51 protein-coding genes and 1 riboswitch (2 of these 52 only partly in view) are annotated in these 57671 nt (G+C 72.5%); of the genes, 25 read left to right on the top strand and 26 right to left on the bottom strand.

The features are described from left to right. The 8 genes from B0675_RS35680 to B0675_RS35645 all read left to right on the top strand — a co-directional run. Positions 1–377: the final stretch of a carbohydrate ABC transporter permease gene (locus tag B0675_RS35680; protein ID WP_081223728.1), read on the top strand. It extends 532 nt beyond the left edge of the window; 377 of the gene's 909 nt are visible here — the last part of the coding sequence; its start codon lies off the left edge, out of view; the stop codon is at positions 375–377. Then, positions 374–1609, top strand: coding sequence for a Gfo/Idh/MocA family oxidoreductase (locus tag B0675_RS35675; RefSeq protein ID WP_081223727.1), 1236 nt, complete (start codon positions 374–376; stop codon positions 1607–1609). The genes B0675_RS35680 and B0675_RS35675 overlap by 4 nt, the downstream gene beginning before the upstream one ends. Continuing rightward, positions 1606–2448 (top strand): PmoA family protein, encoded by an 843-nt coding sequence (locus B0675_RS35670; protein ID WP_081223726.1) that lies wholly within the window; start codon positions 1606–1608, stop codon positions 2446–2448. Before B0675_RS35675 ends, B0675_RS35670 begins: the two co-directional genes overlap by 4 nt. After that, entirely contained in the window at positions 2448–4070 is a 1623-nt protein-coding gene (locus B0675_RS35665) for a glycoside hydrolase 43 family protein (protein WP_081223725.1), read from the top strand. The genes B0675_RS35670 and B0675_RS35665 overlap by 1 nt, the downstream gene beginning before the upstream one ends. 178 nt (positions 4071–4248) lie before the next feature. Continuing rightward, positions 4249–5631 carry a sugar ABC transporter substrate-binding protein gene (locus B0675_RS35660; RefSeq protein WP_081223724.1) on the top strand — a complete coding sequence of 461 codons (1383 nt, stop codon included), beginning with the start codon at positions 4249–4251 and terminating at the stop codon, positions 5629–5631. 158 nt (positions 5632–5789) lie between these two features. Further along, positions 5790–7088, top strand: coding sequence for a pectate lyase (locus B0675_RS35655; protein WP_107482914.1), 1299 nt, complete (start codon positions 5790–5792; stop codon positions 7086–7088). A 159-nt stretch (positions 7089–7247) separates the two neighbouring features. Further along, complete coding sequence (locus B0675_RS35650) at positions 7248–8042, top strand: HAD family acid phosphatase (RefSeq protein ID WP_081223722.1); 795 nt, start codon at positions 7248–7250, stop codon at positions 8040–8042. Positions 8043–8268: 226 nt separating this feature from the next. Further along, positions 8269–9720 (top strand): NCS2 family permease, encoded by a 1452-nt coding sequence (locus tag B0675_RS35645; protein WP_081223721.1) that lies wholly within the window; start codon positions 8269–8271, stop codon positions 9718–9720. Positions 9721–9876: 156 nt separating this feature from the next. Here B0675_RS35645 and B0675_RS35640 read toward each other — a convergent pair whose 3' ends face one another. Together B0675_RS35640 and B0675_RS35635 are read right to left on the bottom strand one after the other, a co-directional pair. Then, the gene (locus B0675_RS35640; protein ID WP_081224074.1) at positions 9877–11328 is read right to left on the bottom strand and encodes a penicillin-binding transpeptidase domain-containing protein; all 1452 of its coding nucleotides are present in this window, start codon (positions 11326–11328) and stop codon (positions 9877–9879) included. A 97-nt stretch (positions 11329–11425) separates the two neighbouring features. After that, entirely contained in the window at positions 11426–12199 is a 774-nt protein-coding gene (locus B0675_RS35635) for an IclR family transcriptional regulator (protein ID WP_081223720.1), read from the bottom strand. A gap of 132 nt (positions 12200–12331) precedes the next feature. Between B0675_RS35635 and B0675_RS35630 the strand changes: the two genes are divergently transcribed. From B0675_RS35630 to B0675_RS35610, 5 genes are all read left to right on the top strand, one after another. Beyond that, positions 12332–13861, top strand: coding sequence for an aldehyde dehydrogenase (NADP(+)) (locus B0675_RS35630; RefSeq protein WP_081223719.1), 1530 nt, complete (start codon positions 12332–12334; stop codon positions 13859–13861). 94 nt (positions 13862–13955) lie between these two features. After that, a complete protein-coding gene (locus B0675_RS35625) occupies positions 13956–14564 on the top strand; it encodes a DUF1349 domain-containing protein (protein WP_081223718.1) in 609 nt (202 codons plus the stop codon). A gap of 70 nt (positions 14565–14634) precedes the next feature. Then, a complete protein-coding gene (locus tag B0675_RS35620) occupies positions 14635–15138 on the top strand; it encodes a GNAT family N-acetyltransferase (protein WP_241540082.1) in 504 nt (167 codons plus the stop codon). Positions 15139–15215: 77 nt separating this feature from the next. Next, positions 15216–15944 (top strand): DsbA family oxidoreductase, encoded by a 729-nt coding sequence (locus B0675_RS35615; RefSeq protein WP_081223717.1) that lies wholly within the window; start codon positions 15216–15218, stop codon positions 15942–15944. A gap of 96 nt (positions 15945–16040) precedes the next feature. Continuing rightward, positions 16041–17090, top strand: coding sequence for an aminotransferase class V-fold PLP-dependent enzyme (locus B0675_RS35610; protein WP_081224072.1), 1050 nt, complete (start codon positions 16041–16043; stop codon positions 17088–17090). Between the two features lie 91 nt (positions 17091–17181). Here the strand turns inward: B0675_RS35610 and thpD are convergent, their stop codons facing one another. From thpD to B0675_RS35585, 5 genes are all read right to left on the bottom strand, one after another. After that, complete coding sequence (thpD, locus tag B0675_RS35605) at positions 17182–18069, bottom strand: ectoine hydroxylase (protein ID WP_081223716.1); 888 nt, start codon at positions 18067–18069, stop codon at positions 17182–17184. A gap of 7 nt (positions 18070–18076) precedes the next feature. Continuing rightward, a complete protein-coding gene (locus B0675_RS35600) occupies positions 18077–18481 on the bottom strand; it encodes an ectoine synthase (protein WP_081223715.1) in 405 nt (134 codons plus the stop codon). A gap of 50 nt (positions 18482–18531) precedes the next feature. Continuing rightward, positions 18532–19803 (bottom strand): diaminobutyrate--2-oxoglutarate transaminase, encoded by a 1272-nt coding sequence (gene ectB / locus B0675_RS35595; RefSeq protein ID WP_081223714.1) that lies wholly within the window; start codon positions 19801–19803, stop codon positions 18532–18534. Between the two features lie 59 nt (positions 19804–19862). Then, positions 19863–20402, bottom strand: a complete 540-nt coding sequence (ectA, locus tag B0675_RS35590) for a diaminobutyrate acetyltransferase (RefSeq protein WP_081223713.1) — start codon at positions 20400–20402, stop codon at positions 19863–19865. Between the two features lie 471 nt (positions 20403–20873). Then, complete coding sequence (locus B0675_RS35585; protein WP_081223712.1) at positions 20874–21974, bottom strand: aminotransferase class V-fold PLP-dependent enzyme; 1101 nt, start codon at positions 21972–21974, stop codon at positions 20874–20876. A 174-nt stretch (positions 21975–22148) separates the two neighbouring features. Here B0675_RS35585 and B0675_RS35580 point away from each other — a divergent pair, with 174 nt between their 5' ends. From B0675_RS35580 to B0675_RS35560, 5 genes are all read left to right on the top strand, one after another. Beyond that, complete coding sequence (locus B0675_RS35580; RefSeq protein WP_081223711.1) at positions 22149–22994, top strand: basic amino acid ABC transporter substrate-binding protein; 846 nt, start codon at positions 22149–22151, stop codon at positions 22992–22994. Next, positions 22991–23821 carry an amino acid ABC transporter permease gene (locus tag B0675_RS35575; RefSeq protein ID WP_081224071.1) on the top strand — a complete coding sequence of 277 codons (831 nt, stop codon included), beginning with the start codon at positions 22991–22993 and terminating at the stop codon, positions 23819–23821. The genes B0675_RS35580 and B0675_RS35575 overlap by 4 nt, the downstream gene beginning before the upstream one ends. Continuing rightward, positions 23818–24606 carry an amino acid ABC transporter ATP-binding protein gene (locus tag B0675_RS35570; RefSeq protein WP_081223710.1) on the top strand — a complete coding sequence of 263 codons (789 nt, stop codon included), beginning with the start codon at positions 23818–23820 and terminating at the stop codon, positions 24604–24606. The genes B0675_RS35575 and B0675_RS35570 overlap by 4 nt, the downstream gene beginning before the upstream one ends. Before the next feature lie 78 nt (positions 24607–24684). Beyond that, a complete protein-coding gene (locus tag B0675_RS35565; RefSeq protein ID WP_081223709.1) occupies positions 24685–25776 on the top strand; it encodes an amidohydrolase family protein in 1092 nt (363 codons plus the stop codon). A gap of 288 nt (positions 25777–26064) precedes the next feature. Beyond that, a complete protein-coding gene (locus B0675_RS35560) occupies positions 26065–27000 on the top strand; it encodes an SCO1860 family LAETG-anchored protein (RefSeq protein WP_081223708.1) in 936 nt (311 codons plus the stop codon). 176 nt (positions 27001–27176) lie between these two features. Here the strand turns inward: B0675_RS35560 and cobC are convergent, their stop codons facing one another. From cobC to cobM, 6 genes are all read right to left on the bottom strand, one after another. After that, positions 27177–28256, bottom strand: a complete 1080-nt coding sequence (gene cobC, locus B0675_RS35555) for an Rv2231c family pyridoxal phosphate-dependent protein CobC (RefSeq protein WP_081223707.1) — start codon at positions 28254–28256, stop codon at positions 27177–27179. Then, positions 28246–29178, bottom strand: coding sequence for a sirohydrochlorin chelatase (locus tag B0675_RS35550; RefSeq protein WP_081223706.1), 933 nt, complete (start codon positions 29176–29178; stop codon positions 28246–28248). The genes cobC and B0675_RS35550 overlap by 11 nt, the downstream gene beginning before the upstream one ends. Continuing rightward, entirely contained in the window at positions 29175–29828 is a 654-nt protein-coding gene (locus B0675_RS35545) for a precorrin-8X methylmutase (RefSeq protein ID WP_179165501.1), read from the bottom strand. The genes B0675_RS35550 and B0675_RS35545 overlap by 4 nt, the downstream gene beginning before the upstream one ends. After that, positions 29825–31531, bottom strand: a complete 1707-nt coding sequence (gene cobJ / locus B0675_RS35540) for a precorrin-3B C(17)-methyltransferase (protein ID WP_081223705.1) — start codon at positions 31529–31531, stop codon at positions 29825–29827. The genes B0675_RS35545 and cobJ overlap by 4 nt, the downstream gene beginning before the upstream one ends. Next, positions 31528–32787, bottom strand: coding sequence for a precorrin-6y C5,15-methyltransferase (decarboxylating) subunit CbiE (gene cbiE / locus B0675_RS35535; protein ID WP_081224069.1), 1260 nt, complete (start codon positions 32785–32787; stop codon positions 31528–31530). Before cbiE ends, cobJ begins: the two co-directional genes overlap by 4 nt. A 62-nt stretch (positions 32788–32849) precedes the next feature. Then, positions 32850–33686, bottom strand: a complete 837-nt coding sequence (gene cobM / locus B0675_RS35530; protein WP_081223704.1) for a precorrin-4 C(11)-methyltransferase — start codon at positions 33684–33686, stop codon at positions 32850–32852. Between the two features lie 108 nt (positions 33687–33794). Between cobM and B0675_RS35525 the strand changes: the two genes are divergently transcribed. Beyond that, positions 33795–34523, top strand: coding sequence for a ZIP family metal transporter (locus tag B0675_RS35525; protein ID WP_081223703.1), 729 nt, complete (start codon positions 33795–33797; stop codon positions 34521–34523). A 50-nt stretch (positions 34524–34573) separates the two neighbouring features. Here B0675_RS35525 and cobI read toward each other — a convergent pair whose 3' ends face one another. From cobI to B0675_RS35475, 10 genes are all read right to left on the bottom strand, one after another. Further along, positions 34574–35305: a precorrin-2 C(20)-methyltransferase gene (cobI, locus tag B0675_RS35520; RefSeq protein WP_081223702.1), complete on the bottom strand. Its 732-nt coding sequence runs from the start codon at positions 35303–35305 to the stop codon at positions 34574–34576. Beyond that, positions 35302–36711, bottom strand: coding sequence for a cobyrinate a,c-diamide synthase (locus tag B0675_RS35515; protein ID WP_107482912.1), 1410 nt, complete (start codon positions 36709–36711; stop codon positions 35302–35304). Before B0675_RS35515 ends, cobI begins: the two co-directional genes overlap by 4 nt. Further along, the gene (gene cobO, locus B0675_RS35510; RefSeq protein WP_081223701.1) at positions 36711–37310 is read right to left on the bottom strand and encodes a cob(I)yrinic acid a,c-diamide adenosyltransferase; all 600 of its coding nucleotides are present in this window, start codon (positions 37308–37310) and stop codon (positions 36711–36713) included. Before cobO ends, B0675_RS35515 begins: the two co-directional genes overlap by 1 nt. Next, positions 37310–39337, bottom strand: coding sequence for a putative cobaltochelatase (locus B0675_RS35505; RefSeq protein WP_081223700.1), 2028 nt, complete (start codon positions 39335–39337; stop codon positions 37310–37312). The genes cobO and B0675_RS35505 overlap by 1 nt, the downstream gene beginning before the upstream one ends. Next, entirely contained in the window at positions 39334–42987 is a 3654-nt protein-coding gene (gene cobN / locus B0675_RS35500) for a cobaltochelatase subunit CobN (RefSeq protein WP_081223699.1), read from the bottom strand. The genes B0675_RS35505 and cobN overlap by 4 nt, the downstream gene beginning before the upstream one ends. Next, complete coding sequence (locus tag B0675_RS35495; protein WP_081223698.1) at positions 42984–44546, bottom strand: cobyric acid synthase; 1563 nt, start codon at positions 44544–44546, stop codon at positions 42984–42986. The genes cobN and B0675_RS35495 overlap by 4 nt, the downstream gene beginning before the upstream one ends. Next, positions 44543–45514 carry a cobalamin biosynthesis protein gene (locus B0675_RS35490; RefSeq protein WP_081223697.1) on the bottom strand — a complete coding sequence of 324 codons (972 nt, stop codon included), beginning with the start codon at positions 45512–45514 and terminating at the stop codon, positions 44543–44545. Before B0675_RS35490 ends, B0675_RS35495 begins: the two co-directional genes overlap by 4 nt. A 103-nt stretch (positions 45515–45617) precedes the next feature. After that, positions 45618–45762, bottom strand: a riboswitch (cobalamin riboswitch). 135 nt (positions 45763–45897) lie between these two features. Continuing rightward, on the bottom strand, positions 45898–46116 hold the full coding sequence (locus B0675_RS35485; RefSeq protein ID WP_081223696.1) for a hypothetical protein: 219 nt from the start codon (positions 46114–46116) through the stop codon (positions 45898–45900). Between the two features lie 20 nt (positions 46117–46136). Then, complete coding sequence (locus tag B0675_RS35480) at positions 46137–47375, bottom strand: inorganic phosphate transporter (protein ID WP_081223695.1); 1239 nt, start codon at positions 47373–47375, stop codon at positions 46137–46139. Between the two features lie 22 nt (positions 47376–47397). Beyond that, positions 47398–48000 carry a GH25 family lysozyme gene (locus B0675_RS35475; protein WP_241540081.1) on the bottom strand — a complete coding sequence of 201 codons (603 nt, stop codon included), beginning with the start codon at positions 47998–48000 and terminating at the stop codon, positions 47398–47400. A gap of 337 nt (positions 48001–48337) precedes the next feature. Here B0675_RS35475 and B0675_RS35470 point away from each other — a divergent pair, with 337 nt between their 5' ends. The 3 genes from B0675_RS35470 to B0675_RS35460 all read left to right on the top strand — a co-directional run bounded on the left by B0675_RS35470 (position 48338) and on the right by B0675_RS35460 (position 51858). Beyond that, positions 48338–48976: a class II aldolase/adducin family protein gene (locus B0675_RS35470; protein WP_081223694.1), complete on the top strand. Its 639-nt coding sequence runs from the start codon at positions 48338–48340 to the stop codon at positions 48974–48976. A gap of 115 nt (positions 48977–49091) precedes the next feature. Next, entirely contained in the window at positions 49092–50231 is a 1140-nt protein-coding gene (locus B0675_RS35465; RefSeq protein WP_081223693.1) for an alpha/beta fold hydrolase, read from the top strand. Positions 50232–50454: 223 nt separating this feature from the next. Continuing rightward, a complete protein-coding gene (locus B0675_RS35460; RefSeq protein ID WP_179165500.1) occupies positions 50455–51858 on the top strand; it encodes a hypothetical protein in 1404 nt (467 codons plus the stop codon). A 182-nt stretch (positions 51859–52040) separates the two neighbouring features. Here the strand turns inward: B0675_RS35460 and B0675_RS35455 are convergent, their stop codons facing one another. Both B0675_RS35455 and B0675_RS35450 read right to left on the bottom strand, forming a co-directional pair. Further along, positions 52041–52454 carry a VOC family protein gene (locus tag B0675_RS35455; protein ID WP_081224066.1) on the bottom strand — a complete coding sequence of 138 codons (414 nt, stop codon included), beginning with the start codon at positions 52452–52454 and terminating at the stop codon, positions 52041–52043. A 139-nt stretch (positions 52455–52593) separates the two neighbouring features. Then, positions 52594–53484, bottom strand: a complete 891-nt coding sequence (locus tag B0675_RS35450; RefSeq protein ID WP_081224065.1) for a neutral zinc metallopeptidase — start codon at positions 53482–53484, stop codon at positions 52594–52596. Positions 53485–53809: 325 nt separating this feature from the next. On the opposite strand from B0675_RS35450, the gene B0675_RS35445 reads away from it, so the two are divergent. The 3 genes from B0675_RS35445 (at position 53810) to B0675_RS35435 (ending at position 56939) form a co-directional block, all read left to right on the top strand. Then, positions 53810–55408: an ABC-F family ATP-binding cassette domain-containing protein gene (locus tag B0675_RS35445; RefSeq protein ID WP_081223691.1), complete on the top strand. Its 1599-nt coding sequence runs from the start codon at positions 53810–53812 to the stop codon at positions 55406–55408. 362 nt (positions 55409–55770) lie between these two features. Further along, on the top strand, positions 55771–55992 hold the full coding sequence (locus tag B0675_RS35440) for a helix-turn-helix domain-containing protein (protein WP_006123601.1): 222 nt from the start codon (positions 55771–55773) through the stop codon (positions 55990–55992). Between the two features lie 143 nt (positions 55993–56135). Continuing rightward, entirely contained in the window at positions 56136–56939 is an 804-nt protein-coding gene (locus B0675_RS35435; protein ID WP_081223690.1) for an enoyl-CoA hydratase/isomerase family protein, read from the top strand. Positions 56940–57072: 133 nt separating this feature from the next. On the opposite strand, the gene B0675_RS35430 is transcribed toward B0675_RS35435, so the two are convergent. Further along, on the bottom strand, positions 57073–57671 hold the 3' portion of the coding sequence (locus tag B0675_RS35430; protein WP_081223689.1) for a nucleopolyhedrovirus P10 family protein. It continues 151 nt past the right edge of the window; the window shows 599 of its 750 coding nt (coding positions 152–750); the start codon falls outside the window, past its right edge; it ends in the stop codon at positions 57073–57075.

The following is a 57671-nucleotide window of genomic DNA, read 5'->3' as shown; positions in this document are numbered from 1 at the left end:
TGTCGATGATCCTGATCAGCGGGTTCATCCGGAACGTGCCGTACTCCCTGGAGGAGGCCGCCTGGGTGGACGGCTGCAACCGCTTCGACGCCTTCAGGATCGTCGTCCTGCCGCTGCTGCGGCCCGGGTTGATCGCCGTCGGCTCGTTCGCCTTCGTACACGCCTGGAACCACTTCCTGTTCGCCCTGATGTTCCTGAGCGACCAGGGCAAGCAGACCATCCCGGTGGGGCTCAACACCCTGATGAGCTCCGACAGCGTCGACCTGGGAGCGCTCGCCGCGGGCGGCATCATCGCCGCCGTCCCCGTGGTCGTCGTCTTCGCGTTCATCCAGAAGTGGCTGATCACCGGGTTCAGCGCGGGGGCGGTGAAGGGATGACGCCCGCGGCGCGGCCCGGCCGGACCGGGCAGGCGAACGGAGAAGCCGAGCGGCGTCCGTCCCCGGGCGGCACCGCGCCCCGGCGGGCCACCGCACTCCCGCTGCCCGTCGTCCTCGCGGGAGCCCGGGGCCACGGCCGCCGGCACCTGGAGAACATCCGCAGGCTCCAGGGCGAGGGGCTCCTGCGTCTCGCCGGCGTGTGCGAGCTGACGCCGCTCGGCGCGGCCGAACTCGACGGGCAGCACGTCGAGCAGTCCGCCGACCTGGGGGCCCTGCTCGACAGCACCGGCGCCGTGATCGCGGTGATCTGCACCCCCATCCCCACCCACACCGACCTGGCGCTGACCGCGGCGCGCCGTGGCGTCCACCTGCTCCTGGAGAAGCCGCCCGCGCCGTCCTACGCCGCGTTCCGGCGGATGGCCGACGGCGTCGCCGCCGCGGGCGTCGCCTGCCAGATCGGCTTCCAGTCCCTCGGCTCGCACGCCGTGCCCGCCGTCCGGGAACTGATCGCCCGGGGCGCGCTCGGCCGGGTGACCGGCATCGGCGCGGCGGGAGCCTGGGCCCGGGACGAGGCGTACTACCGGCGCGCGCCGTGGGCCGGCAGGCGGCGGCTCGACGGCGCGGACGTGGTCGACGGCGTGCTGACGAACCCGCTGGCCCACGCCGTCGCCACCGCCCTCGCCCTGGACGGCTCGACCCGCGCCGAGGACGTCACCGGCATCGTGACGGAGCTGCTGCGCGCCAACGACATCGAGTCCGACGACACCTCGTGCGTGCGGGTCACGACCACGGAGCGCGCGATCACCGTCGCGGCGACGCTCTGCGCCGAGAACCCGGGGGAACCGTACGTCGTCGTGCACGGCACGGAAGGCCGGATCACCTTCTGGTACAAGCAGGACCGGCTCCTGGTGCAGCGGTCCGGGCACGGCCCGGAGGAGACCGTGTACGGCCGCACCGACCTGCTGGAGAACCTCGTCGCGCATCTGAGGGACGGCGTCGAACTCCTGGTCCCGCCCGCGGCGACCGGCGCGTTCATGAAGGTCGTGGAAGCGGTCCGGCGGGCACCCGAGCCCGTCGCGCTGCCCCCCTGCGCCTGGAGTGCGCCGCCCGGCGAGAACCGCCGTGCCGTACGCGGCATCGACGCGCTCGTCGCCGCGGCGGCCGACACCCTCGCCCTCTACTCCGAACTGGGCGCCCCCTGGGCGCTCCCGAAAGAGGTGAGCACCGGATGAACGACACCTCGCTGGTCCTGAGCGCCGCGGGCCGGCCGGTGGGCCGCCACGTCCACCGGCCCGAACTGCCCGACCGGCTCTCCCCACGCCCGTACCTTCACCCCGTCACGACCCTGGCCGGCACCCCCGTCACCGAGCTGAGCCCGGCCGACCACGCGCACCACCTCGGCGTCGGTGTCGCGGTCCCCGACGTCGAGGGGCACAACTTCTGGGGCGGGCGCACCTACGTCCGCGACGAGGGACCCACCGAACTCGACAACCACGGCGCCCAGCGGCACGCCACCTTCCGGGAGGCAGGCCCCGGCGGCTTCGTGGAGGACCTGCGGTGGACGGCCGCGGGCAGCGACCTGCTGACCGAACGCCGTACCGTCGCGGTCGTCGAACTCACCGACTCCGCCTGGGCGTTGGACTTCACGTTCGCGCTCACGAACGTCACGGCGCGAACGCTCTCCCTCGGCAGCCCGGCGACCAATGGACGGCCGGGCGCGGGCTACGGCGGCTTCTTCTGGCGAGCCCGCAAGGAACCGGACGCCCCGCGGGTGTTCACCGCCGACACCGAGGGCGAGGACGCCGTGCACGCGCGCCCCGCGGACTGGCTCGCACTCGCCGGCGCGAACTGGACGCTCGTGTTCGCGGGGGCCACCGAGGACACGCGCCGCGATCCGTGGTTCGTGCGCACGGCCCAGTACCCGGGCGTCGGTTCCTCCCTCGCCCACCGGGACCGGCTCACGGTCGCGGCCGGTGACACGCTCGTCCGCCGGATCGTCACCGTCGTGGCCGACGGCACCCTCGACCGGGCCGGAGCCGCGGCCCTGGCGCGTAAGGCGGTGAGCACCTGATGGTCCTGCCCTCCGCCGACCTGGGTGACGGCACCTACCGCAACCCCGTCCTCGACGCCGACTGGTCCGACCCCGACGTGCTCCGCGTCGGCGACGACTTCTACCTCACCGCGTCCAGCTTCGGCCGGGCGCCCGGCCTGCCCCTGCTGCACTCCCGCGACCTGGTCAACTGGACGCTCGTCGGCCATGCCCTCCAACGCCTCGAACCGGCAGCCGAGTTCGCCCGTCCCCGGCACGACCGCGGGGTCTGGGCACCTTCCCTGCGTCACCACGACGACCGTTTCTGGATCTTCTGGGGCGACCCGGACCACGGCATCTTCCAGATCAACGCCCCAGGTATCAGGGGCCCTTGGACCGCGCCGCACCTGGTGAAGGGCGGCAAGGGACTCATCGACGCCTGCCCCCTGTGGGACGAGGAGAGCGGCGAGGCGTATCTCGTGCACGCCTGGGCCAAGTCCCGCGCGGGTGTGAAGAACCGGCTCACCGGACACCGGATGCGCCCGGACGGCACCGGGCTGCTCGACGAGGGCAAGGTGATCGTCGACGCCGACCGCATCGCCGGCTGGTTCACCCTCGAAGGCCCCAAGGCCTACCGGCACGACGGCTGGTTCTGGATCTTCGCGCCGGCCGGGGGAGTCGAGACGGGCTGGCAGGGCGTCCTCCGCTCGCGCGGCTTCTTCGGTCCCTACGAGGAGAAGGTGGTGCTGGAACAGGGGGACACGCCGGTCAACGGCCCGCACCAGGGCGGCTGGGTGCGCACCCCGACGGGCGAGGACTGGTTCCTGCACTTCCAGCAGCGTGGCGCTCACGGGCGAGTGGTCCACCTCCAGCCGATGCGCTGGGCGGGGGACGACGCCGACGGGTGCTGGCCCGTCCTGGGTGACGCGGGCGTCCCCGTCGCCGTCCACCGGAAGCCGGATTTGCCCTCCCAGCCGCCGTCCGCGCCCGCCACCGACGACGACTTCCCCGGGGGCCGCTTCGGGCGCCAGTGGAGCTGGACCGCCAACCCCCAGGACGGCTGGGCGCCCCAGCACTCCGGCGACGGACTCCGGCTCAGCTGCGTCCGCGCACGCGACCCCCGTGACCCTGGTGGCCCTGGTGATCCGTGCGCCCTGTACGACCCCTACGATCTGCGCACGCTGCCGCACGTCCTCACCCAGCGGCTGCCCGGCGCGGCCGCCACCGTCGAGGTCGGTCTGCGCCTCGACAGCGCAGAGCCGGGCGCCCGCGCCGGGCTCGCGGTGCTCGGCGACGCCTACCGCTGGATCGGGCTCCGGCGGGAGTCCGACGGATCGGTGCGGCTCGTGCACCGGTTCGCCGAGCCGCTCACCCCGGGTGCGGTCGCAGCGCCCCTGGAGCGGCGCACGGCCGAGCGGGACGCCGCCTCCTCCTTCGAGGCGCCGGACGGCCGGGCACGGCTGTGGATCGAGATCGGCGCCGACGCCCGCTGCCGCTTCTCGTGCGACGTCGGCGGGGGCCGGCAGCCCACCGGGCAGGTCTTCGCCGCGACCCCCTGGCGCTGGGTCGGCGCCCTGCTCGGGCTCTTCGCCCTGGCGCCGGACGGCGGGGGACCCGCCGGCGCCGCCACGTTCACCCGGTTCCGGGTCACCACGACCCGCTGAGAGTCACTTCCTGTCGTTCGTCCGCCTGTTGGGAGCCGCAATGACGCACCTCCGTAGCAAGCGCTTGCCGGATGCGGAGGGAAGGGCGCGTCCCTTCCCCGAGCAGCCGAGTTCCGACCGTCCAGAACAACTCGTCCACCGCACAGCCCTGTTGGGACCGGAAGAAGAGAGCCGACCGATGAAGACCAGCTCCCTGAGGAACAGCACACCGAGGACCGGCCGGTCGTGGACCGGTGGCCGGGGCGGCCGGCGCACGGCCGTGGCGGTCGCCCTCGGCTCGGTGCTGGCACTGACCGCCACCGCCTGCGGGGACGACGGCAGCGGCAGCGCCGGGGACAAGGGCACCGAGGGGTCCGGCAAGGGCGAGATCACCTTCTGGGACACCAACGGCGGTGTCCGTACGGACATCTGGAAGCAGATCATCGCGGACTTCGAGAAGAAGTACCCCGCCATCAAGGTCGACTACGTCGGGATCCCCGCGGCGAGCGCCCAGTCCAAGTACGACACCGCGATCCAGGGCGGCGGGCTGCCGGACGTCGGCGGTGTGGGGACCGCGATGCTCGCCGAGGTCGCCGTCCAAGGCGCGCTGGAGCCGCTGGACGGCCGCCTCGGGAAGAGCCCGCTGAAGGGGAAGCTGAGCGAGAACCTCCTCGACGTGAGCCGGGCCGCGGGCGGTGGCGACACCCTGTACCAGGTGCCGACCTCCGCCAACAACGGCACGCTCTGGTACCGCACCGACCTGTTCAAGGCGGCCGGACTGGACGCGCCGACCACTTGGTCGAAGTTCTACGACGCCGCCGCGAAGCTGAGCGACAAGGGGAAGAACAGGTTCGGGTTCACCATCCGCGGTGGTGAGGGATCCATCGCGCCGGCCCTGGACGCCGCGTACGGACAGTCCGGGATCACGTCGTTCTGGAAAGGCGACCGGACCACGGTCAACGACCCCGAGAACGTGGCAGCCCTGGCGAAGTACGTCGCCCTGTACAAGAAGGTCACGCCCTCCGCCGACGTCAACAACGACTTCACCAAGATGGTCGCGCAGTGGGACAGCGGCACCATCGGCATGCTGAGCCACAACCTCGGCTCCTACCAGGACCACCTGAAGGCGCTGGGCGCGGGCGCGTTCCGCGGTGTTCCGAACCCCACCCAGGACGACGGCACGCGCGTCCAGGTGTCCAATCCGGTCGACGGCCTGACCCTCTTCAAGTCCGGCAAGAACAAGGCGGCCGCCTGGAAGTTCATCGAGTTCGCCGTCTCGGCGGCGGAGAACTCCAAGTTCAACGAGTCCGCGGGGCAGGTGCCGGCGAACACCGACGCCGCCAAGGACCAGTGGATCCAGCGGGCCGAGCCGACCCGGCTGGCCGCGGAGGCGCTGAACGGCGGCAGCACCAAGATCGTGCAGCTGCCCTACTACCTGCCCGACTGGAACACCATCTCGAAGGCCGACAACGAACCCAACTTCCAGAAGGTGCTGCTCGGCAAGATGAGCGCGAAGGACTTCCTGGACACGCTGGCGGACCAGCTGAACGCGGCCCAGGCCGACTGGAAGGCCCACCACTAGGACGTACGGGGAGGCCGGCCGGCGACCCGCCGGCCGCCTTCCGTCGCCCTGCGGCGGTAACTCGCCGCAGGGCGACGCCCGCGCCACCCGTCCGATCCACCGAGCCGAAGGAAAGAGAGAGCCGCACCATGAACGCACGTGCATGTCATGTACATGAAATGAGATGGCGTACGGCCGCCGTGCGGCGGACCGTCGCACTGATCGGCTGCACCGCTCTCGTCTGCGCCGTCACCGGCACCACCGCCCAGGCCCGGCCCCGCGATCCCGCCCGCCAGGCGCTCCCGGCCCGGGACGGCTGGGCGTCCCAAGGGACCGGAACCACCGGCGGCTCGGCCGCCACGCCGGCGCTGGTCCGCACCGTCACGACGTGGGCGCAGTTCCGGGCCGCGCTCACGGCGGGCGGCGGCGCGCCGAGGATCATCAAGGTGAGAGGCACGATCGACGCCGGCGCCGACGGCTGCGACGCCTTCGCCGCCCCCGGCTACGACTTCGCCCGGTACCTGGCCGACTACGACCCGGCCGTCTGGGGCTACGACCGGGTGGTCAGCGGGGAACAGGAGGACCTGAGGGCCGCCTCCGCCGCCCGTCAGGACACCGCCGTCAAGGCCTACGTCCCCGCGAACACCACCATCGTCGGGGTCGGGCGCGACGCGGGGTTCAAGGGGGTGAGCCTCCAGATCAAGGGAGTCGACAACGTCATCGTCCGCAACCTCTCCTTCGAGAGCCCCCTCGACTGCTTCCCGCAGTGGGACCCGACCGACGGCGACACCGGGAACTGGAACTCCGAATACGACAGCGCCGTCGTCCACGGCGCCACGCACGTCTGGCTCGACCACAACACGTTCACCGACGGCGCCCACCCGGACAGCTCGCTGCCGACGTACTTCGGGCGGATCTACGAACAGCACGACGGCGAACTGGACATCGTCCAGGGCGCCGACTACGTGACCGCGTCCTGGAACGTGTTCGCGGACCACGACAAGACCATCCTGGTCGGCAACAGCGACAGCGCGGCGACCGCGGCCGTGGACCGGGGCCATCTGAAGGTCACCTTCCACCACAACCTGTTCACCGGTCTCGTCGAGCGCGCTCCGCGGGTCCGCTTCGGCCAGGTGGACTCCTACAACAACCACTTCGTGGCCGACGCCGGCTACGCCTACAGCTACGGCATCGGGATGGAGTCCCAACTCGTCGCCGAGCACAACGCGTTCACCCTGCCGGACGGGATCGGGACCGGGGCCGTCCTGAAGAAGTGGAAGGACGCACCGGTCACCGCCGCGGACAACTTCGTCAATGGCGTCCGTACCGACCTGATCGCCGTGCACAACGCGCAGATCCCTGCCGAGACGCTCCAGTCCGGCGCCGGCTGGACACCGGTCCTGCGAACGACGGTGCATCGCCCGCAAGCCGTTCCCGCCCTCGTCGACCACGGCGCGGGCGCCGGAAGAATGCACTGATCGGACCCGAACTCGCCTGTTGTCAGGGTGAGTTCGCCGCAGTGGGTGCGGAAGCCGACGTGGCTCCCGCGCTCACCGCGACGCATGTCACCTGTGCAGTGTGTATCGATCAGGCAACGGGCCTCGCATCCAGAGGGGTGACGCGCGTAGAACCTTGTCATGCATAAGCCACTGCGTATCGCGGCCGTCGCCGCCACCTGTGCCGTCGCCGGTGCCGCCCTGTTCGGATCCGGTGCCGCCACCGCCCACCAGTCGACGGCCAACTCGACGCACGAGCCCTACAACATCGGGCTCCTGGTCAAGGACATCGACACCTACTACGGCGCCACGCTCGACGGCAACGGGGTGTACCAGGCCTCGCCCACCAGCCAGTACGCCAAGGACCTCGCGCGCGTCGACGCCGCCGCCCGGCGGGACATCGACAAGGCCGCACACAAGGCCCACCACCGGGGTCAGAAGCCCGCCGTCGTCTTCGACATCGACGACACCCTGCTGCTCTCCTTCGACTACGAGAGGAAGACCAACTACACCTACAACTCGACCACCTGGGCCGACTACGTGGCCCAGGCGAACCGCCCCGCCGTGTTCGGCAGTCCCGAACTCGTCGAGTACGCCGAGTCCAAGGGCGTCGAGGTGTTCTACAACTCGGGCCTGAAGGAGTCGCAGCGCGCCTCCGCCGTCGAGAACCTGAAGAAGGTCGGCGTCGACGTCAACCTCGACTCCGCCCACATGTTCCTCAAGGACGCGGCCAACCCGCCCGCCTACCTGAGCGGTTGCGCCACCGCCACCGCCTGGAACTGCACGACCGTGCAGTACAAGGCCGGCACCCGCAAGCACATCGAGGACCTCGGCTACGACATCGTCGGCAACTTCGGCGACCAGTACTCGGACCTCGACGGCGGTTACGCCGACAAGACGTACAAGCTCCCGAACCCGACGTACTTCGTGAGCTGATCCACCGCGCAAGGACGCCCCCGCCGGTCGTCACCGGCGGGGGCGTCGTGCTGCCGGCCGCGAGGGGGGCTCAGGCCGGCAGGTCCACACCGTGAAGGACGTCGAAAACGAACACGTGGTTGTTTCCAGGGTTCCGTAACACAGCGAAAACCTGAAAGTGGTTGAGGAAGGGAACAATCCAGCCAGCATCCGCACACCCGGCACGCAGGTATCGAGGAGTATCGTCATGTCCGAAGCACAGAAGGTCGACGACCGGCCAAGTGCCGCCCCACCGGCGGCAGGCGGGGTCGACGGGTTCTTCAAGATATCCGCGAGGGGCTCCACCTTCGGCCGGGAGATACGCGGCGGATTCGCCACGTTCTTCACGATGGCCTACATCCTCGTCCTGAACCCGATCATCCTCGGCAGTGCCAAGGACAAGTTCGGCCACCACCTCGACGCCGTCCAACTCACCACCGCCACGGCCCTGGTGGCCGCGGTCATGACGATCATCATGGGTGTCGGCGGCAACCTCCCGCTCGCCCTCGCCGCGGGCCTCGGCCTCAACGCGGTCGTCGCCTTCCAGATCGCCCCGCTGATGAGCTGGGCCGACGCGATGGGCCTGATCGTCCTGGAGGGCCTGCTCATCTGCGTCCTCGTGGTGACCGGCCTGCGCGAGGCCGTCATGCACGCGATCCCCCAGGCGATGAAACAGGCGATCAGCGTCGGCATCGGCCTGTTCATCGCCTTCATCGGCTTCGTGGACGCCGGCTTCGCCACCCGCATCCCGGACGCCGCCAACACCACCGTGCCGGTGCAGCTCGGCGGCACCGGAGCGCTGGCCGGGTGGCCGATTCTCGTCTTCTGCCTCGGGGTCCTGCTGACCATCGGACTGCTCGCCCGCAAGGTCAAGGGCGCGATCCTGATCAGCATCGTCACCATGACGGTGGTCGCCGTCGTCATCAACGCCGCGGCCGACGTCAAGAGCTGGGGCCTGACCACCCCGAAGGTGCCCGACGACATCGTGGCCGCACCGGACTTCGGACTGCTCGGCCACTTCAGCCTGTTCGGGGCGTTCGGCGAGACCAGCGCGATCACCGTCGTCCTGCTGGTCTTCACCCTCATCCTGTCCGACTTCTTCGACACGATGGGAACGGTCGTCGGCATCAGCGCCGAGGCCGGTCTGCTCGACGAGGAGGGCAAGGTGCCCAACCTCGGGCGGGTGCTGCTGATCGACGGCGCCGCCGCGGTCGCCGGCGGCGCAGCCTCCGCCTCCTCCTCGACGTCGTACATCGAGTCGGCGGCGGGCGTCGGCGAAGGCGCGCGCACCGGCTTCGCCAACCTGGTCACCGGCGGCATGTTCGCCCTCGCGCTGTTCCTGACGCCGATCCTCACGATCGTCCCGCTGCAGGCCGCCGCGCCCGCGCTCGTCGCCGTCGGCTTCCTGATGATGACCCAGGTCAAGCACATCGACTGGGACAAGTACGAGATCGCCATCCCCGCCTTCCTGACCATCGCCGTGATGCCGTTCACCTACTCGATCACCAACGGCATCGGCGCGGGCTTCCTGGCGTACGTGCTGATCAAGACGGTGCTCGGCAAGGCCAAGGAGGTCCACTGGCTGCTGTGGGCGGCCTCCGCGCTGTTCCTCGTCTACTTCGCGATCGACCCGGTGGAGCAGCTGCTCGGGGTGAAGTGACCGCACCGCCCGGCACCGCGCCGGCCGGGACGACCCGGCCGGCCGCACCCGGGCGGGAGACGGCCCGGACGGCAGGACGGCAGGAAGGCCCCGCACCTCCGAGGTGCGGGGCCTTCCTGCCGTCCGGGCCGTGTCGCCGCCGCCGTGACCGCCTGCTCAGTTCTTCAGGGCCGCCCGCATCATCGCCTTGGCGACCGGGGCCGCGAGGCCGTTGCCGCTGACCTCGGAGCGGGCCGCGTCCGACTGCTCGACGATCACCGCGACGGCGACCTCCTTGCCCGTCGAGTCGGACTTCCCGAACGAGGTGAACCAGGCGTACGGCGTCTTGCTGTTCTTCTCGCCGTGCTGCGCCGTACCGGTCTTGCCGCCGACGGTCACGCCGGGGATCCGGGCGTTCGTGCCCGTGCCCTGCTCGATGACCGTCCGCATCGCCGACTGGAGCTGCTGTGCGGTGTCCGAGCTGACGATCCGCTTGCTCTCGGTGTCGTCGTCGTAGTTCTTCAGGACGTCGCCGTCGGCGTCGCTGGTCTGCGCCACCATGTGCGGCGAGACGAGCTCGCCGTCGTTGGCGATCGCGGCGGACACCATCGCCATCTGGAGCGGGGTCGCGGTGACGTCGTACTGGCCGATGCCGGTCAGGGCCGTCGACGACTTGTCCATGTCGGAGGGGTACACGCTGGTGTACGCCCGTACCGGCACGTCCTGCTTCGTGTCGTTGAACCCGAACTTCTCCGCCATCGCCTTCACCTTGTCCTGCCCGAGGTCGACGGCCATCTTGCCGAAGACGTTGTTGCAGGAGTACTGGAGGGCGACCCGGATCGAGGCGTTCTCGCACGGGGCCGACGCGCTCTCGTTCCTCAGGGGGGTGTGCGTGTTCGGCAGGGTGTACGGATTCGGGCTGTCCGTCTTCGCGTCCACGTCGTCGTACAGGCCGCTCTCCAGCGCGGCGGACGCCACGACCAGCTTGAACGTCGAACCCGGCGGCAGCGGCTGCCGCAGCGCGCGGTTGACCAGCGGCTTGTCGGGGTCCTCGGTCAGCTTCTTCCAGAGGCTGCCGTTGCTCTCGCTGATCGACGTCGGGTCGTACGACGGGGTGGAGACGACGCCGAGGATCTTGCCCGTCTTCGGGTCGATCGCGACGGCCGCGCCCTTCTTGTCCCCGAGGGCCTCGAACCCGGCCTTCTGTACGGCCGGGTCGATCGTCGTGACCACGTCACCGGGGTCGGCGCGCTTGTTGGTCAGACTGTCCAGGGGGTTCTTCAGCTGGACGTCCGAGCCGTCCAGGAGGTCCTGGTAGATGCCCTCCAGCTGTGTCGCCCCGTACACCTGCGAGCTGTAGCCGGTGACCGCCGCGTACAGGCTGCCGTCCTTGTACGTCCGCTTGTACCTGAGGTCCCCGCCCTTCGTCTGCGCGGAGCCGGTGATCGCGTCACCGGCCACGATGATGTTCCCGAGCGGATTCGCGTACAGCGAGATCGCGTTCCGTCGGTTGTCCTTGTCTTCCGCCAGTGCCTTGCCGTCGTAGAACTGCACCCAGGTCGCCCTCACCAGCAGGGAGAGGACGAGCAGCAGTGTGAAGACGGCGGCACGCCTGATCGTCTTGTTCATGCCGTACGGAAGGACGAGCGAAAGGGCGTGGTTCGTTCCCGCCCGCACCCCTTTCTCATGTGCCCTTCATCGAACGGGCACACGCGCGGGGGAGCCGTCAGAGGCGGCGCGTGGCCAGAGTGAGCCGGTCACGGGCGTCGAACAGCGCGTCCTTGACCATCTGCTCGTGCGCCGGTGTGAGCCGTGCCACCGGCACGGAGCAGCTGATCGCGTCACGGGCCGGCGTGCGGTACGGGATCGCCACGCCGAAGCAGCGCAGCCCCAGCGTGTTCTCCTCGCGGTCCACGGCGAAGCCCTGCTCGCGCACCTGGCGCAGCTCCTCGATGAGCTTCTCCCGGTCCGTGATGGTGTGCTCGGTCAGGGCGGGCAGCGTCTCGGGCAGCATCTTGCGCACCTGCTCGTCGGTGTGGGTGGCCAGCAGCGCCTTGCCGAGCGAGGTGGAGTGGGCGGGGAGCCGGCGGCCGACCCGGGTGAAGGGGCGCAGGTAGTGCTGCGACTGGCGGGTGGCGAGGTAGACGACGTTCGTGCCGTCCAGGCGGGCCAGGTGGATGGTCTCCGTGGTGTCGTCGGAGAGGCGGTCGAGGGTGGGGCGGGCCGCGGCGACCACCTCGTCGCCGTCGATGTACGAGGTGCCGACCAGCAGGGCCCGTACGCCGATGCCGTACCGCGTGCCCGTCGCGTCGGTCTCGACCCAGCCGAGCTCCACGAGCGTGCGCAGCAACATGTAGAGGCTGGACTTGGGGTAGCCGACGGCCTCCTGGACCGCGGCGAGGGAGTGCATTCCGGGGCGGCCGGCGAAGTACTCGAGCAATTCCACGGTCCGTACCGCGGACTTGACCTGTGCCCCGCCGCCTGTCTCGCCTGCCGACATCGCCCTTGACCCCTTCGTTGGACGGGAAATAGTCTCCAACAGCATATTCACCATCAGAGACAGCGTTCAGCATATCGAACGCCCCTGGTGAGTGACACAAGAAGTGCGGCATCACATCTGGAGGGACCCGCGGTGGCAGCAGCACCAGTCTGGAGTGTCGACCCCCGTACCGGGAAGCAGCGGGAACAGGTTGCGGTGGAGGCCACAGCCGAGGAGGTCGACGAGGCCGTCCGTGCCGCACACGCCGCACGCCCCGCCCTCGCCGACCGCACCGTCCGCGCCGCGTTCCTGCGCACCGCCGCCGACCTGCTCGAAGGCTCCAAGGAACACCTCGTCGAGGTCGCCGACGCGGAGACGGCGCTCGGCCCCGTCCGGCTGAACGGCGAACTCGCCCGCACCTGCTTCCAGTTGCGCGCGTTCGCCGGGATCGTCGACGAGGGCGCCTTCCTCGACGTCGTCATCGACCACCCCGACGCCACGGCGACCCCGCCGATCCCTGACCTGCGCCGCTACAAGGTGCCCCTGGGCGTCGTGGCCGTGTACTCGGCCTCCAACTTCCCGTTCGCCTTCTCCGTCGCGGGCGGCGACACCGCGAGCGCGCTGGCCGCGGGCTGCCCCGTCGTCGTCAAGGCGCACCCCGACCACCCCGCCCTGTCGGAACTGGTCGCCTCCGTGCTGCGCCGGGCCGCGGCGCGGCACGACATCCCCGCCGGGGTCGTCGGTCTCGTCCACGGCTTCGAGGCAGGCGTCGAACTGGTCCGGCACCCGCTGGTCGCGGCCGCCGGCTTCACCGGCTCGGTCCGCGGCGGCCGCGCGCTCTTCGACGCGGCGGCACGGCGCCCGGTGCCGATCCCGTTCCACGGTGAGCTGGGCTCCCTCAACCCCGTCGTGGTCACCGAGGCCGCGGCCGCCGAACGCGCCGAGGAGATCGGCGCGGGCCTCGCCGGCTCGATGACCCTCGGCGTCGGCCAGTTCTGCGTGAAGCCGGGCCTGGTGCTCGCCCCGGCCGGTGCGGCGGGCGACCGGTTCCTGAAGTCCCTGACCGACGCCGTGAGCGACACCGACGCCGGGGTCCTGCTGGACCACCGGATGCGGGACAACTTCATCGCCGGGGTCGCCGAGCGCGCCGCGCTGCCGGACGTCGAGTCGCCCGTGACGCCGGGCGCCGGCGGCGAGCACACGGTGAGCCCCGGTTTCCTGACCGTGCCCGCCGAGCGGCTCACGGAGCGGGGCGAGCACGACCTGCTGCTGGAGGAGTGCTTCGGGCCGCTCACGGTCGTGGCGCGCTACACCGACGCGAGTGAGGCCGGCGCCGTGCTGTCCCGGCTGCCCGGCAACCTCACGGCCACGGTGCAGCTCTCCGCCGAGGAGGCCGCAGGCGAGGGCCGCGGCGCCGAGATCCTCGCCGAGCTGACGCCGCTCGCCGGCCGGGTGCTGGTCAACGGCTGGCCGACCGGCGTCGCCGTCGCCCCCGCCCAGCACCACGGAGGCCCGTACCCCGCGACGACCTCGACGTCCACCTCGGTCGGCGGCACCGCCATCGAGCGGTGGATGCGGCCGGTGGCCTACCAGGGCGTGCCCGAGGCGCTGCTGCCGCCGGAGCTGCGCGACGACAACCCGCTGGGCCTGCCCCGGCGCCACGACGGACGCCTGGAGCGCTGAGCACCACGCGGGGACGGGTCCACGCCCGTCCCCGCACCTCGGCCCACCCGCCACCCCGTCCCCGGCGCCGCGACCCACCTGAGAGACTCGGACCATGGACGTCTCACTCCCCGAACTGCCCTTCTCCCTGCGCACGTACGGCCCGGACGGCCACTGGTCGTACGAGGACGACGTGCTCACCGGCTGGGCCGGCCCGCGGCAGGACCGCTTCGTGCCGCCCACCGGCGAAGGGCTCGACCCGGCGTCGGACGCGCCCCGGCTGCTCGGCGCCCCGGAGGGCGACTTCCAGCTCATCGCCCGGGTGACGGTCGGCTTCGGGGCCTCCTTCGACGCGGGCGTGCTCTACGTCCACGTCGGTGAGCGCGCCTGGGCGAAGCTCTGCCTGGAGTACTCACCGGACGTGGCCACCGTCTGCACGGTCGTCACCCGCGGCCACTCCGACGACGCCAACTCCTTCACCGTGGACGGGAGTTCCGTCTGGCTCCGGGTGAGCCGCACCGGCCGCGCCTTCGCCTTCCACGCCTCGCGCGACGGCAAGCGCTGGACCTTCATCCGCCTCTTCACCCTGGCGGGCGAGGAGGAGAGCGGAGCGGCACTGGTGGGCTTCATGACGCAGTCCCCGATGGGAGAGGGCTGCGTGGTGACGTACGACGACATCGAGTTCCGCCCGAGCTGGCCCCGCGACCTGCGCGACGGCAGCTGAGGGACCCCGCGCCCCGCGCCCGGTCCGGCCGCCGCGGAACCGCGCCGTCCGCCAGGACGTCCTCGGGGGTGTGATCCAGGACCGTGTGAACCCCGCGCACCGGATGATCAGGACCGCGCTGCCCGCCGAGGCGGCGATCGTCGCCGGCCTGCACGCGCGGGCCCGGGCGACATACCACCCGGACGGCGTGCCGGAGGACGGCACGGACTGGGTCGCGGCCTGGCGGGGAGCCATCGAGCGGCCCGAGGGCCACGTGCTGTGCCTCGTGCTGGACGGCCGCGTCGTCGGCGTCGCCGCGTTCCGCACCGCCGAGGGCGCGCCCTCCGACAGCGTCAGGCTCTTCCAGTTCCACGTCGAGCCCGGGCGGTGGCGGACCGGCCTCGGCACCGCGCTGCACGCGGCCTGCGTGGAGGAGTGGCAGGCGGACGGGAAAGGCACCGCGACACTCGACGTGCCGGGCGACAACCTGCGAGCCCGGGCCTTCTGCGCCCGCCTCGGCTGGGTGCCGGACCCGGAGCACCTGCCCGCCGAGGACCACCACCACGTGTCTCTGCGGTACACGGTCGGGGAATGAAGCCGGCCGATTGAACGTTCACACACCGACGACCCGGAGGGTGTCCCGTATCCGCACGACCTGGAGAGAGCCGAAGAATGCGCGTCGAGATCTGGTCCGACATCGCCTGCCCGTGGTGCTACGTCGGGAAGGCCCGCTTCGAGAAGGCGCTCGACGCCTTTCCGCACCGTGACGAGGTCGAGGTCGTGCACCGCTCGTTCGAGCTGGACCCCGGCCGCGCCAAGGGTGACATCCAGCCCGTGCTCACCATGCTCACCAAGAAGTACGGCATGAGCGAGGCGCAGGCGCAGGCCGGCGAGGAGAACCTCGGCACCCAGGCCGCCGCCGAGGGCCTGGACTACCGCACCCGGGACCGCGACCACGGCAACACCTTCGACATGCACCGCCTGCTGCACCTCGCCAAGGAGAAGGGCCGCCAGGACGAGCTGATCGGCCTGTTCTACCGCGCCAACTTCGCCGAGGAGCGCAGCGTCTTCGGGGACGACGAGCGGCTCGTCGAACTGGCCGTCGCCGCCGGACTCGACGCGGACGACGCCCGTCGCGTCCTCGCCGACCCGTCCGTCTACGCCACCGAGGTCCGCGCCGACGAGCGCGAGGCCGCCGAGCTGGGCGCGAACGGCGTGCCCTTCTTCGTCCTCGACCGCACCTACGGCGTCTCCGGTGCCCAGCCCACCGAGGTCTTCGCCCAGGCGCTGACCCAGGCCTGGGGCGAGCGCCCGCAGCTCACCCTCATCCAGGACGGGAAGAGCGCCGGGGACGGCGCCGAGGCCTGCGGCCCGGACGGCTGCGCCGTACCGCAGAACTGAAAGACGCAGGTCGGGGGCGATCCATAAGCGCCTCTTGGGTGAACCACGCAGAAATCAGCAATGGACCTGGACATCGTCCGGGCCCACAGTGGTCGCATGGAGACCTTCGAGACCCTCGTCCGTGCCGAGTTCGCCGCGAAGAACACCTATCTGAACACCGCGAGCACCGGTCTGCTGCCGGCCCGCACGGTGACCGCGATGCGGGCCGCCGTGGACTCCGTGGCGGCCGGGCGGCCCGCCGACATGTTCGCCGACGTCGAGGCGGCCCGCGCGTCGTTCGCGCGGCTCGTCGGCGTGCCCGGGCGGCGGGTCGCGGCGGGCGCCTCGGTCGCGGTGTACAGCGGACTGATCGCGGCCTCGCTGCCGCCGGGCGCCGAAGTCCTCACCGCCGAGGCCGAGTTCAGCTCGGTCGTGACTCCCTTCCATGTCCGGGGTGACCTCAAGGTCCGGGCCGTACCACTGGAACGGATGGCCGAGTCGGTGCACTCCGGAACCGGGCTCGTCGCCGTCAGCGCGGCCCAGTCCGCCGACGGCCGGACCGCCGACCTGGACGGGATCCGGGAGGCGGCGCGGGAGCACGGCGCCCGGACGTACGTGGACGCGTCCCAGGCCGCCGGATGGCTGCCGCTGCGCGCGGGCGCCTACGACTTCGTCTCCTCCGTCGCCTTCAAGTGGCTCGTCTGCCCGCGCGGGGTGGCCTTCCTCGTCGTCCCGGAGGACTTCGGCGGTCTCACCCCGGTGTTCGCGGGCTGGGTGGCGGGCGAGGCGCCCTGGGACAGCTGCTACGGCCCGGTCGAGGAACTCGCCCACTCCGCGCGGCGGTTCGACGAGAGCCCCGCACTCTTCGCGTACGCCGGGGCCCGGCATTCGCTGGAGCTGCTGGAGGAACTGGGCGTCGAGCGGATCCACGAGCACGACCTCGCGCTCGCCGACCGGTTCCGCGCCGGGTTGCGGGAGCGCGGACACACCCCGGTCCCCGCTCCGGACTCCCCGATCGTCTCGGTGCCGGGACTCGGCCGTCTCCAGGGCGAGTTGAGCCGCGCCGGGGTGGAGGTCTCCGACCGTGCGGGCAACCTGCGGGCCGCCTTCCACCTGTACAACACCCCGGACGACGTCGACCGGCTCCTCGACGTCCTGCCCGGCTGACCCGCCGCGAGAAAGGCCGGGGCCCCTCCTCCCGTACGCGATCCGTACGGGGGGGGAGGGGCCCCGGCCATGTCCCGGGCGGCGCGGGAGGTCAGCGCACCGGCGTGAAGTCCCGGGCGCCGATGAACTCCGGCCTGCGCACCGGAGCCGCGAAGGGCTCCACGGCGGCGTTCTCCACGCTGTTGAACACGATGAAGACGTTGCTGCGCGGGAACGGCGTGATGTTGTCGCCCGAACCGTGCATGCAGTTGCAGTCGAACCAGGTCGCCGAGCCGGCCTTGCCCGTGAAGAGCTTGATGCCGTGCCGGGTGGCAAGACTGGTGAGCGCCTCGTCGGACGGCGTGCCGGCGTCCTGCATCTGCAGCGACTTCTTGTAGTTGTCCTTCGGCGTGGCCCCCGCACACCCGAGGTACGTCTTGTGCGACCCCGGCATGATCATGAGACCGCCGTTGGTGTCGTAGTTCTCGGTCAGCGCGATCGAGACGGACACCGTCCGCATGTTCGGCAGACCGTCCTCGGCGTGCCAGGTCTCGAAGTCCGAGTGCCAGTAGAAGCCACTGGCGCCGAAGCCCGGCTTGACGTTGATCCGCGACTGGTGCACGTACACGTCGGAGCCGAGGATCTGCCGCGCACGGCCCACGACCCGCTCGTCTCGGACGAGCCGGGCGAAGATCTCGCTGATCCGGTGCACCTCGAAGACGGACCGGATCTCCTGCGTCTGCGGCTCGACGATCGAGCGGTCGTCGGCACGGATCGCCGGGTCGGTCACGAGCCGTTCCAGCTCCTGCCGGTAGACGGCGACCTCGTCCTCGGTGATCAGCTCCTCGACGGGGAGGAAGCCGTCGCGCTCGTACGTCTGGAGTTCGGGCACGGTGATCGGGCCGGGTTCACCCGGCGCACCCCACAGGACCGGGTCCTGTCGGGGCACGGCCACTTCGGTGGCTCCTCGGCTGGGGTACAGATCGGTGAGCGTGGTCATCGGTGTGTCACACCTCCTCGGGTTCGGTGATCAGCGGGTAGACGCCGTTCTCGTCGTGGTCCTCCCGTCCGGTGACGGGCGGGTTGAAGACGCAGACGCAGCGGAAGTCGGTCTTGGGACGGACCGTGTGACGCTCGTGGCCGTTGAGCAGGTACATCGTCCCGGGCGTGATCCAGTGCTCCTCGCCGGTCTCCCGGTTGATGAGCTGGGCTTCACCCTCCACGCAGAGCACGGCCTCGATGTGGTTCGCGTACCACATGTCGGTCTCCGTACCCGCGTACAGGATCGTCTCGTGCAGGGAGAAGCCGACCTTCTCCTTGGCCAGGACGATGCGCTTGCTCTCCCAGGTGCCGGTCGCCGCCTTCACATGCCGGTCGGTGCCTTCAACATCCTTGAACGAACGGACTATCACGGTGGTGCGATGCCTCTCTCTCGTGTTTCTCGTGGTGTGCGGCGGTCTGGTCAGACGGTCTCGCGGACGGCCCGGGCGAGGATGCGCAGACCCTCGTCGAGCTCGTCGGGGGTGATGGTGAGCGCGGGCAGCAGCTTCACGACCTCGCTCTCCGGGCCGGACGTCTCGATGAGCAGGCCGAGTTCGAAGGCGCGCTTGGCCACGCGGCCCGCGCGGTCCTTGTCCTTGAACTCCAGGCCCCAGACGAGCCCGCGGCCCCGGTACTCCTTGACGTCGGCGAGGTTCTCCTCGGTGATGGAGATCATCGCCTGCTCGACCTGCTCGCCGCGGGAGCGGGTCTGCTTCTCCATGGCCGAGCCGTCGGCCCAGTACGCCTCCAGGGCGGCGGCGGCCGTGACGAACGCCGGATTGTTCCCGCGGAAGGTGCCGTTGTGCTCGCCCGGCTCCCAGATGTCCAGCTCCGGCTTGAACAGGCACAGCGACATCGGCAGGCCGTAGCCGCTGATGGACTTGGACACCGTGACGATGTCCGGCACGACACCGGCCTCCTCGAAGGAGAAGAACGCGCCGGTCCGGCCGCAGCCCATCTGGATGTCGTCGACGATGAGCAGCATGTCGCGGCGCTTGCACAGCTCGGCGAGAGCACGCAGCCACTCGGGCCGCGCGACGTTGATGCCACCCTCGCCCTGCACGGTCTCGACGATCACGGCGGCGGGCTGGTTGAGACCCGACCCCTGGTCCTCCAGGAGCCGCTCGAACCACAGGAAGTCCGGGACCTGGCCGTCGAAGTAGTTGTCGAACGGCATCGGGGTGCCGTGCACCAGCGGGATACCGGCGCCGGCCCGCTTGAAGGCGTTGCCGGTCACGGCGAGCGAGCCGAGCGACATGCCGTGGAAGGCGTTGGTGAACGACACGATCGACTCGCGGCCCTTCACCTTCCGCGCCAGCTTGAGCGCGGACTCGACGGCGTTGGTACCCGTCGGGCCGGGGAACATCACCTTGTACGGCAGGTCGCGCGGCCGCAGCACCAGGTTCTGGAAGGCCTCCAGGAAGCCGCGCTTGGCCGTCGTCGACATGTCGAGACCGTGGGTGACGCCGTCCCGCTCCAGGTAGTCGATCAGGGCCCGTTTGAGCACGGGGTTGTTGTGCCCGTAGTTCAGCGACCCGGCCCCGGCGAAGAAGTCGAGGTACGCGTGGCCGTCCTCGTCGTACATGCGGCTGCCCTGGGCACGGTCGAAGACGGTGGGCCAGTTGCGGCAGTAGCTGCGCACCTCCGACTCCAGGGTCTCGAAGACGCTCAGGTCGGGCTGGGTGATGGTCACGAATCGCTCCTCGAAGCGTGGGGGGCGGAAGAAGAAGGGGGGCGAAGGGGAGAAGAAGTTCAGAGGGAGAACGGGCCGATGCGGTACAGCACTTCGGGGTCGTGCGGTCCGTCGGGGAACTGGTCCGTCTCGAACAGCACCTCGCGCTCGACGGCCGCGCCATGACGCTGTGCGTACGACAGGAACAGGCGCTCGGAGGCGGTGTTGCCCGGGGAGATGGTCGTCTCCAGGACGGACAGTCCGCGCTCGGCCGCCACCCGTGCCGTCAGCCCGTCGAGCAGCCGTGCGGCCAGTCCGCGTCCGCGGTACGCGTCGTCGACGGCCACCTGCCACACGAGCAGGGTGCGGGGACGCTCCGGGCGTACGTACGCGGTCACGAAGCCGACGGGACGCCCCTGGGCGTCGCGGGCCACGGCCGAGGTGCCGGCGAAGTCACGGCACCACAGCAGGTAGCTGTACGAGGAGTTCAGGTCGAGGGTTCGGGAGTCCTTGGCGATGCGCCAGAGCGCGGCCCCGTCGGCCACCTCCGGACGGTCGATCCGAAGGCCCTCCGGCATTTCCAGGAATTCCGCTGACAGGTCTGGGTGTGCGGCGGTCATGCGGATTGAATTTACCGATGGAAAGCCGAAATTGCATCGTCGGACGGGGTTACGTACGGCGTTCTCATGTGTTATCGCGCGCCTGTGAGGGAGTGGCCGCGCACACAACTTTATGACCGGTTTTGCACGGAAAATACCGGAGAAAACGGGCGGGTTGTGGAGTGCGTCACAGCGTCGTAATGCGCCGGAGATGCGCCCGAATTACGTGGGTTGGCGTTCGCGAAATCTTTGCGTTTACGCGCGGAGATCCCGGGCAGAAGAATACGGGGAGCTACTCGCAAGCAATTCGGCATCCGAATTGACAGCAGGATAAGCGCGTGGCGGGGATGTGCAATTCCCGGGGATTCTCGGGGATTGCGGGAGTGAGGGATCGGACCCGGCGGAAGCGCGTACGCCCGCCACCGGCGGAGGCGCGCATTCCTCCGCCGGTGGACCCGGACGGGGTGCCGGTGGACCCGGACGGGTCCGGGATCAGCTCCAGGCCTGCGCCACGGCGCGGCGCGCGGCCTCCAGATCCACCGGGAAGCCGGACTCGGCCAGCGCGGCGCCCAGCCCCGCGAGGCTGGAGTGGACCGCGCCCCGGGTGGCGTCGGGGCCGTAGTGGTTCACACGGATCATCGACTGCGCGAGCGCGCCGCCGCCCGCGGCGAGCGGCAGCACCGGATCCGCGGCCAGCGCCTTGGCGACCAGCTCGGACGCGTCCGCACCCTCGGGCACCCGCAGCGTGGTGGCGACGGGCGCGGCGTCGGAGGCCTCGTGGACGTACGGCTGAAGACCGCCGCCGAGCGCCACGGCGCCGGCGCGGGTCGCCGCGGCGGCCGAGGCGTGCCGGGCCATCACCGCGTCCAGGCCCTCACCCTCGATCCGCTCGACGCACGCCTCCAGCGCCAGCATCTCCAGCTGTGCCGGCGCGTGCAGCAGCGCCTTGCGGCCCCCGTCCACCCAGCGCTCCTTCCAGTCCAGCAGGGAGAGGTAGGAGCGGCGTGGCGCCGCGGGGTTCGCGGCCATCCGCGCCCAGGCCCGCTCGCTCACCGACACCGCGGACACGCCCGCCGGCCCGCCCATCGCCTTCTGCGCCCCGATCACGCACAGGTCGACGCCCCAGGCGTCCGGCAGGACGGGCTCCGCGCCGATCGACGCGACGGCGTCCAGGTAGAAGAGCGCGCCGTGCTCCCGGACGACCTCGCCGATCTCCGCGACCGGGTTGGTGTTCCCGGTCGCCGCCTCGGCGTGCACGAGCGACACGAAGTCGATCTCCGGGTGCTCGGCGAACGCGTCCCGGATCTGCGCGGCGGTGACCGCCGTGTGGAAGGGCACCGCCAGATCGATCACGGTGGCCCCGCAGTCCCGCAGCCAGTTCCCGAAGGTCTGCCCGTACGGGCCGGTGACGACGTTGAGTGCGGTGGTGCCGGCGTCCGCGGTGCCGCGGATGGCGCCCTCCAGGGGCAGCAGCGCCTCGCCCTGCATGATCACGACGTCCTGCTCGGTGGAGAGCAGCCGGGCGACGCGGTCCTCGATCGACGCGAAGTGCGCGGCGCTCAGCGGCGCCAGGTCAAGAAAGGGGTGGGTCACGGCGGTGCTCTCTTCGCTCTCAGGGGTCGACGATCAGAGCGTATCCGGCGCCGGTCGGAGCGCTCGGACCGGAGAGTTCCGAGGCCGGACGGCCCAGTGGCCATCGGATTGATTTGAGGAACCCAAACATCTCCTTATAATCGGAACCCTCCACTCCCCCCACAGGAGGTCCCCGTGAACCCCGTCCTCGGACGCAGGCCCCGCATCCTGGCCGCCACCACCGCCGCGGCAGGGCTGCTGCTCGTGGCCGGCTGCTCCTCGGACGGAGGGGGCGGCAAGACCACCGCCTCCGGCGGTGTCCCGCTGGTCAAGGCAGGTCAGCTCACCACCTGCACCCACCTGCCGTACCCGCCCTTCCAGTCGGAGATCGACGGCAAGGTGCAGGGCTTCGACGTGTCGCTCATCGACCTCGTCGCCAAGGACCTGGGTGTGAAGCAGGACATCGTCGACACCCCCTTCGAGAACTTCAAGACGGGCGCCTTCCTCAACTCCGAGCAGTGCGACCTCGCCGCGGCCGGCATGACGATCACGCCCGAGCGCGCGAAGAACGTCGACTTCTCCGACCCGTACTTCGACGCCACCCAGGCCGTGCTGGTCGACAAGAAGAGCGGCATCGGCTCCTTCGCGGACCTCAAGGGCAAGAAGGTCGGCGCCCAGGCGCAGACCACCGGCGAGGAGTACGCGAAGAGCAAGGGGCTCGACCCCGTGTCCTTCGAGTCCTCCGACGCCGTCCTCAACGGACTGCGCACCGGGCAGGTCCAGGCCGTCGTCATCGACTACCCGGTCGTCCAGGGCTGGCTCAAGGACAAGGCCAACGCGGACGCCTTCAAGGTGGTGGACAACCTCAACACCGGTGAGCAGTACGGCTTCACGGTGAAGAAGGGCAACACCGAGCTGGTCGCCGCCATCAACAAGGCGATCAAGGACGCGAAGGCCGACGGGACCTACAAGAAGCTGTACGAGAAGTGGATCGGCCCGTACGACGCGGCCGCGGCCTCCGCTTCGCCCTCCGCCTCATGAGTGATACCGACACCCAGGTCCAGCCCCGCCGCTCGGGTATGAGCAGGCGGCAGAAGCGCTCGCTGTCGCGCGGCGCGCAGTACGTGGTCTTCGTCGCCGTCGTGGTCGCGTTCGCGGTCACGGCGGACTGGGGCCGTCTGAAGAACCAGTTCGCCCAGTGGGACCTGGTCAAGCAGATGTTCCCGGACGTCATCACGCTGGCGCTGAAGAACACCGTCCTCTACACGGTGTCCGGCTTCGCCGTCGGACTCGTGCTGGGCATGGTCATCGCCCTGATGCGGCTGTCGTCGGTGGGCCCCTACCGCTGGGTCGCCGGCGTCTACATCGAGATCTTCCGCGGCCTGCCCACCCTGCTGATCTTCGTCTTCGTGGGCGTCGCGGTACCCCTCGCGTTCCCGGGCACGGAGATCCCCGGCGGAACGTACGGCAAGGTCGCCATCGCGCTCGGGGTGGTGGGGGCCGCGTACATGGCGGAGACGTTCCGCGCGGGCATCCAGGCGGTGCCCAAGGGCCAGATGGAGGCGGCCCGTTCGCTGGGCTTCTCGCACGGCCGGGCCATGGTCTCGATCATCATCCCGCAGGCGTTCCGGATCATCCTCCCGCCGCTGACCAACGAGCTCGTGACCCTCTTCAAGGACTCCTCGCTGGTACTGATCCTCGGCGTCACGCTGGAGGAGCGCGAACTCTCCAAGTTCGGCCGCGACCTGGCGAGCACGTCGGCCAATTCCACGCCCATCCTCGTCGCCGGCCTGTGCTACCTGCTGGTGACCGTGCCGCTCGGATTCGTCGTCCGGCATCTCGAGGCCAAGGCCGGGGAGGCCAAGTGAGCACACCCGAGATCCAGGTCAGGGACCTCCACAAGTCCTTCGGCGACAACGAGGTCCTGCGCGGCATCGACCTGGAGGTCGGACAGGGCGAGGTCATCTGCGTCATCGGCCCGTCCGGCTCCGGCAAGTCGACCCTGCTGCGCTGTGTGAACCTCCTGGAGGAGCCCACCAAGGGGCAGGTGTTCGTCGGCGGCGCGGAGGTCACCGACCCCGACGTCGACATCGACGCCGTACGCCGCCGCATCGGCATGGTCTTCCAGCAGTTCAACCTCTTCCCCCACCTGTCGGTGACCGAGAACCTCACGCTGCCGCAGCGCCGGGTGCTCCGCAGGGGCAAGGCGGAGGCGGCCCGTGTCGCCGCCGAGAACCTCGACCGGGTGGGGCTCGCGGCCAAGGCCGACGCCTACCCGGCCTCGCTCTCCGGAGGCCAGCAGCAGCGCGTCGCGATCGCCCGGGCGCTCGCCATGGGTCCCCAGGTGATGCTCTTCGACGAACCGACCTCCGCCCTCGACCCGGAACTCGTCGGGGAGGTGCTCGCCGTCATGCGGATGCTCGCGAACGAGGGCATGACGATGATGGTCGTCACCCACGAGATGTCCTTCGCGCGCGAGGTCGCCGACCGCGTCGTCTTCATGGACGGCGGCGTGATCGTCGAGGACGGCACCCCGGCGCAGGTCATCGGCAACCCGGACCACGAGCGGACGCGGCACTTCCTGTCCCGGCTGCTCGACCCGGCGATGGCCGACGTCGAGGAGACCACGAACGACCCGTCGGACACGCCCTGACGCCGGCCGTCCCGCGGAAGCGGACAGTCCCGGGGGCGAGCCGGCTCGCCGGGATGCCGCTTCACTAAGGTGCGGTGCATGAGCGAAGACGCTGTGCTGCACGTGAAGGGGCGGGTCCTCGTCGGACCGGACGACGTCCGCGACGAGCTGTGGGTCGTCGGCGGCCGGATCTCGTACGAGCGTCCGGGCGGCGCCCGTGACGTCCGCACCGTCGAGGGCTGGGCGCTGCCGGGCCTGGTCGACGCGCACTGCCATGTCGGGCTCGACGCGCACGGGCCGGTCCCCGACGAGGTCTCCGAGAAGCAGGCGCTGACGGACCGCGACGCCGGCACCCTGCTCGTGCGGGACGCCGGTTCCCCCTCCGACACCCGCTGGATCGACGACCGCGAGGACCTCCCGAAGATCATCCGGGCCGGCCGGCACATCGCCCGCACCCGCCGCTACATCCGCAACTACGCCCACGAGATCGAGCCCGAGGACCTCGTCGCGTACGTCGCCCAGGAGGCCCGGCGCGGCGACGGCTGGGTGAAACTCGTGGGGGACTGGATCGACCGCGGCACCGGCGACCTGAGCGCCTGCTGGCCGCGCGAGGCCGTCGAGGCGGCCATCGCCGAGGCCCACCGGCTCGACGCGCGTGTCACCGCCCACTGCTTCGCCGAGGACGCCCTGCGGGACCTGGTCGAGGCCGGCATCGACTGCGTCGAGCACGCCACCGGCCTCACCGAGGACACCGTGCCCCTCTTCGCCGAGCGTGGCGTCGCGATCGTCCCCACCCTCGTGAACATCGCCACGTTCCCGCGGCTCGCGGACGGCGGCGAGTCCAAGTTCCCGACGTGGTCCGCCCACATGCGCCGTCTCCACGAACGCCGCTACGACACCGTGCGCGCCGCCTACGACGCCGGCATCCCGGTCTACGTCGGCACCGACGCGGGCGGCACCCTCCCGCACGGCCTCGTCGCCGCCGAGGTCGCCGAACTCGTCACCGCCGGCATCCCGCCCGTCGAGGCGCTCTCCGCCACCGCGTGGGGAGCCCGCCGCTGGCTCGGCCGTCCGGGACTCGACGAGGGCGCGCCCGCGGACCTCGTGGTCTACGGCGAGGACCCGCGCGCCGACGTACGGGTCCTGGCCGCGCCCCGGCGGGTGGTCCTCGACGGACGGATCGTCGGCTGACGGGGACCGTACGTCCGACGGGCGGGCCCGGTTGACGGAACGTGACGATCCGGACGCCGCGCTCGTTACGCACTTCCGTCGTCGCTCCGGCGCGTGGCGCGGGGCGTCAACCAGTGCGTTCGTCCCGTGCCGTTGACCGAGTGACGGCGGGGAACAGCCGTGCCTTCGGATTCGAAGACTTGCACGGGAAACCCACGTCCGGGTGAACTCACGCCAGGTTGCTGACTGTTCACTCTCAGTGCGTAATTCTTTCCGGGTCCCAGGCTTTCTCTCATGGGGGTCCCACCCTTGAACAGCACCAACTACCGTATGCCCGCACGCCGTTTCGCCGTCACGGCGGCGGCCACCGTCCTTGCCGCGGGTCCCACCGCGCTGGCCGGTGCGGGTTCCGCCCACGCGACCACCGACCAGGGTCGCGCGAGCGCCGTCGTGCTCCGTACCGGACTCGACGTCTCCCTCCTCAACAAGACCGTGAACGTCCCGCTCGCGGTCTCGCTGAACGAGGTGCAGGCGCCGCGGAGCGCCGAAAAGACCGCGCTCACCGCGCAGTTGGACGGCGTCGACCGCGGGCGCCCGTTCAGCGTGCTGCGCGCGGACGTCGCCGACGCCAAGGCCACCGTCGAGGACGGGAAGGCCGAGGGCTCCACCCACCTCGTCCACGCCGCGGTCCATGTCCCCGGGCTGCCGCTGCTCTCGCTCATCGAGTTGCAGGAGGTCTCCTCGAAGGCGACCTGCGCGGTGGGCGAGAAGCCCGTCGCCACCGCCAACCTGCTGGGATCGGTGAACGTCCTCGGCAAGAAGGTGACGCTGACCGCGGGCGGCCCGACGGAGGTGAAGGTGCCGGGTGTCGGTGAGGTGCGGCTCGACCTGTCCAAGACGGAGACCACGACCCGTACCGCCGCCGCGTCCGCGCTCGAACTCAAGGTGTCCATCAACCCGTTGAAGCTCAACGTGGCCGAGGTCGAGGGCACCTTGACGCTGGCCGGGGCCACCTGCGAGACGCCCGCGGCGCCGGCCGCCCAGCAGGCGGAGCCCTCCGAACCCGCGAAGCCCGCGGACTCCGCCGAGCCGGTGACCGAGGTCAAGCCGCAGGGCGCTCCGGCGGAGGCCGGGCTCGCCGAGACCGGCGGCAGCTCGACGACGCCGTACATCGCGGGCGGCGCGGTGGCGCTGCTCGCCGCGGGCGGCGGAGCGGTCGTCCTCTCCCGCCGTCGGCGCGGCTGACCCCTCCCGGGCCCAGGGCCCGGACCCCGCTCCTCGAACGCCGGAGAGGCTGCATGTCAGCCCCTGCGGCGGTCGGGGAGCGGAACCGCCGGAACCGCCGAAAACCGCCGAGAACCGGGAACCGCCGGGAATCGCCGAGAGCCGGGAACCGCCGAGACCGCCGGAATCCGCCGCGATCAGTCCGCGCCGGCCGTCACCGCCCGGTCCAGGGCCTGGAGGAAGCGGTTGACCGTCGCTCGGTCCCGCACCGCGATCCGCAGCCATTCCTCGTCGAGCCCGGGAAACGTGTCCCCGCGGCGCACCGCGAACCCGAGGCGGCGAAGACTCCTCCGCACCCCCGCGGCGCGCGGCAGCCGGATCAGCACGAAGGGACCCTCCGCGGGCTCCACCACCCGCAGTCCGTCGGAGCAGCCGAACTCCCGCAGCCCCGCGACGAGATGGGCCCGGTCCGTGGCGATCCGGTGCGCCGCGTGCGCCGCCTCCGCGAGCGCCTGCGAGGACATGCACGCCTCGGCCGCGGCGAGCGCGGGGGTGGACACCGGCCAGAGCGGCTGGGCACGCTCCAGCGCGCCGATCGTCTCGGGATCGGCGAGCGCGTACCCGATCCGCAGGCCGGCCAGCCCCCAGGTCTTGGTGAGGCTGCGCAGCACGACGAGGCCGGGCACGTCCGTGCGGCCGGCCAGCGACTCGCGCTCCCCGGGTACCGCGTCCATGAACGCCTCGTCGACCACCAGGATCCGGCCGGGGCGGGCCAGTTCGGCGACGGCGGCGGCCGGGTGGAGCACCGACGTCGGGTTGGTGGGGTTGCCGATCACGACGAGGTCGGCGTCCTCCGGGACCGCCGCCGGATCGAGCCGGAAGCCGTCCTCCGGGCGCAGCAGGACGCGGCCGACCGTGTGTCCGGCATCCCGCAGCGCGGCCTCCGGCTCGGTGAACTGCGGGTGCACGACGACCGGCCGGCGTACCTTCAGGGCGCGCGCGAGCAGCACGAAGGCCTCGGCGGCTCCCGCCGTGAGCAGCACCCGCTCCACCGGCAGCGCGTGCCGCGCCGCCACCGCGGCCCGCGCGGCCCGGCCGTCCGGATAGGCCGCGAGGCCGGTCAGCGACCCGGCTATCCGTTCGCGCAGCCACCGGGGAGGGGTGTCCGCGCGGACGTTCACGGCGAGGTCGGTCAGCGCGGAGCCGTCGTCGCGCACCTCGGCGTCCCCGTGGTGCCGCAGATCGTGCCCGCCCTCGGCGGCCGCGTCAGTGCGCATGGGAGTGTGCGTGGCCGCCGTGGTGGTGCCCGTGTCCGTCGTGGTGGCCGTCGTCGTCCGGGTGGAAGTGCGGCTGCTGGGGGAGCCCCACCTTGTCCTCGAAGCCGGGCAGCGCGATGCGGTAGACGCAGGAGTCGCAGTTCATCCGCAGGTCGCCCCGGACGGCCTCCCGGTAGCGCTCCATGACCAGGTCCAGGAGCTCCGGCTCCGGGCCGATCACGTCGGCGGAGCGCACCTCGACGTCCGGGTGGGCGGCGGCCCAGCCCTCGGTCTGCTGCCGTACGCGCTCCGGGAGGATGCCGGTGAACAGGAAGTAGGGCAGGACCACGATCCGGCGGGCGCCGAGCTTCACGCAGCGGTCGAGACCGGACGGCACGTCCGGGGCCGCCAGCGACACGAACGCCGTCTCGACGCCCGCGTAGCCGCGGCCCTCCCACAGCAGCCGGGCCGCCTTGTGCACCTCGGCGTTGGCGTCCGGGTCGGTGGAGCCGCGGCCGACGAGCAGCACCGTCACGTCGGCGCGGTCCTCGGGCGTGCGCGCCGCGCCGCCGAGCGCTTCGTCCAGCCGCCGCTCCAGCACCGCGAGCAGCGAGGGGTGCGGCCCCAGCGGACGCCCGTAGGTGTACGAGATCCCGGGATGACGCTCCTTCTCACGGTTCAGCGCCGCCGGGATGTCCCCCTTGGCGTGCCCGGCGGACACCAGCATCAGCGGGACGGCGGCGAAGCGGCGCACCCCTCGCTCGACCAGCTCGGTGACGGCGTCGCCCAGCGGGGGCGGCGACAGCTCGATGAACCCGCCGGCGACCGGCAGTTCGGGATGGCGGCGTCCCAACTCCCGTACGAAGGACCGGAACGCCTCGGCGCCGGCCTCGTCCCGGGTGCCGTGGCCGGCGATGAGCAGCGCGGGGGGAGGGGTGGTCACGATGTCTCCTTGACGGGCGCGCCGGCCTCGACGGTCGTCGAGGCCTCAGCGGCCGGGGGGGTGGGGGTGGGGTGGTACAGCAGGGCGTTCAGAGCGGCGGCCGCGACCGCCGAACCGCCCTTCTCGGACACGTTGCTGACGGCGGGCAGTCCGCTCGCGCGCAGCGCCGCCTTGGACTCGGCGGCGCCGACGAAACCGACGGGCAGACCGATGACGAGCGCGGGGGCGGCGTCCAGCCGGAGCAGCTCCTCCAGAGCGGTGGGCGCGCAGCCGATCACCCACAGGGCGCCGGGCCCGACCTGTTCGTACGCGAGCCGCACGGCGTGCGCGGAGCGCGTCAGAGCCGGGCCCGACACGGCCTCCCTGAGGCGGCAGACGGTGGCGCGGCGGGTGATGCCGGCGGCGACCATCTCGACGTCCACCACGACGGGCGCCCCGGCGTGCAGCGCGGCGTGCGCGCGCCGCAGGGACTCCTCGTCGGTGACCAGGTCGTCGGCGTACTCCAGGTCGGCGGCGGAGTGGATCACCCGCTCCACCACCGCCCGGGTCAGCGGCGGGAGGTGCGAGGTGTCCAGCCGCGAGCGCAGCCGCCGGAACGACTCCTGCTCGATGGGGTGCACGACCCGGCCCTCCGGGAACACCTGGCTCACTCGGACTCCTCCTGCCAGCGGTAGCCGCGCGGCGTGACCATGCGCCCGGCGATCTCACGGGTCGCCGTGTTGCCCACGGTCACCACGGTCATCATGTCGACGATCGCCGGATCCAGGGAACCCAGCGTCGTCACCCGGCTCGACTCGTCCGGCCGGGAGGCGTTGCGCACGACCCCGACGGGCGTGACGGGTTTCCGGTGCTCGGCGAGGATCGCGAGGGCCTTCGGCAACTGCCAGTCCCGGCCCCGGCTGCGCGGGTTGTAGAACGTCACGACGATGTCGGCCTCGGCCGCCGCGCGGACCCGCCGCTCGATGACCTCCCACGGTGTGTGCAGGTCGGACAGGCTGATCGACACGTGGTCGTGGCCGAGCGGCGCGCCCAGGATCGACCCCGCGGCCAGCGCGGCGGTCACCCCCGGCACCCCCACCACGTCGATGTCGTCGGACGCCTCGGCCAGCGCGGGCGACGCCATCGCGTACACCCCCGCGTCACCGCTGCCGATCAACGCCACGGCCCGACCGCGCCGGGCCTCGGCCACCGCCGTGCGCGCCCGCTCCTCCTCGGCGCCGAGCCCCGACTCCAGGACGAGGGTGCCGGGCCGCAGCAGATCGCGGATCTGGTCGACGTACTGGTCGAGCCCGACGAGCACCGAGGCCCGGCGCAACTCCCGTGTGGCGCGCGGGGTGAGCAGGTCGCGGGCGCCGGGGCCGAGGCCCACGACGGCGAGCCGTCCACGGGCCGGCCGGCGGACCACCGCGACGGTCGCCATCGCGGGCGAGCCGTCCGCGCGCACCGACTTCCTCTTGGGGACGAGGAGTTCACCGCCGCCCACGAGGGCCGCGGCCTCCGCCACGGAGGGCGTCCCCACGGCGGCGAGCGGCGCCTCGGAGGGGTTGGGCACCGTGACCGCCGCGAGTTCCGCGGCGGTGTGGGTGACGACGGGGACGCCGAGCCGGGCGGCGGCCCCGAGGATGCCGGGCTCCTGCGACTTGGCGTCCACGGTGGCGAGTTCGGCGACCGACCGGACGCAGAGGCCGGCGTCCGCCAGGGCCTCCCCGACGAGTCCGAGGATCTCCTCCACGGGTGCGCCCCGCGAGGCGCCGACGCCGACGACGAGGGACGGCGGGCGCAGTACGACCTCGCGCGCGGCGGGTCCCTGGGCGCGGTCGGACACGCGGATCACGGCGGCCCCGTCCCCGGCGGGGGCACCGACGTTCGGCGGCAGCGCGGGCAGCGGCCAGACCGTCTCCGCGTCCAGCACCACCGGTTCGCCGTCGAGCACGGCCCGCGAGACCCCGGCGACGTCGCCCTCCACGGGCAGGCCGAGCGTGTCCAGGCCCGGCATCCCCACCGCGTCGGTCGCCGTCGTCACCACCGGCTCGGCACCGAGCACCTCGCCGACCTCGCGCGCGAGGTCGTTGGCCCCGCCCGCGTGGCCCCCGACCAGCGGCACCGCGAACCGGCCCGCCTCGTCGACGCACACCACCCCGGGGTCGGACGCCTTGTCCGCGAGCAGCGGGGCGACGAGCCGGACGACCGCGCCGGTGGCGAGGAAGCACACCAGCTGGTCGCACTCCGTGAAGGCCCGCCGTACGGCGTCCGCCACGGGCCCGTCGTACACCCGGGTGCGCGCGGGCCATGCGGCGGCCAGCCGGTCGCGGGCCGCCGCACCCGCCGCCGTGGCGGAGATCAGGCCGATCACTGGGGACCTCCTTCGGTACGGGCCGGGGGCCGGACGCCCCACAGCACGAAAACGGGATTGGTGGCGGCGAGCCGGGACACGTCCCCCGGCAGCGGGGCGAGCCGCGACGACTGGAGCAGCACGCCGTCGCAGTCGAACCCGGCGGCGGTCAGGGCGTCGCGGGCGGCCGGCACCCGGTCGAGCGAGGCCATCGCGACGACGACCGCGCGCCGCGCCCGGCGGGCCGACGCCGCGACGATGGCGGGCAGTTCGCGTCCGCCGCCGCCGATGAAGACCGCGTCCGGATCGTCGAGGTCGGACAGCACGGTGGGCGCGGCCCCGTGCACGACATGCACGTCGACGCCGTGCGCGGCCGCGTTGGCGCGGATGCGTTCGCAGCCGTCCAGGGTCTTCTCGACCGCCGTGACGGCCGCGCCGAACCGCGCGCACTCGACGGCCACGGAACCGGAGCCCGCGCCGACGTCCCACACCAGCTCGCCGAGGCGGGGACCGATCCGCGCGAGGGCCAGCGCGCGGACCTCGAACTTGCTGATCATCGAGTCGCGGTGGGCGAACTCGCTCTCCTCCAGGGCCCATCGGGCGGGCCCGGCCGGCGGACCGGCGACGGTCCGCACGGCGCCGAGGGCACGGGCCGGGTCCAGGCACAGGACCACGCTGACCGCCGTTCCCCAGTCACGGGCGGCCGCCTCGGCGGGCGTGACCCGCTCGACGCGTTCACGCTCCGGGTCGCCGAGCGCGCTCGCCACGACCAGGACGCGGTCGGCGCCCCGGTGGACGAGGGCGGCGCCCAGTTCGGCGGGCCCGGCGCCCGGACCGGTCAGCACGCCCACCTTCGGCCGCGACCGGCAGACCTGGACGGCCGTCCGCAGATCCCGGCCGTGCGCGCTGACGACCACCGCGTCGTCCCAGGGCATCCCCACCCGGGCGAAGGCGGTCGCCACCGAGGAGACGCCGGGCCGCACGTCGAGGCGCCCGGTCCCGAACCGTTCGGCCAGCGCCCGCACGATCCCGAAGAACCCGGGGTCGCCCGAGGCGAGCACCACGACCGGCCCGTCCGGCGCTCCGGCGTCCGTGTACCGGGCGATGCCGTCGAGCGCCGGCGCCAGCGGACCGAGCACGATCTGTCCGGTCCGGTCCGCGAGCGGGGCCGCCGCCAGATGCCGCCGGCCCCCCACGACCAGCCCGGCCCCGGCGAGCACCGCCAGTGCCTCCGCGGGAAGCGGCGCCCCCGTGCCCGTACCGACGACGGTGATCACCTCGGAGCGGTCCGCCGACGCGGCGCGCACGGCTCCGTCCTCCGCGCCGACGACCTCCACGCTCACGACGCGGGCCCCTGCGCGGCGCTCCGGCGTGCCGCGCGCAGCTCCGCGCGCGCCTGCGGGTCGGCCTTGCGGAACCCGTGGAAGTGGCCGGGGTGGTAGAGGTGCGAGCGGGTCCCGCTCGCGTCCAGCGCCGGGCCGACCAGGAAGAGGGTGTGCTTCCAGAGCTTGTGCTCCTTGACGGTCTCCTCCAGCGTGCCGATCGTGCACGTCACGATCAGCTCCTCCGGCCAGGTCACCTGGTGGGCGACGACGACCGGCGTGGATGTCGGATAGCCGCCCTCCAGCAGCTCCCGCACGAGCTGGCCGCTGCGGGCCGCCGACAGGAACAGCGCCATCGTCGTGCCGTGCTTGGCGAACTCCCGGACCTCCTCGCCGGGCGGCATCGGCGTCTTGCCGCCGCCGAGCCGGGTGAGGATCACCGACTGCGCGACCTCGGGGATGGTCAGCTCGCGGCCCGCGAGCGCCGCCGCCGCCGAGAAGGACGAGACGCCCGGAACGATCTCCGTCGCGATCCCGAGCTCCGCGCACCGGTCCATCTGCTCCTGCGTACCGCCCCACAGCGCCGGGTCGCCGGAGTGGATCCGCGCCACCCGCAGCCCGTGCTCCCGGGCCCGCTCGTACACGGCGACGACGTCCTCCAGCGACATCGTCGCCGAGTCGAGGATCTCGGCATCCTCACGCGCGTGGTCGAGGACCTCGGCCTGCACCAGGCTGGCGGCCCAGATCACCACGTCGGCCTCGGCGATGGCGCGCGCGGCACGGAAGGTCAGCAGGTCGGCGGCGCCGGGGCCGGCACCGACGAAGGTCACTTTGCCGGTGGGGGCATCGGCCATGGGAATCGGTCCTCTCCTACGGAAAAACTGGGGTGATGTGGCACATCAGTGGGCACGGGGCCGTCGCCGAAGGTGCGCGAACGGGGGTTGATCGGATAGCAAGGGCCTATGGCGGTCCTCGTCGCGCTCGGCGCGTTCCTGATGACGCTGGCCGGCGGCTGGACGGCACAGCGGGTGACCGACCGTCGGCACCTGGTCCTCGGACTGGCCGGCGGCCTGATGCTCGGCGTGGTCGGCCTCGACCTGCTGCCGGAGGCACTCGCCACGGCGGGCCGGGAAGTGTTCGGCGTACCGGCCGCGCTGCTGCTGTTCGTGGCCGGCTTCCTGCTGGCCCATCTGGTCGAACGGCTGCTCGCGCACCGGCAGGCCGCGCACGGCGGTGACGAGCACGACGGCCGCGCGCCCGAGGTGGGGCTGACGGCGGCGGGCGCCATGGTCGGCCACAGCGCGATGGACGGCGTCGCGATCGGCGCGGCCTTCCAGGTCGGCGGCGGCATGGCCCTCGCGGTCGCCCTCGCCGTCGTCGCCCACGACTTCGCGGACGGTTTCAACACCTACACGATCACCAGCCTGTACGGGAACGCCCGCCGCAAGGCCCTGTTCATGCTGTTCGCGGACGCGGCGGCCCCGGTGGTCGGCGCCGCCTCCACCTTGTTGTTCACGATCCCGGAGGCGCTGCTCGGCGGCTATCTCGGCCTCTTCGGCGGCGTGCTCCTGTACCTGGCCGCCGCCGAGATCCTCCCCGAGGCGCACCACGACCACCCGGCCCGCTCGACCCTGCTGTTCACGGTCGCGGGTGTGGGCTTCATCTGGCTGGTGGTGGGCATCGCGAGCTGAGCCCGCGCCGCCCGCCGGACGGGCCGCGGGACGTGCCGGAGAGCTGCCGCTCACAGCTTCCCGCCGCGTTTCCCGTCGCGGGGCGCGGGTGCGATGAGGGTCGAGAGGTACGGCAGCGGTTCGCCGGCGAGGTCACCGGCCCGTCGGATCGACTCGCCCTCCAGACCGAGCGCCGACCCCCACACCGCGTCGTCGATCCGCCCGCTGTCCCGCAGCGCCTCGGCGACCTCGCGCGCCTGCCGCCCGAACTTGTACGCGACGACCGTGCCCGGCCCGTTCAGCGCGTCCTTCAACACGGCCGCGCCCGCCGTCACCGGGACGAGCGTGAGCGGCTCGGTGCCCTCGGTGAGCACGGCGCCCGAGCGGGCGGCGAGGTCCTGCATGGCGGTGATGCCGGGCACGCTCTCCACGACCGTGCCCGGGACCAGCTCGCCGATGGTGTGCGCGAGATAGGTGAACGTCGAGTACACGTTGGGGTCGCCGATGGTCGCGAAGGCGACCGTGGCGTGCCGGGCGAGGAGATCCGCGACCCGGGCGCCCGCCGCGTCCCAGGCGGCCTCGCGCCGGGCGTGGTCGCTGCGCTCGTTGAGCGCGAAGACCACCCGCAGGACCTTCTCCTCGGGCACGTAGTGCAGGACGGTCGCCTCGGCGCGGCCCCGCTCCCCGGTGTCCATCACGGGGACGACGACGACCTCCGCGGCCCGGAGCGCGTTGACGCCCTTGACGGTCACCAGCTCGGGGTCGCCGGGTCCAACCCCGACTCCGATCAGCTTGCTGCTCATGACGTCAGGCACCTCTCCACGAACCGACGGGCCACACCGGGCTCGGACGCCCAGTGCGTGTGCAGATAACTCGCGTGCACACCGCTCTGCACGAAACCTTCGACGCGCCGCTCCGGCGCGCGCACCCCCCAGGCGGGGGCCGGACCGGCGCCGGGCTCGACGACGGTCCGGTGGAACTCGTGGCCGCGCATCCGCGTTCCGGCCGCCGCGAGCACACTGTCGGTGACGGCCACGGCGTCGCGGTAGCCGAGGGTGAGCCGCTCGTGCATCCGGGCCGTGGCGTCGACCACCCCGCACATGGGCTGCCCGTCGAGCTCCCGCGCCAGGTAGAGCAGCCCGGCGCATTCGGCCGCGACCGGCGCCCCGGCGAACGCCAGCTCGGCCACCGCCTTGCGCAGCGGCTCGTTGGCGGACAGCTCGGGCGCGTACACCTCGGGGAATCCGCCACCGATGACCAGCCCGCCCGTCCCCTCGGGGAGCCGCTCGTCCCGCAGCGGGTCGAAGACGACGACCTCGGCCCCGGCGGCGGTGAGCAGTTCGGCGTGTTCGGCGTAGGAGAAGGTGAAGGCGGGGCCACCGGCGACGGCGACGCGCCGCACGCCGTCCGCGGCCTCCGGCGTGATCGGGGCCGTCCCGCCGGGCGCGGTGCGCCGTGCCGCGGACGACGGGCCGACGGCCTCGGCCGCGTCCCACGCGGCGCCCGGCAGGGCGCCCGCGCCGCGCGCCAGCGCGAACAGCGCGTCCAGGTCGCATCCGGCGCCGACCCGCGCGGCCAGGGCGGCGACCGCCTCGACCGCTTCCGCGCGCCGCTCGGCGACCGGCACGAGCCCCAGGTGCCGTGACGGGGTGCCGACCTGCGGGGCCCGCCGCAGCGCGCCGAGGACCGGCACTCCGGAGGCGTCCAGCGCCTCGCGCAGCATGGCCTCGTGCCGGTCGGAGCCGACCTTGTTGAGGATCACCCCGGCGACCCGCACCTCGGGGTCCCAGGAGGCGAAACCGTGCACCAGCGCGGCCACCGAGCGCGACTGCGAGGACGCGTCGACGACCAGCACCACGGGCGCGCGCAGCAGCTTCGCGACCTGAGCCGTGGAGGCGAGTTCACCCTCCCCGGCGGCGCCGTCGTAGAGGCCCATCACGCCCTCGACGACCGCGAGGTCGCAGCCGCGCGCGCCGTGCGCGAACAGCGGCCCGATCAGCTCGGTGCCGCACAGGTAGGAGTCCAGGTTCCGCCCCACGCGCCCGGTGGCGAGCGCGTGGTATCCGGGATCGATGTAGTCGGGCCCCACCTTGTGCGGGGACACGGCGAGCCCCCGCGCGGCGAAGGCCGCCATCAGCCCGGTGGCCACGGTGGTCTTGCCGCTGCCCGAGGAGGGCGCGGCGACGACCAGCCGGGGGACGGAGGACATCACCACTCGATGCCCCTCTGGCCCTTCTGGCCCGCGTCCATCGGGTGCTTGACCTTCGACATGTCCGTCACGAGGTCGGCGACCTCGACGAGCTTCTCCGGGGCGTTGCGGCCGGTGACGACGACGTGCTGGGTGCCGGGCCGGTCCCGCAGCACCTCCACCACCTCGTCGGTGTCCACCCAGCCCCAGTGCATGGGGTACGCGAACTCGTCGAGCACGTACAGCCTGTACGTCTCGGCGGCGAGGTCACGCTTGACCTGCTCCCAGCCCTCGCGGGCCTTCTCCTCGTTGTCCATCTGCGCGTCGCGCTGGACCCAGGACCAGCCCTCGCCCATCTTGTGCCAGTCGACGGTGCCGCCCTCGCCGGAGGCCCCGAGCACGCGCAGCGCGTTCTCCTCGCCGACCTTCCACTTCGCCGACTTGACGAACTGGAACACTCCGATGGGCCATCCCTGGTTCCAGGCCCGCAGCGCGAGCCCGAACGCGGCCGTCGACTTGCCCTTGCCGATCCCCGTGTGCACGACGACCAGCGGACGGTTCCGTCGCTGACGTGTCGTCAGTCCGTCGTCCGGCACGACACTCGGCTGTCCCTGCGGCACTACGCGGCCCTCCTCGAAGTCCCCTGCACGTCCCGGACGAGCCCGGCGAGGGAGTCCGCGCGCAGCGCGTCCAACGTCACCGCAGTACCGCCCAGTTCACCCGCGAGCTGTCCCGCGAGCCCGAGCCGCACCGGGCCCGACTCGCAGTCGACGACCACCGACGCCACTCCCTCGGCCGCGAAGAGCCGCGCCGCGCGACCCGCCGTCGCGACCGGCTCCGGCCCGCCGGTGGCGCGCCCGTCGGTCACCACGACGACCAGCGGCCGCCGCGCGGAGTCCCGCAGGCGCTCGACGCGCAGCACCTCGTGGGCACGCAGCAGCCCGGCGGACAGCGGGGTCCGTCCGCCCGTCGGCAGCGACTCCAGCCGGGCCGCCGCCGCGTCCACCGACGAGGTGGGCGGCAGCGCGACCTCGGCGGCCGACCCGCGGAAGGTCACCAGACCCACCTTGTCCCGCCGCTGGTAGGCGTCGAGCAGCAGCGACAGCACCGCCCCCTTGACGGCGCTCATCCGCTGCCGCGCCGCCATGGAACCGGAGGCGTCCACGACGAACAGCACGAGGTTGCCCTCACGGCCCTCCCGCGTCGCCTGCCGCAGATCGTCCCGCCGCACGACGAGACCGCGTCCCGAGCGCCCCCGCGCCAGTTGGTGCGGGGCGGCGGCCTGGACGGTCGCCGCCAGATGCAGCTTGGTGAGCGCCCCCCGGGGACGCCGCGAGCCGGTCGTCCGGCCGTGCTCGGTCCGCGCGCGCGACCGCCGGCCGGCCGCGCCCTCGCCGAGACCGGGCACACTCAGCACCTTGGTGCGGAACGGCTCGGCCGCCCGCACGGGCGACTGCTCCGCGGCGCTCTGACCGGCCGGGGCCTGCCCGTCCTCCGACGGCTCGCCCTGCGCGGGCACGTCACCGGCGGGGGAGCCGTCGTCCGGCCCCTCCTGCGGCGGCTGACCGCCGCCGCCCGGACCGTCCGGGTCCGGGTCGTCGTCCGGGCCGTTCCCGTCGCTGCCGTCGCCGTCCGAACCGCTGAACTCCTCCAGCGTCTCGTCGAGTTTGTCCTCGTCGAGCCCCGGCGCGTCGAAGGGATTGCGCCGCCTGCGGTGCGGAAGGGCCAGCAGGGCCGCCTGCCGCACATCCTCGGCGAGCACGTCGGTGCGCCCCGCCCACGCGGCGAGCGCGGTCGCGGTCCGGGCCATCACGATGTCGGCGCGCATGCCGTCCACCTCGAAGGCCGCGCAGGTCGCCGCGATCTGCCGCAGCGCCCCGTCCCCGAGCCGCACGGAGGGCAGCAGCGCGCGGGCCGCCACGATCCGGGCCCGCACCTCGGCCTCCTCGTCCGCCCAGCGCGCCACGAACGTCGCCGGGTCGTCGTCGTGGGCGAGCCGGCGCCGCACGACCTCGACGCGCTGGTCGGGTTCCCGCGACGCGGCGACCTCGACGGTCAGCCCGAACCGGTCCAGCAACTGCGGCCGCAGCTCGCCCTCTTCGGGATTCATCGTCCCGACGAGCAGGAACCGCGCCGCGTGCCGTACGGAGACACCCTCGCGCTCGACGTACGAGGCGCCCATCGCGGCCGCGTCCAGGAGCAGGTCGACCAGATGGTCGTGGAGGAGGTTCACCTCGTCGACGTACAGGATGCCGCGGTGCGCGTCGGCGAGCAGGCCCGGCTCGAAGGCCTTGACGCCCTCGGACAGGGCCCGCTCGATGTCGAGGGCGCCGACCAGCCGGTCCTCGGACGCGCCGACGGGCAGCTCGACCATGCGGGCCGGACGCGTCGAGGACGCCTCCACCTCGTGGGGCCCGTCGGGGCAGGCCGGGTCGGGTGCGGCCGGATCACAGGAGAAACGGCAGCCGGTGACCACGTCGACGGCCGGCAGCAGCGCCGAAAGGGCGCGCACCGCCGTCGACTTGGCGGTGCCCTTCTCGCCGCGGACGAGCACGCCGCCCACGGCAGGGGACACCGCGTTCAGCAGCAGCGCGAGCCGCAGGTCGTCCTGGCCGACCACCGCCGTGAACGGGAACGGAGTACTCACTGGTCGTCGCCCTCCAAGTCGCCTTCGAGCTCCAGATAGGTGGTGCGCAGCCGCTCCAGCGTGTCCGCGTCCGGCTCGGCCCACAGACCGCGGTCCGCCGCTTCGAGGAGCCGCTCGGTGATACCGCGCAGCGCCCACGGGTTGGACTTCTTCATGAAGTCCCGGTTCTCCGCGTCGAAGACGTACTCCGCGCTCAGCTTCTCGTACATCCAGTCGTCCACGACACCGGCCGTGGCGTCGTACCCGAAGAGGTAGTCGACCGTCGCCGCCATCTCGAAGGCGCCCTTGTAGCCGTGCCGCCGCATCGCCGCCATCCAGCGCGGGTTGACCACCCGGGCCCGGAAGACACGGTGCGTCTCCTCGCCCAGCGTGCGGGTCTTCACCTGGTCCGGCACGGCCGAGTCGCCGACGTACGCCTCCGGGCTGCTGCCCGTCAGATGGCGCACCATCGCGACCATGCCGCCGTGGTACTGGAAGTAGTCGTCCGCGTCGACGAGGTCGTGCTCGCGGGTGTCGACGTTCTTCGCCGCGACCGCGATGCGCTTGAAGGCGGTCTCCATGTCCCCGCGCGCCGCCCGCCCGTCGAGCCCGCGTCCGTACGCGTAGCCGCCCCACACCGCGTACACCTCGGCGAGGTCGGCGTCCGAGCGCCAGTTGCGGGCGTCGATCAACGGCAGCAGCCCGGCGCCGTACGCTCCCGGCTTCGAACCGAAGATACGGGCCGTGGCGCGCCGCCGGTCACCGTGCTCGGCGGTGTCCTCGTCGGCGTGCCGGCGCACGTAGTTGCGGTCGGCGGGCTCGTCCAGCTCGGCGACCGTACGCACCGCGTCGTCGATGAGCCCGACGACGTGCGGGAACGCGTCCCGGAAGAAGCCCGAGATGCGGACCGTGACGTCGATGCGGGGACGGCCCAGCTCGTCGAGCGGGACGACCTCGAAGCCGGTCACGCGCCGCGACGCGTCGTCCCACACCGGGCGGCAGCCCAGCAGCGCGAGGATCTCCGCGATGTCGTCGCCCTGCGTGCGCATCGCGGACGTGCCCCAGACCGTCAGCCCGACGGACGTCGGGTAGCCGCCGGTGTCCTGGAGGTAGCGCTGCACGAGCGAGTCCGCGAGGGACTGGCCGACCTCCCAACTCAGCCGGGACGGAATGGCCTTGGGGTCGACGGAGTAGAAGTTCCGGCCGGTCGGCAGCACGTTGACGAGCCCGCGCGTCGGCGAGCCCGACGGACCCGCCGGGACGTAACCGCCGTTCAGCGCCTTGAGGATGTGCCCGATCTCGTCCGTCGTCCGCGCGAGCCGGGGCACGACCTCACGGCACGCGAACTCCAGCACCGCCACCGCGTCCGGGAGTTCGGCACCCAGCACCTCGCGCGCCAGGGCCGGAACGGCGGCGGCGTCCCAGCCGCGCTCCTCCATGCCCAGCGCCGCCCGCCGGCACAGCTGCTCCAGCAGGTCGATCGCGTCGGCCGCCGTACGGTTCGGGCCCGCGACGAGGTCGCTCAGCTCGACCGGCACCTTCACCGGGGCACCGGGCTCGGCCAGCAACTCCTTCTCGACCAGACCGAAGTGCTCGGCGAGAGCGGCCCGCAGGCCCGGCAGCGCGTTCGCCGCGCCGCCCCACACCTGGGAGGCGCGCAGCACGGCCAGCACCAGGTTCACCCGGGGCTCCGCCTCCGGGCCGCCGCCCAGGATGTGCAGGCCGTCGCGGATCTGCACGTCCTTGATCTCGCACAGATAGCCGTCGATGTGCATGACGAAGGAGTCGAAGTCCCCGTCGTCCGGCTGCTCGTCGACGTGCAGATCGTGATGGAGCTCCGCCGCCTTCACCAGCGTCCAGATCTGCGCGCGGACCGCCGGGGCCTTCGTCGGGTCCAGGTCGGACACCAGCGCGTACTCGTCGAGGAGCTGCTCCAGCTTCGCGAGGTCCCCGTAGGTGTCCGCGCGGGCCATCGGCGGCACGAGGTGGTCGACGACCGTGGCGTGGCCGCGCCGCTTGGCCTGCGTGCCCTCGCCCGGGTCGTTGACGATGAACGGGTAGACCAGGGGGAGTTCACCGAGGACCGCGTCGGGCGCGCAGCCGCCGCTGAGCCCGAGCCCCTTGCCCGGCAGCCACTCCATCGTGCCGTGCTTGCCCATGTGCACGACGGCGTCCGCGCCGAAGCTGTTCTCCAGCCAGCGGTAGGCGGCCATGTAGTGGTGCGACGGCGGCATGTCCGGGTCGTGGTAGATCGCGATCGGGTTCTCGCCGAAGCCGCGCGGCGGCTGGATCATCACCACGACGTTCCCGAACTGCAGGCACGCCAGCACGATGTCCTCGCCGTCCACGTAGAGCGAGCCCGGCGGTTCGCCCCACGCCTCCAGCATGCCCGCGCGCAGGTCGGGGTCGAGCGTGTCGAACCAGGCCCGGTAGTCCGCGAGCGGCACGCGTGCCGGGGCGGCGGCGAGCTGCTCCTCGGTCAGCCACTCCACGTCGTGACCGCCCGCCGCGATGAGCCGGTGGATCAACTCGTCCCCGTTGTCGGGGTATTCGCTGACCCCGTAACCCGCGTCGCGCAGCGCGTCGAGCACCCGCACCGCCGAGGCCGGGGTGTCCAGACCGACCGCGTTGCCGACCCGCGAGTGCTTGGTCGGGTAGGCGGTGAAGACGATCCCGAGCTTCTTCTCCGCGTTCGGCTTGTGCTTCAACAGGGCGTGCCGCAGGGCGATCCCGGCGACACGCGCCGCCCGCTCCGGATCGGCGACGTACACCGGGACGTCGTCCGGGCCCTGCTCCTTGAAGGAGAACGGCACCGTGATGAGACGGCCGTCGAACTCCGGGATCGCGACCTGCATCGCCGCGTCCATGGGGGACAGCGCCGCGTCCGAGGCGTCCCAGGCGCTCTTCGACGAGGTCAGGCAGAGCCCCTGGAGGACGGGGATGTCGAGGTCGGCGAGCGCTCCGATGTCCCAGGCCTCCTCGTCGCCGCCCGCGGACGCCTGCGAGGCATGGGTGCCGCCGGCCGCGAGAACGGTGGTGACGAGCGCGTCGGCCCGGCCGAGGATCTCGTACAGGCCCGCGTCCGCGTCGCGCAGCGAACCGCAGTACACGGCAAGGGCGTTGGCGCCGCGCGCCTCGATCGCGTCGCACAGCGTGTCGACGAACGCGGTGTTCCCGGACAGCTCGTGCGCCCGGTAGAACAGCACCCCGACGGTCGGCCGGCCCTCGACGAACGCGCGCTCGCCGTGGACCCCGAACGCGGCGGTCCTGTGCGGCTCCTCGAACCCCTCACCCGTCAGCAGCACGGTGTCGGAGAGGAACCGTGCCAGCTCGGCGAGGTTGGCCGGGCCGCCCTCGACGAGATAACGCAGCGCCTCCGCGACCACCCCCGCGGGCACCGACGACTCGGCCATCAGCTCGGCGTCCGGGACGGACTCGCCGCCCAGCAGCACGGTGGGGACGCCGGACGCCTTCAGGAAGGCCAGCCCGTCCTCCCAGGCCCGCTTGCCGCCGAGCAGCCGTACGACGACGAGGTCGGCCCCCTCGACGAGCGCGGGGAGTTCGTCCGTGACGTCCACCCGGGTCGGATTACCGATCCGGTAGGCGGCGCCGGAGGCGCGGGCCGCCAGCAGATCCGTGTCGGCGGTCGACAACAACAACACTGTGCTCATGCGGGCGCTCCCGGTGGAATGAAAGGCAGTCCTTGCGGCGCGCCCGACTCGATGAGCCGCCACAGCGCGTCCGTGTCCGCGTGTTCCTCGATCAGGTCGCCGAGCCGGTCCAGCTGCTCCTCGCGCAGCGCCGCGAACGACGTGTCGGCCGCCGGCACGAAGCGGCGGCCCGCGGCGGCGGCCACCTCGCGCAGGAAGGCCCGGCGGAAACCGTCCGACTCCAGTGAGCCGTGCCAGTGCGTGCCCCAGACGGCGCCGACCCGGCAGCCGTCCAGGAAGGCGTCCCCGCCGGTCACTTCGGCGACGCCGTGATGGATCTCGTATCCCTCGACGCGCTCGCCGAGGGCCTCGCCGACCGGCCGGGTCAGCGTCTTCTCCCGCGCGAACCGCACGCGCACGGGGAGCAGTCCGAGGCCGTCGACCTGCCCGGCCTTCGACTCGACCTCGTCCTCGATGTGCTCCCCGAGGAGCTGGAAGCCACCGCAGATCCCCAGCACCGGGCGGCCCTCGGCGGCCCGGCGGGCGATCGCGTCCGCGAGGCCCCGTTCGCGCAGCCACGCCAGCGCGTTCACGGTGCCCCGGGTCCCGGGCACGATCACCAGGTCCGCGTCGGCCAGTTCCTCGGCCCGGTCCACGAACCGCACGACGACGCCCGGTTCGGCGGCCAGCGCGTCCACGTCGGTGAAGTTCGACATCAACGGGACGGCGCACACGGCGACCCGCAGGATGTCCGCGCCCACGGGGGAGGAGACGGCCGACTCGCGGACCGTGCCGCGCAGCGAGACCCGCAGTCCGTCCTCCTCGTCGATGCCCAGACCGTGCCGGAAGGGCAGCACGCCGTAGGTGCGGCGCCCGGTGAGTCCGTGCAGCATGTCGAGTCCGGGCTCCAGCAGGCTCACGTCGCCGCGGAACTTGTTGACGAGGAACCCGGCGACGAGCGCCTGGTCCTCGGGCGACAGCAGGGCGACCGTCCCGAAGAACGAGGCGAACACCCCGCCCCGGTCGATGTCTCCGACGACGAGCACGGGCAGCCCCGCGTTCCGCGCCACCCCCATGTTCACGATGTCGGTGCGCCGCAGATTGATCTCCGCCGGACTGCCGGCTCCCTCACAGATCACCGCGTCATACGTGCCCCGCAACTGCTCCAGACAGTCGAGAACCGTTCCGAGCAGTGCCTCCCGGTGGCCCCCGACGGACTCCCCGTCGGAGGACGCGGCGGCCGACAGCGGATTCCCGGGCGCCCCGAAGAACCCGCGGGCGCTCATCTCGCCCACCGGCCTGCCCATCAGGACGACCTGGCTGCTGCGGTCGCTGCCCGGCTTGAGCAGCACGGGGTTCATCAGCGCCGTCGGCTCCACGCGGGCGGCCTGCGCCTGCATGGCCTGCGCCCGCCCGATCTCGGCGCCCTCCCGCGTGACGAACGAGTTCAGGGACATGTTCTGCGCCTTGAACGGCGCGACCTTCACACCCCGGCGCACCAGCCACCGGCAGATCCCGGCGGTCACGACGCTCTTGCCCGCGTCGGAGGTGGTCCCGGCGATCAGCAGTCCGCCGCTCATACGGTGCGTCCCCCTCTGGTCGGCTTTCCGGTCGGTCTCCCCGCCAGCAGGACGCGCGCGGCGGCACTCACGCCGAGCGCCAGCCAGCCGACGCGACGGGAGAGCCGTACGGCCCGCTCGATGTCGGCGACCCGGACAGGGCGCCCGGCGTCGTTGAGCACGGGCCGGTGCTCGACCCGGCCCCCGTACGAGAGGGTCCCGCCGAGCCGTACGCCGAGGGCACCGGCGAAGGAGGCCTCCACCGGCCCGGCGTTGGGGCTCGGATGCCTGCGCGCGTCGGCCCGCCAGGCCCGGACGGCGCCCCGCGGGTCGGGTCCGGCCAGGCTCGCGAGGACGGCGGTCAGCCGGGCCCCGGGCCAGCCGGCGACGTCGTCGAGGCGCGCCGAAGCCCAGCCGTAGCGGCGGTACTTGGGGGACCTGTGTCCGACCATCGCGTCGAGCGTGTTCACGGCGCGGAAGGCGACCAGGCCGGGCACGCCGGCTGCGGCGCCCCAGACCAGGGCGCCGACCACCGCGTCGGAGGTGTTCTCGGCGACGGACTCGACGACCGCCCGGGCGATTCCGTCGGCGTCCAGTGCCTGCGGGTCGCGTCCGCACAGATGCGGCAGCCGCTCCCGGGCGACGTCGATGTCCCCGGCCGCGAGCGCGCCGCCGACGGCCCGTGCCTCACGGCCGAGGGAGGTACCCCCGACGACGGCCCAGGTGGCGGCGGCGGTCAGGACGACGGACGCGGTACCCGAGGAACGCAGGGAACGGCCGGCGAGCGCGGCGAGGCCGGTGGCACCGCCCACGCACACGGCTGTGTGCAGCGCGCCCCACCCGCGGTGGTCGCGCCACAGGGTCCGCTCGACGGCCCCGGCCGCCCGCCCGAACGCGGCGACCGGATGCGCCCGGCGGGGATCGCCGAGCAGCAGGTCGCCGAGGAGGCCGGCGGCGGCGCCGTACGCGAAGACGCGATCGGCCCGCACGGGGTCAGCCCGCCGTGGGGTGCGGCAGAACTCTCACGGACAACGGGACCGGCAACGGGCAGCCGCGCATGGCGATATGTCCTCACTCAGGGTGTCCACGCCCTGGTTCGACGAGACCGGCGGCGAGAGTTCCTGGCTCCCGGGGAGTCTCCTCCCCGATGACAGTGGCGGGACCGCGCCGGATTCGCACCGGCTTCCTCTCATGCCGCCGTACTTGGCTCCGGCAGTCCACCACGGGGTGAGAAGGGCCGTCAACTTGCTGTTGACCTGCGGAGGGAGAGTGTGCGAAGGCCCACACAGCGGTGGGGCGCGGGACGGAGATCCGTCCCGCACCCCACGTGAAGTGCTGCCCGGGAACGGCCCGTTCGGGGCCGTTCGTCCGGTTACTTGCTCATGATCAGAGAGATGCCGTACGCGACCGCCGCCGCGCAGGCCGCGAAGCAGACGTAGGCACCGGTGGCCGCCGCGACGGCGGAACCGCCCTGGGCCGACTCCTTCTTGGAGAGGCCGGCGACGCCGAGGGTGAAGAGGCCGACGAGGACGACGGTGGCTCCGAGACTGACCCCGAAGACGGACCCGAGGGCTGACCAGTCGATGTGCATGCTGTTTCTTCCTTCGGTTCTCAGGCCACGCGCGACGGCGCCGACGGGTTCGCCGTGGGCTCGGCGGGTGCGGGGATGGTGGCCGTGAGCTCCTCGGCCACGGTGCCGGCCGGGGGCGGGGTGACGGCCGCGATGGCCGTGGTGACCACCCCGGCGGGCTCGTCGGCGTTCACGTTGGTGTGGTCGATGACCTCGCGGCGCGAGCGGCGCCAGATCGCGAAGCTGGAGGCGACCAGGAAGACGGCGACGAGCGTGGTGCCCCAGGCGCCGAAGCCGGTGACCCACTCGGCGAGCGCGCCGACCAGGGCGGCGGCGGGCAGCGTCAGTGCCCAGGCGACGAACATCCGGGTGGCGGTGGACCAGCGGACCACGCCGCCCTTGCGGCCGAGGCCCGCACCCATCACGGAGCCGGAGACGGCGTGCGTCGTGGAGAGGGAGAAGCCGATGTGCGCGGAGGCGAGGATGACCGTCGCCGCGCTGGTCTGGGCGGCGAAGCCCTGCTGCGGCTGGAGGTCGGTCAGGCCCTTGCCCATGGTGCGGATGATGCGCCAGCCGCCCAGGTAGGTGCCGAGCGCGATCGCGAGACCGGCGGAGAGGATGACCCAGACCGGCGGGTCCGAGTCGGGAGCGACGGCGCCACCGGCGACCAGGGCCAGGGTGATGATGCCCATCGTCTTCTGCGCGTCGTTGGTGCCGTGGGCCAGCGAGACCAGGCCCGCGGAGGCTATCTGGCCGGCGCGGTACCCCTTCTCGGTGGCCTTGCCGCCGGCGTTCCTGCTGAGCCTGTACGACAGCCGGGTGGCCAGCATCGCGGCCAGACCGGCCACGATCGGAGCCGCGACGGCGGGTATGAGCACCTTGCCGACCAGGACGTCCCCGTGCACCGCGCCGGTGCCGGCCGAGGCGATGGTGGCGCCGACCAGGCCACCCATGAGGGCGTGCGAAGAGCTGGACGGAAGTCCGATGAGCCACGTCACCAGGTTCCAGAGGATCGCGCCCACCAGGGCGGCGAAGATCACTTCTGGCTGGATGCCGGACTCGTCGACGAGGCCTTTGGAGATCGTGTTGGCGACCTCCACCGAGAGGAAGGCGCCGACAAGGTTCAGCACGGCGGACATGGCCACCGCAACCTTGGGCTTGAGTGCGCCGGTCGAGATGGTGGTGGCCATCGCGTTGGCGGTGTCGTGGAAACCGTTCGTGAAATCGAACACGAGAGCGGTAACGATCACGATTCCGAGGAGGAGCGTGATGTGTTCCATTTACCCAGGCTTCTGTTGGACGTCAGTGGCAGGTGGACCGTAAGCAACCTGGATGAACGGAAGATGAACTGGGTCGGGCTTTGTGGTGTCCCGAACGGCGAATCGGCGTTCCGCTTGTCTCCAGGGGGAGATGTGGGGGTTCGAACGGAGGCGGAATGCCGTGCTCCGGTACGGATCGCCACCCCCGCGCCGGCCGTTCGAGGCCGGCCGGGGAGCCGTGGAAGAGATCCTGGTCACCCGGCAGACCGCCGGTGGTGTCGTACGGCCGGAAGGTCCTGGCGGACCAGCCCGCGGGGAGCGCCGCCGGGTCGGCCGCGCCGTGGCGTGCCGGCCAGAAGGCGTGCCGTGCGGCGAAGGCGTGGCTGGAACCGGTGCGGGTGTTCCACCAGTGCGCGGGCGTGTGGATGACCGGCGTCCGGCCCGTCTCCCGCTCGCCCTCGTCGCTGAACTCCCCGGTCCAGCGCACCGTGGCGGCCGGGCGCAGGCCGGAGCAGGAGCGGCGCCGGGCGTACGGGGTGGATTCGATGTCCAGCGCGGGCGGCAGCCTCGGGCCGTCGGCGCGCCAGGCTCCGCCGTCGCGCACGGCGTACGCGGCGTGATCGGTGCCGGACGACGTGTCCGGCACGGCGAAGTGGTGGGCGCCCCGCAGCAGCCCCTGCCGCTCCCACTGGCAGGATCGCGGTACGCCCGGACGGACCGGCGAGGCGACGGACGGGACGCCGGGGCCGACGGCGCGGATGCTGCGGGCCCTACAGGCGGGACGGCGGGAGGACGTACGGATGACGGACGGGCATGACGCGCGTGACGGGCAGGACCGGCTCGACGAGGTCGAGCGCCGAGCGGGCGACGCGCGAGGTGAACGGTACGGGCGCGACGACGAGCGGGAGGGGCCTCCTGCCGCGGCGGCCCAGGCCGCCGGGGCCGCCGACGTCACCGGCGAGGGGCAGGACGCGCGGGACGCCGTGATCGCGGCGGCGTGGGCGGAGCTCGTCACGACGGCCCGCCGCACGGTGACCGACGGGCTCGTGGTCGGAACCTCGGGGAACGTGTCCGTCCGCGTCGGCGACACCGTCCTGGTCACCCCCACCGGCGTGCCCTACGACCGGCTGAAGCCCTCGGACGCCGTCGGCGTCGACCTCGACGGCCGCCAGGTGCTCGGCTCGCTGCGTCCGACCAGCGAGCTGCCGATGCACCTCACGGTCTACCGCGAGACCGACGCCCGGGCCGTCGTCCACACCCACGCCGCGCACGCCACGGCCGTGTCGACCCTCGTCCCCGAACTGCCCCTGATCCACTACATGGCCGGAGCCGTCGGCGGCCCCGTGCGCGTCGCCCCCTACGCGACGTACGGCACCCCCGAGCTGGCCGCGAACGTGCTCCGGGCGCTGGACGGCCGCGCCGCCTGCCTCCTGCAGAACCACGGCACGCTCGCCCACGGAGCCTCGCTGGACCAGGCGTACGACCGCACGGCCCAGCTGGAGTGGATGTGCCGCGTCTGGCTCCTGGCCTCCTCGGTCCCCGGTCTGGCCCCCAACCTGCTCTCGCCCGCCCAACTCGAGGAGGCGGGGGAGCGCCTGCGGGGCTACGGGCAGCGGGCCTAGGACCGCCTCGGCAGCAGCGCCGCACGCGGCGTACGCGGGCGGGCGCGGTGGAGGCGTTGTCACCGCCGGCCCCCTCCCACTGGCCGATGGCGGGCTCCCCCGGGAGACTGGTCGGGTGCGCACCCTAAGAGCGACGGCCGCGGCCGTAACTGTCGCCACGGCCGTCGCCACAGCCGCAGGCGCGGCCTCCGTGGCCGCGGGCCGGTTCGCCAGCGACGCCGCGCTGAAGACGCGTCCCGGAAAGCCCCTGCCCACCGAACCCCGGCTCACCGTGCACGCCACGACGGCCGGCGGGATCACCCTGACCCGCGCCCTGGCCTCGCGGCGCCCCGGCACCTACGGGCTCGCGGGCGACGGCACCCACGCCGTCGTCGGCCCGGTCCAGGACGCCACCCCGCACACCGCGGACACCGTCGTCCGGCGGCTCGACGGCGTCACCCACGGCTCCCTGGAACCCGGCGACAAGGTCTGGCTCGTCCCGAACCTGTACGTGGGGGACCCCCAGTCCGCCCTCGGCCTGGAACACGCCGACGTCGACGTACCCGGCGAACTCGGCGCACTGCCCGCCTGGTTCGTCCCGGCCGTGCGCGACACCTGGATCATCACCGTGCACGGTCTGGGCGCCACTCGGGAACACCCCATGAACGTGATGAGGTTCCTGAACGAGCGGCACTTCCCGGTGCTGGACCTCGCCTATCGCGGCGACCTCGGCGCCCCCCGCTCACCGGACGGCCTGAACCACCTCGGCGAGACCGAGTGGCGCGACCTCGACGCGGCCATCCGCTACGCCGTGCGGTACGGCGCCCGGCGGATCATCCTGTACGGCTGGTCCACCGGCGCCACCATGGCGCTGCGCGCCGCCGCGCACTCCGCCCTCCGTGAGCGGATCTCCGGCCTGATCCTGGACTCCCCGGTCCTCGACTGGGAGGCCACGCTGCGCGCCCTGGCCGGCGCCCGGCACACCCCGAACTTCCTGCTCCCGCTCGCCGTGCGCGCCGCCCAGGGCCGCACCGGCGTACGCGGCGACCGCATCGCGCACGCCGCGCACCCCGACCGGCTCACCGTGCCGACCCTGCTGGTGCACGGCCCGGACGACACCATCGCCCCCTGGGGCCCGTCCCGCCGCCTCGCGGCGAGCCGCCCGGACCTGGTCACCCTGTACACCGTCCCGGACGCCCCGCACGCCGCCATGTGGAACGCCGACCCGGCGGGCTACGAAGAGGCGCTCCGCCGCTTCCTCACCCCCTTGATGTGACCCCGGAGGCCATCCCGACCAGCCTCTGACGTGCGGGGCCCGGGCATCCCGGGCCACCGCGACCGGGGGCGTCCGGGGTGCTTCCGGTTCCGCCCCGGACAACTCCCCGCGGCGCACTTTCCGATGCGGCGAGCGCCCCGGCGAGGCCGCTCCCGGAGCGCCCCCGGCCCCCTCGCGGGCATTCCGTTTGGGTTTTCGGACCGTCAACCGGAAGACTGCACCCGTGACGTCCCGTAACCCGCGCGACTCCAGGCTCCGACTCGTCAGCCCGCGGCCCCTCGCGGCCGCTCCCCGAGCGGTGACCCAGCGCCGCACATCGCGCCCCGCACCGCGACCGCCGGAGGGCACACCGCCGCCCGCGGAACTCGCCCGCATGGCACGCACCGGCCTGTCCGACGCGGCCCGCGTCGCCCGCTGGGCCGACGCCGCACTCCGTCCCGGGCGCGACGACGCGACTCCCGACGGCAAGGGCGCGCTCTCCGACGCGACCGCCGAACGGGCCGCCACCGAACTCGGGCTGACCCCGGTTCAGGTCCGCGCGGACTGGGACACCGCCCGGCTGGCCGGCCTCATCGAGGTGCACGGCGACAGCGCCCGCCCCGGCTGGCGGCTGCGCGCCTGGAGCCGCGACGACAGCGCCGTCCTGCGCGGCTGGGTCGCCCTCTTCGACGCCTGGTCGCTGGCCCACCCCGAACCCACGGACCGGGAACCGGCCGCCGTCGCCGAGGTCGTCTCCGCGATGCCCCAGGTGCTCTCCTTCCTCCAGCTCTCCGCCGGGCCCGTCCCCGTGGAGCAGCTCCTCGACCTGCTCGAACAGCGCGTCACGGAACTGCGCACCGAGCGCTGCGAGGTCGCCTACGGCCCGCAGCCCGAGCCGGCCCCGGAACCCGTCGAGACCCCGGACGCGCCCCTCGCGCCCCTCCTCGACTGGGCCCTGCGCGCCCTCGCATCCGTCGGCGCGCTGACCTACGGCGACGCACAGGCCACCCTCACCCCGCTCGGCAGCTGGGCGGTCTGGGTCAAGCTGGAGCAGATCTGCGTCGCCGCGCAGAGCCCCGCCGGGAACATCGAGCAGTCCGCCGAGGACATGCTGCGCGGCTGCGCCCAGCTCCGCCCCAACGCGGCCCGCGCCGAGTACCGCGCCTGGCTCGCCGCCCGCCCCGTCGGCAGCGCCGTCACCGAGCTCCTCGCCGCCGCCCGCGGCGAGGACGCACTCACCCGCGGCCTGGCCTTCGAGGCGCTGCGCGTGGTCGGTGCCCCCGCCGAGCCCGACGTACGCGCCGTGGCCGACGAGTCGTGGCTGCGCCCCTACGCCCTGCTGTGGCTCGCGGAGCACGAAGGTCACGACCCCGAGGACGCGCACGAGGTGCTCACCCGCGCCGAGTCCACCTGGCTGTGGGTCGACACGGCCGCGGCCGTCGCCGACCACGGCGACGCCCCGCTCCTCGTCCGCCACCTGGAGTCCGCGGTGCAGCCGACCGTGCCCGCACTCCTCGACGAGGTGCGCGCGGTCGGGCATCCGCGCACGGTGCAGGTGCTCGTCGCCCTCGCCGCCGCCCACCCGGACCCGGCCCTCGCCAAGGCCGTACGCCGGGCGGCCTTCCAGGTGCACACCGGCGGAAGCTGACCCGGAAGCCGCCGGAACCCGTCAGGAGCCGTACGAAGGCAGGGGCAGCGGCACGGCACGCGCCCGGCAGGCAGCGCTCCGAGGCGTCGCCCCGGCGGCTCGGGCCCGCCGGGCGGCGCGAGCCGCGGCCCCGCGAAGGAGGCCCCGCCCGACGGCGGGGGAGCGACGCCGCAGCGCGGCTCCTACGCCCCTATCTCCGGGGCGTACGTGCCGAAGCTCCAGATGTTGCCCTCGATGTCCCGGGCCATGTAGTCCCGCGAGCCGTAGTCCTGGTCGGTCGGGGCCATCAGGATCTCCGCGCCATGGTCCACGGCGTGCTGATGGTGGGCGTCGACGTCGTCCACGACGATGTACACCCCACACGGACCCGCGCTCTTCATCGCCTCGTCGAAACGGCCGCCGCGGCCCTTGGAGCCGAGCATCACCGCGCCGTTCCCCTGCACCAGCTCGGCGTGCATCACCGAACCGTCCTCGCCCTCGTAGACCGACAGCTCGGTGAAGCCGAAGGCCTCGGTGAGCTGCCTGATCGCCGCCTTCGCGTCGGCGTACAACAGCGAGGGATAGATGCTCGGGCGTCCGCCGTTCGTACCAGCCATGCCGATCACTCCGTCTCGTCACCACGCCGGAATCCGATCCGCTGCCCAGTCTGGCACCGGCCACCGACAACGCCCCGCCGACCGGAGACCGCCGCCCGGAACCTCTCCGCGGACCGGACGGCCCCGCCGGAGACCCCGCTCACCTGAACGTGTTGCACTGCGCCATGTCGCCGCTGCTGAAGCCCTGGTAGAACCACTGCTGCCGCTGCTGGGCCGACCCGTGCGTCCAGGTCTCCGGCGTCACCCGCCCCTGGTACCGCTGCTGGATCCGGTCGTCCCCGACCGCGGCCGCGGCGTCCAGACCGTCACGGATGTCGGCGTCCGTCAGCGAGGTCAGCAGCGGCTTGCCCGAGGACGTGGACGGGGTGGTCGTCGCGTGCCGCGCCCAGACACCCGCGTAGCAGTCGGCCTGGAGCTCCACCTTCACCGCGTTGCTGTTCGCGCCGGTCACCCCGTCCTGGGACCTGGCCAGCGTGCCCATCAGGTCCTGCACGTGATGCCCGTACTCGTGCGCCACCACGTAGGCCTGCGCGAACGGTCCGCCGCTGGAGCCGAACTTGGTGCGCAGCTCGTCGAAGAAGCCCAGGTCCAGATAGACCTTGCGGTCCCCGGGACAGTAGAACGGGCCCACGGCCGACGAGGCGGTCCCGCAGGCCGTGCCCACCCGGCCGCTGAAGAAGACGGTGGGGGAGCGGGTGTAGGTGCCGCCCCGGCGCGTGAACTCCTTCGCCCAGTACGTCTGGATGCTGTTGACCACCGCGACGACGCGGCAGTCCTCCTGGGCGTTCGCGTCCCGCCCGGTCCGGCAGGTCTGCTGCAACTGCGCCAGGGACGAGGAGGCCGGCGCCGGCTGGTCGCTGCCGGAGGACAGGCCGAGCTGGTCGGGACCGACCCCGAAGAACAGCCCGAGGAGCAGGGCGATCAGACCGGCGAGGCCACCGCCGACGGTCGCCCTGCCACCGGGGATGCGGCTGCCGCGCACATCCTGGACCTCGGACGTGTCCAGGTCCGCGTCGTCGTCGAACTGCATGGACACACCACCCTCTGCCGTACGCCGGTCGGTCGCTCCGTGGCGCCATCCTCGTACGCTCCGGGCCCCGCGGCCCCGGCCCGAGGGCCGAACGGGCTACGCCCGCGCCCGGCGGCCCTCGCGGCGGGATTCCCGGCCGGGCGGCCCGCGCCCTCACGCCCGCTCCGAGGGCCGCGGCGGGGCGAGCGTCACAGTGCCGGAGGCCCGCACACCGGAAAAGTGGTTGCACGGCCCCGTTAGACTTGGCCCATGGCCATTCTCCTCGCGCATTAGACGGCGGGAACGCCCTCAGCCGTCCACCGACCCCCAGCCCTGGAGTCTGTCCGTGATCTCCGCCTCCGGTATCGAGCTGCGTGCCGGCGCCCGCATCCTCATCGAGTCCGCCACCTTCCGCATCGCGAAGGGCGACCGCATCGGCCTCGTCGGCCGCAACGGCGCGGGCAAGACGACCCTCACCAAGGTCCTCGCCGGCCAGGGCCAGCCCGCCGCGGGCACCGTCACCCGCTCCGGCGAGGTCGGCTATCTGCCCCAGGACCCGCGCACCGGCGACCTCGACGTCCTCGCCCGCGACCGCGTCCTGTCCGCCCGCGGCCTGGACGTCCTGATCCGCAAGATGCGCGAGAACGAACAGCGCATCGCCAACGGCGCGGGCGCCACCCGCGACAAGGCCATGCGGCAGTACGAGCGCCAGGAGACGGAGTTCCTCACCAAGGGCGGCTACTCCGCCGAGGCCGAGGCGGCCACCATCGCCGCCGCGCTCAACCTGCCCGACCGGGTGCTCGGCCAGCCCCTGCACACGCTCTCCGGCGGTCAGCGCCGCCGTATCGAGCTGGCCCGCATCCTCTTCTCGGACGCCGACACCCTGCTGCTCGACGAGCCGACGAACCACCTGGACGCGGACTCGATCGTCTGGCTGCGCGACTACCTGAAGACGTACCGCGGCGGCTTCATCGTGATCTCCCACGACGTGGACCTCGTCGAGACGGTCGTCAACAAGGTCTTCTACCTGGACGCCAACCGCGCCCAGATCGACGTCTACAACATGGGCTGGAAGCTCTACCAGCAGCAGCGCGAGGCCGACGAGAAGCGCCGCAAGCGCGAGCGGCAGAACGCCGAGAAGAAGGCCGCCGCGCTGAACTCGCAGGCGGACAAGATGCGCGCCAAGGCCACCAAGACGGTGGCCGCGCAGAACATGGCCAAGCGCGCCGACAAGCTGCTCGCCGGCCTGGAGGCGGTCCGCGTCTCCGACAAGGTCGCCAAGCTGCGCTTTCCGGAGCCCGCGCCCTGCGGCAAGACCCCGCTCATGGCGGAGGGCCTGTCGAAGTCCTACGGCTCCCTGGAGATCTTCACCGACGTCGACCTGGCCATCGACAAGGGCTCCCGCGTCGTCATCCTCGGCCTGAACGGCGCCGGCAAGACGACCCTCCTGCGCCTGCTCGGCGGCGCCGAGAAGCCCGACACCGGCGAGGTCATCGAGGGCCACGGCCTCAAGCTCGGCTACTACGCGCAGGAGCACGAGACCCTCGACCCCGAGCGCACGGTGCTGGAGAACATGCGGTCCGCCGCCCCCGACCTGGACCTGGTCGAGGTCCGCAAGACGCTCGGCTCGTTCCTGTTCTCCGGCGACGACGTCGACAAGCCGGCCGGGGTGCTCTCCGGCGGTGAGAAGACGCGGCTCGCGCTCGCGACCCTCGTCGTCTCCTCCGCGAACGTCCTGCTGCTCGACGAACCGACGAACAACCTCGACCCGGCCAGCCGCGAGGAGATCCTCGGCGCGCTGCGCACCTACAAGGGCGCCGTCGTCCTCGTCACCCACGACGAGGGCGCCGTCGAGGCGCTCCAGCCGGAGCGGATCATCCTGCTGCCGGACGGCGTGGAGGACCTGTGGGGTTCCGACTACGCCGACCTGGTCGCTCTCGCCTGATCCCCCGCGAGGGGTCCGCACACCGAGATCGAATGACTGATCCACTGCGTATGGATCATTCGGCCGATTCGTGATCCATCATCTGTGTGAGATCTCCTCGTACCGAGGTGTGTCCTACACCGATTTTCCGGCCGAGCCCTGTCTTCTCCAGGGCTCGGCCGTTCTGCGTCGCTGACCAGGTATTTCGCGGAAGAACCCGTTCGGCGGTACGGAACGCACCAGCCGGAACCACTGATTCCACTCGTGGGGACGGGCTCCTGTCGTCAAAACCTTGTCTTACGGACCTTGCCGAATGGGTGGCCATGACGCCCGGGAGGGGTGATCATGAGAGTCCAGAGCGCACTTCCCATGAGGAGGCACGGGTGGCCGAGACTCTGAAGAAGGGCAGCCGGGTAACCGGCGCCGCGCGCGACAAGCTCGCGGCAGACCTGAAGAAGAAGTACGACTCCGGTGCGAGCATCCGAGCGCTGGCCGAAGAGACCGGCCGTTCGTATGGCTTCGTGCACCGGATGCTCAGCGAGTCGGGCGTCACGCTCCGAGGGCGTGGCGGAGCGACGCGGGGCAAGAAGGCCGCTTCGGCCTGAGGCCGGGCGTCCCCATCGGCTTCGGTGGTGACCACCCGGTCGGTCGGGCGACCGACCGGGTGGTTACTGTGCAGTCACTTAGATGTGCCCTCGTGCTTCACGAGGTGCACACCTGAACCGACCGCACCCACCGGAGGCACCCCATGGCTTCGCCCGACAAGGAACTCGAACCGGTACTCGACAAGGACGGCGTACGGCTCACCGTCGACGACGCGATCGCCACGGTGACCCTGACCAACCCGGCCAAGCGCAACGCCCAGAGTCCTGCTCTGTGGCGGGCGTTGACGCAAGCCGGCCGGTCACTGCCGGGCTCCGTCCGGGTCGTCGTGCTGCGCGCCGAAGGCCAGTCCTTCTCCGCGGGGCTCGACCGGCAGGCGTTCACGCCCGAGGGCTTCGACGGCGAACCGTCGTTCATCGATCTCGCACGCGGATCCGACGCCGAACTCGACGCGACCATCGCCGAGTATCAGGAGGCGTTCACCTGGTGGCGGCGCAGCGACCTCGTGTCGATCGCCGCCGTACAGGGGCATGCCATCGGTGCCGGATTCCAGCTCGCCCTCGCGTGTGATCTGCGCGTCGTCGCCGACGACGTGCAGTTCGCCATGCGCGAGACCAGCCTCGGCCTCGTGCCCGACCTCACCGGCACGCACCCCCTGGTGAGTCTCGTCGGATACGCCCGCGCCCTGGAGATCTGCGCGACCGGCCGCTTCGTCCTCGCCGAGGAGGCGGAGCGCACCGGACTCGCCAACCTCGCGGTGCCCGCGGCGCAGCTCGACGACGCGGTCCGTGACCTCACCGCGGCGCTGGTGGCCGCCCCGCGCGACGCCGTGATCGAGACGAAGGCCCTGCTGCGCGGCGCCCAGGAGCGTTCCTACGAGGACCAGCGCACCGCCGAACGCGCCGCGCAGGCCCGTCGTCTCCGGGACCTCGCCGGCGTCGGCGACTGACCACGACGACCGGGGCGCGTCCGTACGGTCCCGTCCTGCGGACCGTCGTCGCGCCCCCGGCCGACGAAGTGAAGGCCGGCGAAGTGAAGCGAACGCCCGGCGCCGACGGGCCCGGCGTTCCGCTCGTACCGGGTCAGCCGACGGCGGTCACCAGGACCGCCACGGACGGGGTGTCCCGAGCCGCCTCCGCGACCGCCGCCCTGACCGCGCGGGCCACCTCCACCGCCCGGAAGCCGGCCGAGACCGCGAGTTCCACGCGGACGTGACGGCGGGGCACGGCCGACTCCGCGGTGGCGGGAGTCCCGATGTCCACCGATCGGCCCAACGCGTCCGTCAGACGGGTGACACCCGCGACGCCCCGGACGACGGCGGCGATCCGTGCCTCTTCCGGACCGTCCGGGACCTTCGGCTCCTCGGGCGCGACACCCTCCCGTTCGCCCTGCTCGTCCTTCCGGGACGTCAGCTGCGCGTCCGTCAGCAGGTCCGTCACCTGGAGGTCCACCTCGCTCACGTCGAGGCCTAGGCGCTGGGTCGCCGCGGCCGACAGGGCGAGCCGCAGCCGCTCCGCGGTCGCCGGCAGCGAGTCGGCCCCCGGGGCCGCGGGATCCGCCGCCGCCCCGAACTCCGCCGTCACCCGCAGGGGACCGGGCGCGAGGCCGCTCGGCGGGGCCGGCACGGCGGAGGCGTACGGCCCGTCCGGATCGGCGAGCGCGATCCGCAGCGCGCCGAGGC

The sequence above is a fragment of the Streptomyces sp. M41(2017) genome (genome assembly GCF_002078175.1).
Lineage (GTDB): Bacteria > Actinomycetota > Actinomycetes > Streptomycetales > Streptomycetaceae > Streptomyces.
Note: the sequence above shows the minus strand (reverse complement) of the source record. Positions and strands in the feature narration are given on the sequence as shown.

Coding starts and splice junctions, on each gene's coding strand:
- ectA (WP_081223713.1), bottom strand. CDS start 20,402: ATGACCGCCGCACACCCAGACCTGTCAGCGGAATTCCTGGAAATGCCG.
- B0675_RS35635 (WP_081223720.1), bottom strand. CDS start 12,199: ATGTCGGCAGGCGAGACAGGCGGCGGGGCACAGGTCAAGTCCGCGGTA.
- B0675_RS35485 (WP_081223696.1), bottom strand. CDS start 46,116: ATGCACATCGACTGGTCAGCCCTCGGGTCCGTCTTCGGGGTCAGTCTC.
- cobN (WP_081223699.1), bottom strand. CDS start 42,987: ATGAGCACAGTGTTGTTGTTGTCGACCGCCGACACGGATCTGCTGGCG.
- cobM (WP_081223704.1), bottom strand. CDS start 33,686: ATGGCCGATGCCCCCACCGGCAAAGTGACCTTCGTCGGTGCCGGCCCC.
- B0675_RS35435 (WP_081223690.1), top strand. CDS start 56,136: ATGGCTTCGCCCGACAAGGAACTCGAACCGGTACTCGACAAGGACGGC.
- B0675_RS35615 (WP_081223717.1), top strand. CDS start 15,216: ATGCGCGTCGAGATCTGGTCCGACATCGCCTGCCCGTGGTGCTACGTC.
- B0675_RS35455 (WP_081224066.1), bottom strand. CDS start 52,454: ATGGCTGGTACGAACGGCGGACGCCCGAGCATCTATCCCTCGCTGTTG.
- B0675_RS35565 (WP_081223709.1), top strand. CDS start 24,685: ATGAGCGAAGACGCTGTGCTGCACGTGAAGGGGCGGGTCCTCGTCGGA.
- B0675_RS35515 (WP_107482912.1), bottom strand. CDS start 36,711: ATGTCCTCCGTCCCCCGGCTGGTCGTCGCCGCGCCCTCCTCGGGCAGC.
- B0675_RS35640 (WP_081224074.1), bottom strand. CDS start 11,328: ATGAACAAGACGATCAGGCGTGCCGCCGTCTTCACACTGCTGCTCGTC.
- B0675_RS35660 (WP_081223724.1), top strand. CDS start 4,249: ATGAAGACCAGCTCCCTGAGGAACAGCACACCGAGGACCGGCCGGTCG.
- B0675_RS35665 (WP_081223725.1), top strand. CDS start 2,448: ATGGTCCTGCCCTCCGCCGACCTGGGTGACGGCACCTACCGCAACCCC.
- B0675_RS35675 (WP_081223727.1), top strand. CDS start 374: ATGACGCCCGCGGCGCGGCCCGGCCGGACCGGGCAGGCGAACGGAGAA.
- B0675_RS35645 (WP_081223721.1), top strand. CDS start 8,269: ATGTCCGAAGCACAGAAGGTCGACGACCGGCCAAGTGCCGCCCCACCG.
- B0675_RS35480 (WP_081223695.1), bottom strand. CDS start 47,375: ATGGAACACATCACGCTCCTCCTCGGAATCGTGATCGTTACCGCTCTC.
- B0675_RS35525 (WP_081223703.1), top strand. CDS start 33,795: ATGGCGGTCCTCGTCGCGCTCGGCGCGTTCCTGATGACGCTGGCCGGC.
- B0675_RS35495 (WP_081223698.1), bottom strand. CDS start 44,546: ATGAGCGGCGGACTGCTGATCGCCGGGACCACCTCCGACGCGGGCAAG.
- thpD (WP_081223716.1), bottom strand. CDS start 18,069: ATGACCACGCTCACCGATCTGTACCCCAGCCGAGGAGCCACCGAAGTG.
- B0675_RS35450 (WP_081224065.1), bottom strand. CDS start 53,484: ATGCAGTTCGACGACGACGCGGACCTGGACACGTCCGAGGTCCAGGAT.
- B0675_RS35610 (WP_081224072.1), top strand. CDS start 16,041: ATGGAGACCTTCGAGACCCTCGTCCGTGCCGAGTTCGCCGCGAAGAAC.
- B0675_RS35650 (WP_081223722.1), top strand. CDS start 7,248: ATGCATAAGCCACTGCGTATCGCGGCCGTCGCCGCCACCTGTGCCGTC.
- cobC (WP_081223707.1), bottom strand. CDS start 28,256: ATGCGCACTGACGCGGCCGCCGAGGGCGGGCACGATCTGCGGCACCAC.
- cobI (WP_081223702.1), bottom strand. CDS start 35,305: ATGAGCAGCAAGCTGATCGGAGTCGGGGTTGGACCCGGCGACCCCGAG.
- B0675_RS35655 (WP_107482914.1), top strand. CDS start 5,790: ATGAGATGGCGTACGGCCGCCGTGCGGCGGACCGTCGCACTGATCGGC.
- B0675_RS35625 (WP_081223718.1), top strand. CDS start 13,956: ATGGACGTCTCACTCCCCGAACTGCCCTTCTCCCTGCGCACGTACGGC.
- B0675_RS35670 (WP_081223726.1), top strand. CDS start 1,606: ATGAACGACACCTCGCTGGTCCTGAGCGCCGCGGGCCGGCCGGTGGGC.
- B0675_RS35575 (WP_081224071.1), top strand. CDS start 22,991: ATGAGTGATACCGACACCCAGGTCCAGCCCCGCCGCTCGGGTATGAGC.